Raw genomic sequence first — 55,103 nt, forward strand, 5'->3', positions numbered from 1 at the left:
GAACTCCCATTAAAAGATTATAGAAAAACAGGAGCAACTGACGAAGAAATTGAACAAGAGATACGAGATGTAATGAAAAAAGGTAATTTTAACAGAATGATGACCAAAAAAGAAATTAGAGAAGCTAGTGGAAACAACTCTCTTAATTCTAGAATTGATAGAACATATGGCTATTCAGGTTGGGCAAAACGTCTAGGGGTTGACATGAAAACCCGAGAGGGCTATTCTGAACCAAAAGAAAAACAAGAGCTTCAGATTAAAGAAGGAATTAAAGAGGCACAAAAAGAACTAATGATTGAAAGAATGCCCACATCTTTAGAGTTGAGAAGTGGCAGGTTTGGTCGGTTAAATTCACTCATTACGAAAAACAAAGGTTTCCTATACTGGGCAAAAGAACTGAACCTTGAGAGGAAACAAGGAAGTCCCACCAAAAGAATGAATGATAGTGAAATCGTTAGTGCGATCAAGATCATCCTAAGCTCTCTTAGCATAGACAGAATGCCTTCTTCTTCTGAAGTTCACCAGTCTGAGTTTGGTGGAAAACTACATAACAGCATTGTTAGAACATACGGCTATAGAGAATGGGCAAAGAAGTTGAGCCTAAAGTTAAAAGAATCAGAAACTCAACTTGGCAATGATTATGAGCGTATAGTCGTTGATATGTTAAGAGATAAAGGGTACGAGGTTGACAAAATGACAACTAATCACCCTTTCGACCTACTAGTTAACAAATCTATAAAAGTTGATACTAAAGTTGCTAATCCACATATGTTAAAAGGGAAAGACAGGGTTCACACTTTTGCAACGAACAAAAGATTTGGTTCTTGTGATTTATACATAATGGTAGCTTTGGATGAAAAAGAAGAAATAGAGAAAGTGTTGATTATACCAAGTCACAGGCTGCAAATCGTTACACTTTGTATTGGCAGAAATAGTAAGTATGATGTGTATGACTATCGGTTTGATATGATAGATAAGTACACCGAGTTTTTTGACTTAATTAAGTAATACATATGAATAAACAATAATATAACAGGGGATTTTTGATTGGCTAAAATTTTAGGATTAAAACATAAATATTCGGACATGTATGAGTCAATTTACTATTATAATGATGCTCTACTATCAGACGGAATAGTGTTTAAAGAAGAAAATACCGATTATGAAGATAGGAATGGCAACCTACAGATTAGAGCAGAGCTTAATATAAAAGTTATTGACGAGAATGACGCACAACATTTAGGAATATATTGTGGAGATATATTAGACAAAATTCAAACACATCTAATGCTTAAAGAAATACTGGGATGGTATGAAAGTTATTCAAGAGAAGAGTTTGTAAAATTATTGCAGGAGTTTTCATCAACTTCCATGACTTCAAAATCTCAAAGTACAAAAGCACACCAAGATAATATAAGGCAGTGGGTTGAAGAAGAATTTGAGTTTGTTGAGAATGACGATCTTGGTCACACTGACTAAAAATAATTTCAATACATTGCTAAAAAATAAAAAAGGATAAGAAGGAGAAATGTTAAATGTCATTAGATATATTTGCGCCTAGTAAAAGTGTAGTTAGTAAGGGGTTATTTGGGAAGAAAATTATGGTATATGGTTTTAATGATTTAGGCAAAACTTATCAGACTTCACGGATGGAAAAACCATATTTTCTCAGTTTTGAAAAAGGCTTGTCGGCAATAGACGGTGTTCCATTTGCCAATATTAAAAAGTGGTCGGATTTCACAAAGGTGCTAAAACAGTTCGCCAGAAACTCTGAGAAAGCAAAAGAGCTTTATCAAACCATTATCATTGACGGAACAGACATCATGGCTAAGTATTGCGAGAAGTATGTTAGTAACGCTTACGGTGTTAACCGAATTAAGGACGGAAATGAGGGGTTCGGTTTATGGAAGGAACTGGAAACGGAGTTATTCTTTGCAATTGATGAATTGATTTCACTTGATTTTACAGTTGTTTTTATCGCTCATGAAATGGTAGAGAGTAAAGACAGTGATAGAAAAGTTCCTAAAGGTGACAAGCGATTAATGCCTTTAATTCAAGACAATTGTGACTATGTGATCTACCTAAAAGGAAATAATGTGGACGAAGACAATAATGTTATTCTTTCATCAGCTTATACTGTGCAAACTGACGAATTTTTTGCTAGAAGTCGTTTTACTCAAACACCACCATTTATAGAAGAATTCACCGCAGAGAATCTAGAAGCTGCCATTGTTGAGGGAATCGAGAAGGAAAGTAAGGTTCAAGGGTTTAGTTTAGTAAGCGAAGATGAGAAGCGAAACGTGTACAAAGAAACTAAATTAAACTACGACGAACTAATGTCTGAAATCAAACAGGTTGGAGGACAATTGGTTGAAATTGACAAGTTGGACGAAATGAATAATATCGCAGAGAAACAATTAGGTATTGGAAATAGAGTGACAGAATGTAAAAAAGGTCAAGAGGAAGTAATGTCTGTCATCTTAGATGAAATGAAAGAGTTGCTTGAAGAAGCTGAATAGTTACCATTGACAATAACTAAATAATATTATATAATGTATTCAACAAGCAATACATACACAACAAACAAAATAGGAGAGTATCCCACACGATCACTCTCCTATTTTCATTATCATCTACACTAACACATCTGCACCAGTAAAAGGAGGCGACACACAATCAACATACAACAAGCTTTACCATACATATTAATCTACACACCACTTATCATTCTCTACCTGTTATTCCTATTCTTCCCAACATCTAAACTGGGAAGTAGCCTAGCAGCTAAACTGTATCTTCACATAGAGGATAGTAAACAAATATTATACGACAGAATGGAAGAGGAGCATAACAAAAAGGATGAATAATATCATATAAAATAATAGTAATATATCAGATATTCAAGCAAGTAGTCAAAAATATTGGAAATTCCGGTATGCAACTTTGACACAAAATGCGAAGGAGTGGAAGAATTGAAAGAAAATGATTTTATAACAAGAGAAGAAGCATTAAAAGCTTTAAAAAAAGGAAAAAGAGTGCAATTTCATTGGAAAGATAAAGTTGCAGAAATAAGCCCTGATACTACTCTTAACGAATTACGTTGGAACTTAATGGCTAATTTAAAACTCCTTGTAAGTGACGTTGTGAATGGTAAATATTCAATTATTAATTAATGTCGCATTCCGAACAAAGAATGAATTAAATAAAACACATATTTTAATTGAGCATTATAGTCAAATAATATTGTAATAAAGGAGTGAATTAGTTGATTAAAGAAAACAGTGTAAACTGCTATGATGCAATTGATTTCATGAGAATGACATACGAAGAACTCGGAGACAATTCTGTTCAAATGTTCTTAGTTGATTTTCCATATACATTTAAAGGTAAAAATAGAGTAACAGCAAACAAATGGGATTTGCCTGTTGATGATAAAGAGTTCTTTGAGATTGCAACTAAGATGTTGGCTGATGATGGAGTTATCGCTTTGACTGCCACTAATCCATTTGCCAGCTATTTAATATCAAATCACTTAGACATGTTCAAGTATGAATGGATATGGGAGAAAGACAATGGTAGTAACTTTATGCACACGAAATATCAACCAATGAAAGTACATGAGCAAGTATTGATCTTTGGTAAAAGTGCTACTACATATACTAAAAAGGGAAACAATATGAAATATAATCCACAATTCACTGAAGGAAAACCTTATGAAGTTAAACGTAAAGGGATGACAGAAAACTTAGCTACAGGAAAAGGATATGAGCGAACTAGTGGCAAGTATGAAGGTAAACGACATCCTAGAAGTGTTCAAAAGGTAAGCTTAGAGAGAGGTTTACATCCAACTCAGAAACCTGCTGGACTATTTGAATTTTTAATTCGTACATACACAGATGAAAATGATATTGTAATAGATTGTTGTGCAGGAAGTGGAACGACAGCTATTGCAGCAATCGATTCAAATAGACAATACATAGTGAATGACAATAGTTATGATTATGAAGTGCTAATAAATGATCGTATTGAAAAACATGTAAGCAAACCACGATGATTGTATAATACTATAAATTAAAGGAGGCACACAAAATGGAAATACTAACACAAACAGAACACACATTTCAATTTTATTTCATCATATTATTATCAATACTCTCTATTCTATTTCTTCTATTCTTAGGAATAGGCACACTAGTTGAGATGATATCAAAAAGAAAATTTACTCCTTTAGGCATCTTTGGAGTAACATTCGCATTGTGTTTAACAGCAATAATAGTATTTGGTGTAGTCATGCACATAGATCGTGGTGCAGAAGTTACATACAAAGCTACAGTGGATGATTTTAACGAAGTCTATGAGAGTGGATATAAGGTTATAGGTCAAGAAGATAAGATTTACTTGTTGAAGAAAATAGATTGAAAGGAGGAAGTTAAGTGAAAGCAATATTAAAACATAGTTTTTCAGCAATATTTATCTATGGTGGCAATCATTTGCCATCTGGATTACCTGATAGTCTCGATGAAGTAGATTCTCAAGACATTTATGAGTTTAAAAAGGGTGATGAGGTAGATGTAATCAAGGTTGTAAATAATCCTATTTATGATAGCGGCAAAGGATATGTAATTATGAATCAACGGAGTGAAACGGTTACTGTAGATGAGTTGTTCTTGGAGATCAATCAATAAATTATAGTTTAAACAGGAGGATTTCAAATGAAAGAATTAAAACATGATTTGTTAACCAGTAAGTACACGAAAGTTTACCATGAAGAAGATTTTCAATTTAATGCGCCGCATCACTTTGATGTTGTATCAAGCGAAGATGAGACCAATCTACTGGCAGGAATTAACTTCCAAGAAGGTGTAATCAAAGAACACGGTGTAAATGGTGTTATGAATGAAGATTTGATTGCTGTGATTATTACACGATTAGAACATTTTAATCAATCTGATTTTCGCTGTAGAGAAAACTCAATGGCGATTACCAAATTGGAAGAAGCGTTGCTATGGTTGCGGAAGAGAACAATGGGTAGAGAGCAGCGTGGAGTTGAAGGAAAACATGTCAAATAAGGAGTGTGAATAATTTGGTAAACGAAAAAACATGGAAAGACTTTAGAGATTCAGGGTTACTGTGGTTTATCAATCAAACATTACATTTGTTCGGTTGGGCTTTAGTTGCAGAAATAGAAGAAGATGAGATTAAAAGAGTTTATCCAGCTAGAGTTAAGTTTAGAGGGTTTGATGAAGATACGAATAGCAATGGTTATGTTAAGTTATCAGAATATCTCAAGAATAATATTGATGATTTACATAAAGAATCTAAAGAATAAATTACAATAAAAGTTAAATTTTATTGGAAATTAAAAGGAGAATACACAAATGAATATTTGGTTTTTAGTTTTGATCGGATTATTTTTATTAAGCTTAGGGATAACATTGGCTAAACATGGTGAACAAAAACGAGAGGTACACAATTTTTGGGTGGTATTGATTAGTGGTTTAATACAGGTTTGGCTAATCTATATGGCAGTTTCAGTAGGGTTTTAACTAGTCGAAGAGGAGGACAGTATGACAGAAACAAATGAGGTGAATTACAATCGCAAAAACAGATACAACTCTTAAACTTGAAAGAAGTGTATGGAATGCAACAAATAAGATGGGAACGTTTGGTTGTTTTGAAGTGACTATCGGATTTGGCAGTGGCAAGGAGCGTGTCGATTATATTACATATGATACAAAAGGCGTATGGAAATGTTATGAAATTAAAGTTTCCAAGTCAGATTTCTACAGTAAAGCAGCAAAGACATTTGTAGGTCATTATAATTATTATGTTCTGACAAACGAATTATATAAACTAGTAAAAGATGATATACCAAACCATATAGGTGTATATGTAGGAGAGCAAAGTGTAAAACGTGCAAAGAAACAAGAGTTGGCTGTAGATGAGCAAATACTGAAGGATTCAATGATTCGATCTCTTGCAAGAGAGTTTCAGAAGCAATATAGGAGTGGCAATCCGAATGTGGTTGAAAGCTTAGAGAGACAGCTAAGAAATGCGCGAGAGGAAGCAAGAGGAGACAGGAAAAGATTGCAAGAGTTAATGAATTTTGGTAGAGATAAATACGGTAGGAATTGGTATATGGATGAATAGAAAGGAGAATTACATATGAAAGTTTTAGCAACGGCATCACTTAGATATTGGGACGGAGAAGCTATATCGACTGCACCCGAAAGATTAGAAATAATTGTTAAGTTTAAAGAAAAAGGGAAGTTGTTTAAGACTAAATTAGGTGAAACCTTAGTTACAACAAGAGACAGTATATTTTCAGACATTAGTATGACATATGACGAATTTCTAGATGAAATGAATCATGTTGTTAGTGATAAAGAAATTATTGAGGAAAGGGCAGAAACTATGATTAAAGAATACTTTAAGTATGAGGCAAGGCATGTAGCCGCAAATGTTAAGAAACAGGGCATCCTCGATAAAGTTGACAAATTAAACGATATTAAAGTAAAAGTGAAAATTGATTAACAGATAGATACATAATAGGAGGAATACAAATGGAAAATAAAACATTAAAAGAAAAGTTTATCGAAGAGATGAAAGTAGCAAGTATACCCAAATTGATTACAGTTGCAGTAAAATTGCCTAGTGGAGCTATTGAGACGATTACAAATACAGAAGATACTGTAACTAAGGCTTTATATTATACAGATAAATATGATGAAGAATTTAGATTGAAACATAACACAGATGTACAAATAGTTGGATATATGATCGTATAGAGGGAGGGTAAATAAACTATGACAGTAAAAGAATTGGTCACCGAGTTGTTGGAATACGACATGGGAGCAAATGTTGAGATTAAAGCCAAGTTTAATGATGATGAAGAAATGACTGACTTTAAAGTTGAAAAACCATTGTACAATGACGTAGTTGAGCTGTTTGTAGATTTGAGTGACTATGAGATGATCACAAAGGAAGACTTGGAGGATTTAGTGAAGGAAACGGATGAATACAATGAGTTGAAATCTCATATGTAGTTGACTATAGATGATAAATATTATATAATGTATATGAGAGGAGAATGATAATGGAATTTTTATACGTTTATGGCGATGAGTGCGCAGCAATGGATTTTAAAGAACATTTTGATGTGAGCTCAATTGTCAAACAATTAAGAGCAAGCACTGATAAGCGAATCACATTGGAAGATAGCAATGAAAACGAGTATACATTTAAGTTGTTGGAATTTGGAGATGTTGATCCCAAGTTTGTTAATTTTGTTAGAAATGAAATGATTGATTATGACCATGCAAAACAAAAAGACTTCTTTGAGATTGTGGAAGGTGGATAAATATGCAATGTCCTATCTGTGATAAGAAACTGCAACCGGAACATGAAGATTATATGATAACATCTTACTGGAAGAAAGCTATAAATGTGAGGATAAATACCATAGTTATAGCTATTTGTATGTAACTGGAGCTACATTAGAAACCATAGATGATGTGAAATTCCATCACAGTTATACGTATGATGAGGAAAGAGATGTAAGGTTAATAAAGCAATATAACGCTGTAGTTAAAGTGACTAGAGAGATGTATTGGATGAATACTGATAGGATTGCTAGTGAGTTAGAACAGAGTTGGATTGGAAGTAAATTACATGAAGTATTGAACAAATTGGAAAAGTGGTTGGGTAAGTATAAAAATAAATAGTATTATATTTAATAAGAAAGGTGGTTTGGAGATGGAAGAAAAACCACAGACGAACAAGAAGGAAGCTAAGTGTGGAAGATGTAGTGAGAAGATACCAAAAGGTGAAGGGATAAAGCATAGTAGTAGATATTATCATGAGGATTGTTATAAGGAGTGGAGAGGTCAGGCTGATGATCGTACACAGTTGATTGAATTTATAATGACACTTCTAGACTTAAAGAAACCCACAGGCATGATACTGATGCAGATTAAAAGGTTTCAAGATGAATTTGGGTATACATATAAGGGGATGGAATTATCACTTAGATACTTCCATGAGATATTAGGAAATGAAGTACAGGAGAATGGTGGAATAGGGATTATTCCATATATTTATGAGGACGCGACAAGACAGTATGTTCAGCAAATGAAGATCAATGAAGCTGCACAGAATGAGGATAACTACAAGAATGAGGAGAGAGTGGTTTATATATCTCCTAAAGGACAACCAAAGAAAAACAACAAGTTAATCGACATAGATAGATTGTAGGGAGTGGGAGAATGGCGATTCAAGAGAAGAGCAGCACGATTCAGGTACTTGGGAGCTTAATAAAACAACCTGATTTATTATCGGAAACGAATGAATATAAGATTGAAGTAAACGATTTTCCAGAGAAGTTTCATAGAATAATATTTGCAGCAATACATAATTTATACAACTCAGGAGATGTAGAGGTAATTGACTCAGTGGTGATTGATGGGTTCTTGAGTCAATATGATGTTCAGTATGAGATATTTAATCAGAATAAAGGATTGGAATACTTAGAAACAATACAGGAAATGGCTGAAGTTGAAAATTTTGATTATTATTATGGTAGATTGAAAAAATTTTCACTTATTCGAGAGATGGATGGATTAGGGTTTGACATTAGCGAAGTCTATGATGAAACAATAATGAATCCTAGAGAAGCTGAAGAATTACAGAAGAAATTTGATAAGATGAGTATTGAGGATATTCTTGGAATATATGAAAATAAAATGGTTGAGATTAAGGACAAGTTTGAAAGTGATTCTGAGGCTCGTGGAATACAGGCAGGTGACGGTGTAGATGAATTACTTGATAGATTAAAAGGTTCTCCCAACGTTGGTTTGCCGCTGAACAGCCCAATGCTTACAGCAGCGGCATCTGGTGCAAGATTAAAAAAATTCTATATTAGGAGTGCTCCGACTGGTCATGGAAAGAGTCGTAATTTAATCGGAGATGCTTGCAAAATGTCAGCCAAAGGTTGGTATGATTCCAAGTTAGGTGAATGGGTGCAAAATCAATTTGATGTAAACAGTGTTGTTATTTCTACTGAAATGTTGTTTGAAGAACTACAAACTCCTGCTATTGCTTACATTGCAGATGTAGAAGAAGATAAAATATTACTAGATACAATGACCGAAGAAGAAGAAGAAAGAGTAAGATATGCAGCTAATATTCTTAAATCATCAAATATTTTCTTTGAATTTTTACCAAACTTTGATGTTACAGATATTGAAAGAACCGTAGAGAAAAATATAATCAAAAATGGCGTGGAATATGTATTTTTCGACTATATTCACTCCAGCATTTCTATACTTTCGAGCTTTGCCAAGGATAGTGGAATTAATTTAAGAGAAGACCAAATATTGCTTCTTATGGCAGATAAATTGAAGCAAATCTGCAACAAATATTCAATTTTCCTAATGAGTGCTACACAATTGAATGGTGAGTGGAAAGAGGCTTGGCGAAAAGGGCAAGAGATTGACCAATCTTTCATCAGATCAAGTAAGGGTTTGATCGACAAAGTTGATCTCGCTGCAATAATGTTACCTTTGAGCAATAAGGAAGAAAAAGAAATCGAAGAAATACTTTCACAAGGCTTTTATAAGAAAAAACCAAACTTTGTCACTCACATATTTAAGAATCGTGGAAACAAACATACAAAATTAAAGATATTTTCATACATAAATATGGGCACGATGAGAATTGTGGATTTGTTTGCTTGCGATATAGAGAACACATTAATTCCTATGGACTTGCTAGAGATTAAAAATAAAGAAGTACAAGAAGTTGATACAGAATGACGCATGACAGACATGCAGTTTTAAGATTATCTTTTGAAGTGATAGAAGGATACTTTTCTGTGCTAGGGTTGACAATAGTTGACGATTTAAATAATTATAAAAATACTAAAACCAAATTTACTGCAATTGATAAAGATGGTTACAAAGTTTTCATGACAGTGAATTCAGCAAAAAATTCAAAAGGTTATCGCAAATTTGATAAAAGCAATCCATATACTATAGACAATATTAAGCTTTGGTTGATACTAAATGATCCAGATTATGAGTTACTCTCTACAGAATATTGTGGAACTGATGAAAAATATACTTGGAGGATGATATCGAGACCTGATCTAGAACCATTTCGAACGACTTGGACTGATTTTAAATCTGACGGGAATAGACATCCAGATTTGGGGCGGCAAAGGTCGGCAGACGGAAAAAGAAGAAAACCTGATCAGGTTAAAAGAGACATAGACAAAAGGCTTGAAGAATCGTATCCCGATTGGCTTCTAGATGAAGGCGAGGAGTTTAAATATCGTACAGCCAAGAGCCCATATTTAAATTTTACACATAAGTTGGGATATAAGTCACAAACAACATATGCTCAAGTACACTCAGAAGTCCTAAGAACGTTAGTTTTATTTCATCCAAGCTACCCGGAGACTTCAATACATAATATGGAGCTATGGACACACCTAAACTCTAAGTACGAAATGGTTAAGGGGCAAGAATATACAGAGTACAGAGGAAAATACAAGTTTATCTGTGACATTCACAATGAGTTCACCAACAACTTTAGCACAGTGTATTCATATAACACGGGTTGTCAAGACTGTATCTCTGAAGCTCATTATGGGGAAGGTAACCCAAATTGGAAGCCATTTATCACGGACGAAGAAAGAGAGAATAGACACACTAGAGAAATGTATGTTGATGGATATGCAAGATGGCGAACAGACTCTTTGAAGCGAGATGCTTACTCTTGTCAAATTTGTGGGCACACAGAAGAACTAGTTGTACATCACAAAGATGGTTTTCATTGGAACGTAGATCGAAGAGCAGACCTATCCAATTCAGTGACCTTATGTTCTACTTGTCATGATGATTTTCACACCCAATACGGTTATTTTTATAATACAGAGGAACAGTTCAACGAATATTTTACCGACATGCAAAAGATAATCGAAGACGTTATAAAAGATGCAAAAGAGTATCACCAAAGAAAAGATAATAAATACCATACAGAATTACATAAAGAATAGTGGTGATTAATCCTGTATGAGTAGACTAGACAAAGACAAAATAAAAGAATCGCTCACATTATCCGACATAAACTTAATCCTATCTGACTTAGGTTCTTCTTCTCCTAGACAAGATAGCCAAGGCAATCCAATATACAGTACGGTGTGTCATCATGGAAATAGCAGTGATCATAAACATAAATTATATTATTATCCTTCTTCGTATAATTTTCATTGCTATTCCAATTGTGCAAGCATGGACATATATGAGGTAATTATTCAAGCTAAAGAACAACAAGGATACACCTTTAGCTTCTACGAGTCTATCAAATACGTAACAGAATTAACTCATAAAAGTTTTACAATGAACGATAGCAGTAAAGGCAAACAATCAGATAAAATTTCAGACTGGAATTGGCTTAATCGCTTCAAACCTAAGAAAAAAATGACAACTCAACTACCATCATTCAACGAGAATGTACTGGATGTATTCTTACCTTATCTCAACAATTGGATCGGCGAAGGAATTACACCGAAAACTGCAAATCTATTCAATGTGCGCTACTACTTCAAGGAAGAACAAATAATTCTTCCACACTATGATATCAATAGTAGATTAATCGGCATTCGTTCCAGAAATACAGATGAACGTGCAGATTCAGGAGCAAAATATATTCCTACGATTGTGGAGAATACTCAATATAATCATGTATTATCTCATTCGCTTTATGGAATTCATCTTACACAAGAAGCCGTAAAATCTAGTCGTAAATGTATGTTGGTGGAAGGCGAGAAAAGTGTATTAAAAGGAACAGAATTCTATGGAGAAGATAATTTCACAGTTGCAGTATGTGGCAGCAACATAAGCACAGTTCAACGAGATTTAGTACTTTCTTTAAATGTTGAAGAAGTATTTATAGCATTTGACAAGTTTAGAGGGCAGAAAGATATGGAATCGGATGAAAAGTATGAAAAAGCATTGCTAGAGTATCAGAAGAAATTGGTGAGGTTAGCGCATATGTTTACTGCATTCGTGAGAGTGTACATTTTATATGATGATTATGGGGTGCTCAATCCCAAGGATTCACCACTGGATCAGTCAAAAGGCGCACTAGAACTTCTTATGATGAATAAAAATGAAATTACTACTAAGGAAGGAATGGTAACTTGAAGTATAATTTAAAAGGAAATAATAACATATTGTCTCCTTTAGAACAAATATTACATAATCGAGGAGTCACAGATGTAGATGGATTCCTGAAAGCAGGAAGTGACCATAGCGTAACAAATCATTATTCTAAATTGGATAACATTGATAAAGCAGTAGATTGTCTACTAAAGCATATTGGAGGTGATAACAACATCTGGGTGCAAGTAGACCCGGATGTTTAGTTGACGGATATACATCTTCCGCAATGTTAATTAATTACTTACATAAAATCAAACCAAGCATCAACATACAATATAGACAACAAGACGGAAAGGAACATGGTATTAATGCTAATCATGTTCCTTCTGGTGTAGATTTAGTGTTGCTTCCTGACTCTGGGAGTGCAGATTTTGCAGAACACAAGAAACTACGCGAACGTGGCATTGATATCATTGTACTTGATCACCATGAAGTAGAAAACAATCAAGAATCGAAACATGCAATTGTAGTAAACAATCAATTGTCACCTAAATTTGATAATAATAGCTTCAGTGGTGCAGGTGTCACATTCAAGTTTCTGGAAGCATTAGATGACAGGTTAGAAGTAGACTATGCCAATACATATTTAGATTTATTAGCTTTAGGAATAATTGGCGACAGTATGCTAGTTTCAGAAAAAGAAAATAGATACTACATTACAAAAGGATTAAAAAGAATAAAAAACCCTTTAGTAAAAGAGATATTAAAATCGCAAGAATATTCAACTGGTGGAGTGGTAGATATAACCAGCATCTCATTTTTTATTAACCCACTGTTTAACGCAGTTGTCAGATCAGGAAGCAAAGAGGAAAAGAATCAGGTATTTGAAGCATTGCTAGGAGATGGTACTGAGGAAGTATACTATGAACGCGGGAAGAAATATGAACCTTTAACAACAAATACAGTGCGTATGATGAAGCGTGTACGTGTAAGACAAAACAAACTAAGAGACAAAGGTGTAGAAGCAATCGAAGAGAAAATTGCAGAAAAGAATCTGTTGAACAATAAAATATTGACTGTAGAGGTTACAAATGTTTTAGATCCCAATTTAAGTGGGTTGGTAGCCAATAGGCTTGCGCAGAGTTATAAGCGTCCAACATTGCTTGTTAGGTGGGATGATGACAATGCAACATTAAGTGGCAGCGCAAGAGGATATGAGAATGGTTATATTAAAGACCTTAAAGGATATTTAGATTCTATGAATCAGTTTATTTATCTTCGTGGACATCCTAATGCGCATGGCGTAAAAATCATTCCAAACAATCTCATAGAAGTAAACAATATGATAAACAAAGATTTGAAAAATATCGAGTTAGATACAGGCTCATACGATGTTGATTTTGAGATTGACATGAAACATCTTACAAAAGGTTTTATAACCACTCTAAATGACTACAGTGATCTTTGGGGCAAAGGTGTTGAATCTCCGTTGCTTATGATTCACTCAATCAATGTAAATAAAACTGCCGTTTTATTGCAGGGTAAATCGAAAAATGTACTCAAATTTGCAGTAAATGGAATAGAATTTATCAAGTTTGGGAGCAGTGAGGAAGAGTATAAGAGTATTGTTGATGTTGAAGAAAAGAAATCACGCCAAGTTTCTATTAATGTTATAGGAAAAGCATCTATGAATACCTTCAGGGGACAAAAGACCCCACAAATTATGATTGAAGACTTTGAAGTAGAAGAAGCTGAAGATAAGTTGTTATTTTAGATTGACAATAGATAATAAATATTATACAATAAAAGGAGATAGACAAATGAGCTATAGTGGATACGTTGTTAAGGTTAAAGAATTAAGAAAACATTCTAACGCCGATAGATTGCAAGTTCTTACAGTATTCGGAAACGATGTTATTGTGGGATTGAATGTAGAAGTGGGTGACGTTGGAATTTACTTTCCGACGGATGGAAAGTTGAATTATGATTTTGCTAAGAAGAATAATCTATTACGAGAACAAGATGCAGAGGGCAATCAAGTTGGTGGTTATCTTGATCCAGATAAACGACATGTATCTAGTATTCGCTTACGTGGTGAAAAGTCTGATGGATTATATATGCCGATTAGCAGTTTAAATAATTTCTGCGATGTATCAAAACTGAATGAAGGTGATAAGATTGACACAATTAACGGAAAACAGGTCTGTGAAAAATATGTGCCCAGAGGAGAGGTTAAGAACAGCAATCCTACTGGTAAGCAAACTAAGAAGAAAGAAAAGGAATCTTACCCGTTCTTTGAGCAACATGTAGATACTCAACAACTGGCATATAACACTAATTCATTCAAAGAGGGAGATTTATGCTACATTACTCTGAAACTTCATGGGACATCACAAAGAACAAGCCACGCCATCAAGAAAGAAGTCAACCCACTACATAAATTCTTGAGGCTATTTGGTGTTAAGAAACACAAGAAAGATTGGGAGTATGTAACAGGCACACGTAGAGTAATGCTTAAAGATTATAACGGTGGATATTATGGCGGAAATGCTTTCAGAAAGCAATGGCATGATTTCTTTGTTGATAAACTTCCCAAAGGAGTCTCCGTATATTATGAAGTCGTAGGATACACAGGCACTGGTCAATTGATTATGCCAGAAGTAAACAATAAGAAAACGAAAGATAAAGAGTTCATTAAGAAATATGGTAAGACTACAAAATATACATATGGGCTAGAAGAAGGGCAAAGCGATATTTATGTTTATAGAATGACTATGACCAATGAGGATGGCGAGGTTGTTGAAATCCCTTGGGAAACAGTGAAGCTATACTGTGAGAAAATGGGTGTAAAATATACTCCTGAGTTAGATAAATTCTTCTTTACTACTGTAGAAGATATGATGGAACGAGTTGGAGAATATGAAGATGGTATTGATCCAATTGGTAAGACTCATATCCGTGAAGGAGTAGTTGTTAGAGTAGAGAATCATGAGAGGTTTACGGCATATAAACAAAAGAACTTCAGTTTCAAGGTTTTGGAGGGCATTGTTAAACAAGATGATGTGTTAGACATGGAAGAGGAAAATTCATTAGAGGTTTAATATGTAAATAATATTACAAAGGAGATGAAATCAATGAGTAAATTAATCAACAATCTCAGCGAACAAAAAGAAATCTTAGAATCGCAAGGCTACTCAGTAGCATATATTTGTATTTATGGCAGCCAAAATTACAACCTTGATATCCACACAGATGATTATCAATCTGATATTGATATGAAAGCAATCATCGTTCCAACATTAGACGATCTAATCCAAGATAGTAAACCAGTTTCTACAGTAGTTGACACAGAATGGGGTCAATGTGACATCAAAGATATAAGACTATATTTTAAAACTTTATTGAAAGCTAATCCCGCATATATTGAAACATTATACACTGATTACTATGTAGTTGATAGTAAGTTTGACAACGAATTTGAACAGATTTTTAATCTTAGGGATAATTTAGTTGAAACACTGAAAGCTCAAATGATACGTGCTATGTATGGCATGATGAAAGAGAAAGAGAAAGCCATGTGTCATCCATATCCTACAATTGCACACAAGATTGAGAAGTATAAATTTGATGGCAAGCAGACACACCACATTTTGAGATTGTGGCTAATGATGGAAGATTACTATAATCATGGAAAAAACATGAAAGAATGTATGTATCCAGATGCAAAATTAACAGAGTTGCTCATCGATCATAAGTTAAATAAATTGCCTTTTGAAACAGCTTTAGAAGATGTTAACGATGTAATGAAACTGGCAAAGGAATTTAAAGATGAAGTTTTAAATAATATTGATGAGAATAAGGTTGATTATTCAGTAAAGGGTGATTTTCTAAAATTGTCTCAGGAGATTATTAAAAGTAGAATAATCGAAGAATCGAAAGGAGTACAATATGACTAAATTAATAGTAATGGTGGGCTTACCAGCTTCTTTTAAGTCTACCTATGCCAAACAATTAGCTAAAGAACACAATGCGACAATACTATCCTCTGATGATATTCGAGAAGAGTTGCTAAATGATGTCAATAATCAAGATAATAACTCTAAGGTGTTTGAAGTAATGAATAAACGTGCTAAACAGTTACTCCAAAAAGGCAATAATGTCATACTAGACGCAACGAATATTAATCGCAAACGCCGCAAACATCTAATCAATCATGAGTTGAAAATGGCAGATGAGAAGATCGTATATTACATGAATACCCATGTAGACGATTGTGTAGAGAGCGACTTAAATAGAGATAGATCTGTAGGTAAAGAAGTGATTATGAAGATGTATAAATCGATGCAGATCCCTGTGAAAAACGAAGGTTGGGATGAGGTTGTCATAATTAATCCTGAGATGAATGAAGCTCACGAGGAAAGAAAAACCTTAGAGAATATTATAACTCAGAACAAAAATTATGAGACAGTAATGAGTACGCTTTCTCATTATATGAACGACTTCAAGAAAATTCATGAACTTCCACACGATTCTAAATATCATTCATTTTCGGTTAGTAGGCATACTTATCATGTGTTTGATTATATAAGAGATCGTACAGATGATTTAAGACTGCTGTGGGCTGCACTGTTTCATGATGTTGGAAAGGGATATACTAAGTCGTTTATCAATTATAAAGGTGAGAAGACTAGATATGCGAGCTTTTTGGGGCATGAAAATATTTCTGCACAGATTGCTTTATACGCTTTATTGGAATTAGGATATGATACTGAATTTGCTACAAGGGTGTCTGCTTTGTGTCAGTTTCATATGTATCTTATGAGTGCAGGAGATAAGAAGATGAATGAGATTCAAGAAATGTTGGGCAATGATTTATATGAGGATTTGATGATATTGCATTGGGCTGATATGCAAGCGAAGTAAAGGTTGACAATGGTCTATGGATAATAAATAATATAATACATATAATAGGAGTGTGATGTCATAATGAGCAATAAAGAATATCCAACAGCAAAAGAGTTGTTAGACAGTGGAAAATGGAAGCTACATAAGACGATTAAAGATAAGCTTGCAGGTTTGTATGTATATGTAGAAGAAATCAATGAAGGTGAGAGTAAGAAATATAGAATACATAAGATGAATTTCTTCACAAAACGTGGTGTGCTAGTATATGGAAGTTTGAGTGTTATTTTAGGGTCAGTTAAATGGTTGTTGAATCTCATACAGAAAGAAATGGGTGATGCAGCGTTGGGTGAAATATTGGATGAGATTAAAGAGATGAGATTGGCGAGGAAGCATAGGTTGGATACAGGGAAGTCGTTTGGAACTGGGCAGGGATTTAGGAGTATGGATGATGTGGATAGGGAAGTTGAGAGGATTTTAAGGAAGGTTAGTAAATAACAGTTGACTATAGATAAATAATGTTATATAATCTATACATAAAGAAAGGAGATGTTCAATTGTTGCAAAACAAACCAAAATTCATAAACCTCCATTGCCACTCGGATGTGTCAAATATTCGGCTTTTGGATTCTACAAATTCAATTCAAGCTTTACTAGAGACGGCAGTAAAGATGAATTATCAGGGGCTGGCACTAACGGATCATGAGGCATTGTCAAATCATCTTAAAGCTATTAAAACAGCGAGAAAAATGAAAGAGAACGGTACTATGTCAGAATCGTTCCGTATTATTCTTGGAAATGAATTGTACCTTATAGATTCGTTAGAAGAAGTGAGAGATAACTATCAATCTGGAGTAACTAAATTTCCACACTTCTTAATTCTTAGTAGATCGGAAGTCGGTCATGAGCAAATGCGTATACTCAGTAGTCGTGCATGGTCACGAAGTTTCAGAACTGGGCTTATGGAAAGAACGGTAACACTCAAGTCAGATATTGAAGAAATTGTAAAGCCAAATCAAGGTCATATTATTGCAAGCTCTGCCTGTCTCGGGAGCGAAATCAATATAAGATTACTTGCTATTAAAGAAGCTAATGAGAATAGTGATGAACAAGCTGCACAATTACATAGAAATAAATTAAATGAATTTATACTATGGTGTATTGATGTATTCGGTCAAGATTACTTCTTTATTGAATTGCAACCAGCTTTAAGTGAAGAACAAATATATTGTAATAAAGAATTAATCAAAATTGCAGATTTCTATAAGTTGAAACGAATTATAACAACAGATGCACATTATCCCCGTCCAGAAGATCGTGCTATTCATGAAGCATTTTTAAACGCTAAGGAAGCAGAGAGGGAAGTTGCTAGTTTTTACGAAGCGTGTTTTTTAGCCAATGTGGATGAAATTTATGAAAGAATGAGTTATATAGATACAGAGATTCTTGACGACGCCATCTCCAATACACAATTAATTGGAGATATGGTAGAAGATTATACATTAGAGAAAGATACAGTAATACCTAAAATTGATTTACCAAAGTTTGAAGTTAGACATATATTTAAACCAGCTTATAGCAAATATGAATATATTGAAAAAATGGCAAATTCTGATGAAGAACAGAACAGATATTTAGTAAAGCTAATCGAAGATGGGTTCGAGGAAAAACTAAAGACTCCTGAACTAACACAAGAAAAGTTTCACCAAATTTTAGCAAGAATTGATATAGAACTAAGTGAACTATGGGAAATAGGACAGGAAATCAATCAAGCTATGGGCAGTTATTATATTACGGTTTCTGAAATAATCAGAATAATATGGGATGATGAATGTGGAGGTGACAGTCTCGTTGCTCCGGGTAGAGGATCAAGTTCAGGATTTATTTTAAATTATTTACTTGATATTACTCAAATTAACCCATTAGAATATGGAATTGAAATGCCACACTGGAGACATTTACATAAAAGTCGTCCCGATATTGGAGCATTGGACATTGACATTGATACAGAAGCAAATAAACGTCCTAGAATTATTCAAGCTCTAAAAGACCATTTTGGAGAAGATAGAATCTTACAAGTAGCTACATTTGGAACAGAAACATCTAAAGCAGCTATAACAACAGCGTGTAGAGGATTAGGATATGATTCAGATATTGCCTTACACTTAGGTAGCATGATTCCTTTTGAGCGTGGTAAAAATTGGAGTATAAGCGATTGTTTGTATGGCAATGAAGAGAAAGATAGAAAACCAGTTAAAGAGTTTATTAATGAGATTGAACGCTATCCTAAGTTAAAAGAAACTGCATTGGGATTGAATGGTCTAATTTCCAAGAGGGGAGTACACGCGGGAGGAGTCGTATTATTTCCTGATATATACTACAAAACTAGCTCATTAATGCGAGCACCCAATGGAACTCCTATTACAGCCTATTCGTTAGATGATGTTCAGGCTATGTCGAATATTAAATTTGATTAACATTATATTGCTCGCAACTCACACAATAATGAGAGGGGCGAGAAAATGGCAAAAATTCACAGAGAAAAATATTACAATCAAATCTTAGAGTTATTTAGAAAAGGAAATAACATGTCCACTATAGCAGAAATACTTAATATTAATCGATTAGATGTAAGAAAGGTTTTGGAGGAGAATAAATTATATCAGCCAAGCTATTTAAAATTACGAAATGACTATGATAAGATGGTTATTAAAGTTAAAAAATATTATGTTGACGATAACCTTTCTGCGGTTGAAGTTGCTGAAAAAGCAGGTATTTCTGACAGGTCTGTTATTAGATTATTAAAAGGCATGAATATTCCAATCAGACCTCAATCTTATTACGTGACAACAAATTCAGTTAACGAGAAAGCTTTTTCAGAATACACTCCCGAAAGCGTGTATTGGCAGGGTTTATTGCTGGTGATGGCTGTGTGTTCAATCGTCGAACAGATAGAGATGCAGATTATGCACATGTGTTAACCATTGGACTCTCGTATAAAGATAAGTCACACTTAGAAAAGTTTAAGGAATTTGTTGATTTTTCAGGAGATTTATACATAGATAAAGATCGCACTAAAATTACAATAACAATAAATAGCAGGCGGTTGGTAAAAGACATAATGGAAAAATATGATATAACTAAAAATAAAACAGATACTTATACACCTCCTGACAAAATCCCATCTCATCTAAAAAAATATTTTGTGTTAGGTCTTTTTGATTCAGACGGTTCAATGACAAAAATAAATAGACCCAACAAAGCTGTAAACGGACATGTTAAAGGATTATATGTTTTTGGAATGAGTTTTACAGGCACTATGGAAACAATTATCTATATTAGAAATTTTTTTGGTAGTACTGTAAAAGAAACTAAAAGACGTGAAAATGATTCAAACAATTATACAATCTTGTTTCAGGGTAATATTCAATTAATCAAATATGGCTCTAAGTTGTATGATAAATACTCTAAAAAGTTTTGTATGAAAAGAAAATATAAAAAATACTGTGAGTTGCTTGAGCAATATAATATAGTCGTCCATGATGGTAACATTATGGATTATGAGCTGGTGAACCTGTAAATGCAGGGTGTGTCTTAGATAAGATGCTAACAGGGGAAGCCTAAGTCATAATTAAAAAATATGATATGGTAATCCTGTGCCAAGCCTTTGTGTACAAAGGAAGGTGCAACGACTATTCCGAGAGGAAGTAGGTTATGGGTGAAATTCCTATAGCCGAAGTGCCAGCCAGCCCCAAGGGTTGAAGATATAGTCTACTCCGACTGAATCAATCAGTGTTAAAGTATCTCGAAAGAGACGGTAGAGAGGTTACTTACAATTGAAGCATTAGATAAAATACGTGTTACATTAGACTTGCTTGTTGAAAACGGAGAAATAGAAAAACAAGAAACATTGAAAGATACATTTAACAAATATTTACACCCAGACGCAATAGACAAAGAAAGTAAAGAGGTTTATAAAATTTTGGGAAATGATACTACAGCAGATATTTTTCAGTTCAGTACAGATTTGGCACGAGACGCGATTACCAAGGTTAAACCTAGTAACTTAATTGAGACAGCATCTGTAAATTCACTTATGAGGCTAATGTCAGATACTGGGGAGCAACCAATTGATACCTTTGTTCGATTCAAAAACGATATAAGCTTATGGTATCAAGAGATGAAAGATTACGGCTTGAATGAATCAGAGATTGAGGTAATGGAAGAACATTTACTGATTTTAAATGGAATTTCCGAAAGTCAGGAAAATATTATGACTATTACAATGGATAAACGAGTTGCAGGCTTCTCAGTCAAAGATGCGAACCGCCTTAGAAAAATTATCGCAAAGAGTAATCGAGATGCAGTTGCGGATATGAAGCAGTATTTTATGGACAGTGGATTAAAATTAGGGAACAGGCAAGAAATTTTAAATTATGTGTGGAACGTGCAGGTGTTCCGACAATTATTATACAGTTTTTCCACATTACACGTAATTCCATATACGTTAGTAGCTTTGCAGGAAATCAACCTTAATTTACATTACAATCCTATTTATTGGCAGACGGCTTGCTTAACTGTTAACAGCGGTGGCATGGATGATGAAGAAGAGGCTATTAAAAAACAATCCTCAAATTATGGGAAAGTCGCAGCGAGTATAGGAGAAATGCAGGAACGTAACGTAAAAGTGTCCTTGCCCAACATCAATAAAGCAGGTTTTGGCTTTACGCCAGATATTGAAAATAATGCAATCATATTCGGATTAAAGGGTCTCGTGGGCGTAGGGGATGACGCAGTACACACAATAATCCAAAATCGTCCATACACATCATTCTCAGATTTCCTAACTAGACTACACACCACCAAACTACTTAAGAATGGTCACGTTGTACAACTAATCAAAGCAGGATGTTTCGACGAATTTGATTCACGTATCAACATAATGAAACAATATGTAAATCACACATTTGCACCTAGAAAGAACTTAACATTAGCATCCTTTAACACAATATTACAGCTAGGCAACGATATACTACCAGACGAGTTATCTATCAATGTACGCTATTATCGTTACAGACAGCACATATACAAGCACTCAATAGGCAAGTCACCTGATCGTAAAACTAAGAATCGGCTATTCTTATTAGACAACATCTCAACTGAGTTTCTATATGAGCATTTCTCAGAGTCCTGTATAGTAGACTACGATGAGAATACAAGTTTACCAATAGTAGCTGAGTGGCTCTTTGAAAAAGAATATGATAAGAAGATGGAAGTTGTAAAAGAATGGTTGACTCAAGAATCAACTTTACAATTGGTTAATGATAAATTGTATCAAGAGGAATGGGATAATACAACTAAGAATGAGAGCATGGAAGCTGGAGAAATGTCAAGCCTATCTTATTATTACACAGGGCATGAGTTAGAACACCTAGACACAGAGAAATATGATATATCCAACTTCTCTGAGCTTTCAGAAGAACCGATACCGGTACGTGATTTCCAATATAAAGGACAGACAAGACATGAATATCAAATTTCTAGGCTGGCAGGGACTATCTTAGACAAAGACAAAAACAGACATACAGTAACCATCCTAACAACTGATGGGGTAGTTGTTGTCAAAATGTACGCAGGTGCGTACAGTCACTACTCAAGACAGATATCGGAACGTGGAGCAAATGGTAAGAAAACTGTTATTGACAAGAGTTGGTTCAATCGTGGCAACAAAGCACTTTTTGTGGGATTCAGACGTGGCAATCAATTCGTCTTACGTAAGTATCGTAATACGATTTATCAACACACTATTGCTTTGATTGATGATATAGATGAGAATGGTGACTTATCACTTACAACTGAGCGTGTTAATATGGATTAAAAACAAATCTTCCAAATAACAGTTGACTATAACTAAACAATATTATATAATGTATATACAACATCAAATACATATCAAGAGGAGGTGAACATCTTCACCAAGATTAACACAGTTATCATCAATAAGCTCCACCAACTGAAAGGACGGTTTCATGCTACACAATAATATGAACAACATCAATACAATCAACAACACAAGAACAACAGTTTTTACTTTTATCTGCGCAACTATCATCTTAACAACAGGGTTAATCAATTATCAAGTTACACAGAAGAAAGAAGAATTGGAAGAAGCAAATGAAGGATTAGGGAATAATGTGTCTGAATTGGACGCAGAGGTCAATGACTTATCCAGTGATATATCTGAACTTAATACAGATATAAAAGAATATAATAATACTATCACAAAACAACAAGAAAAACTTAAAGAATTGAAAACAGATAAGGAACAACTCAAAAAAGATAATAAAAAACTAAACAATACTATACAAAAGAAAGATGAAAAGTTAGATGGTTTAGTCCAATTATCAAACACTTCGAGGAATAAGTCTAAGTCAGCTAAAACCACAAGTACGACCAAGACAATGGAAGTTACTGCTTATACCGCATCTTGCAAAGGCTGCTCGGGGATTACTTATAAAGGAACTAATGTTCAAAATACAAAGTATCACCCCAGTGGATATAGAATCGTAGCAGTTGATCCGAATGTTGTTCCATTGGGTACATTGATTGAAGTTAATGGTGAAACCTACATCGCAGACGACATTGGCAGCGCCATAAAAGGAAATCGTTTAGATTTACTATTCAGTTCTAAATCGAATGCATTACAGTTCGGAAGGCAGCAATTGAAAGTTAACATCTTAAATTAAAAGGAGGGTCTCACATGAATATTTTGATAGATGGAGTAGATGCTTCAGGCAAGAGCACTGTAGCACATAAATTAAGCGATAAGCTAAATATGTTAGAAGTAAGAGGATCTTCCTTTGAATTGGCTGACTGCACCAACGAAGAATTATACAAACACTTCACAAAGGTTGCCAACCTAGACAATGCAATAATTCAGAGGGGAATCTACTCTAATCGCACGTATGCAACTCTATACCAAGATTACGCAATCTTATCACATGAACAACGTACAACAATCGAAGATAAATTTAAAGACAATACAGTGGTCATCTATTTAACCGCACCAGAAGAAACAATCATCAACAGACTAGAAGAACGTGGAGATGATTATGTCACCACTGACAAAGTTTCATCTATTCTAGGATTATACAAAACTGTAATGACAGATGCAATCTCCAACAGTGTGGCAGTATTAACATATGATACATCCAAGTTATCCAGTGATGAAATTGTGGAAGATATCATTAAAGTCATACAAGAGCCTGAAGAACATTTATCAGATGAATAATAATATATTAACAAACGTAAAGTACATATTGGATAATTATGGAGAACATATTACTAATGACAAACAACTCATTCTAATGTATTGGAAGATAATCGATGAGGTTGAAATAAGCAAAACGTTTATCTCAACCGTCGATTTTCTAAATCTTAGCACAAATGTAGCAGATATTCTAAGCGGCAAGATACTATTAGAAATCATGGAAAAGGAAGGACTATAAATTATGATGATATTTTTTGGATTGGTATTATTAATCACATATCTATGTCTACTCACAGTAGGTAATATTAAATTAGATGGTACTGATAAAGAAACAGAATCCATGTCTACAGAGGAGCAAATTAAGCTTATCATTAAAATGGGCGTTTTTGTTATCGGAGTATTTTCCATATTAATAATCGAGGCGCTCTTTTTAATCAACGCATTAAGTATTGACATGTTCCTATACCCAACAGTGGGCATGTTAGTTTTAGCGATCATCGGTTGGGTGAGAGGCGTAACAACTGTAAAGAAACATAAAAAGCATCCAGAACTAAAAGAATATAATAAAAAGAAAAATCGCACAGTATTTGGAACAATTGCACAGATACTAAAAATAGCATATTTTGCTTACATACTATTTCTATTAATATTCTAAGGAGGGAAATGTATTGTTTCTAATCAGAGACCATGACGGACATGTACATAGCAAAGTTAAAGATCCCGGTGTAGTAATAGATAAGAAAACTGGAACACTCATTATGATAGGTGAGGCTTCAAAGATGGAAGATTATCGTTTATCACTCAAAAACAGATACGAATCCTTTGGTGCATTTGCATTATCCAAAGATTTAGTTACTATGAAAATCTCCAAAGATCAAGATGAGATTGATAAAGTGTTTCAGATTACTGGTTATGTTAAAACATTGTATGATAATTTGATTAAAACAGTAGAAGAGGAGGTGTGAATATGATTTATCCCATTATTACTATGATCTTGTGGTTGATTATTAGAGTTATACATTCTCTAGATCACAAAAACACAAATCCAGCAACTTTATTGTTTGGTTTATGGTTGGCAATATCTGTGATAATTATGAGTCAAATTAGCATAATTATGTATTAACTTTAAACAACAATCAATTTCCATAGAAAGGATGTTACTTAGTGAAGCAAATACAAACAATTGAAATCAACTTAGAAAATTTAGAGACAATTATTATACATAGGCAGCATGTTGGATATTTTGAATTAAATAATATCACAAGAAATTTACGCAGAAAAACTCTCAAAGACGTAAGTGAAAATTTTATTGTTTTAGAAGTGTTTATGCAAATCTCATCTGAAGCTAATACAATGGACAGTTATGTAGAGGATGATTATAGTCTCAAACCATTTGAGCGAATCGTCTCACATAGCGATATCACATATTTTGTTATTAATTATGATGATGGATCGCAAGAAGAATTGCATTTACATTGGCATGGGAAAAATGATAGCGCAAATGATGCACAGTCTAGCGTTATAAACGAAGCTACTGGTGATTTATATTTAGCAATCAGTCAAACCGAACCAGTGCAAACTTACTTCAAAGAGGAAATAGAAGATAAACGTAAGTTGAGATTGTGGAAAGAATTAAAAGAGGATTAATATTATATAATTAAAAGGAGAGATAATATGTATTCATCGGAAGATGTTCAAAAAGCTACATCATTTACACTTATTACTGGCGTAGGATTTAATGAGGATACAAGGTTACATAAAGTTTACGATCTATGCGAATTAAGCAATGGCGGAGAAGTGGTTCACAAAGATGATAAAGGATATACTTGGCTACATGCATACAATGATGAGTTAACCAATGAAGCAAAATGCGCAATTCAATCTGGGGCTATTATTTATCACATTCCAGATGAAGAACCAACTAAAGCAGATGATGAAATCAATACAACTCAGATCAACACATTCCATATTAACCAAATCGATAAAGTACACCATTCTGATCCATTGTTGTTTGAGCTTACGGTACGAACAGATGCAGCAGGAAAAGCATTGTTGGATTCCATTCAGACAGAAATCGAAGCTAACGGTGAACTGGAAACATTACACAAGCAACGTGAAGTTATAGATGAACGAATTGATGAACTGCAAGCCAAGTTGAGAGGATATTAATTAGTAATCACCAATAAACGAAAATAATATTATACATAAGGAGAATGTTAAAATGATACAAGATAGTTGGGAACTAGAAGTAACAGAAGAAGAAATTGAAAATATTGACTTTGCACAACTAGAAAGTTGGAAAGTGGATAAATACATTGAACTTGTCAAAGAAAATAACGAAACAATTAAAAAATACGAAGAGATATTAGAAAAACGTAAAGCTGAATTAGATTTTCATTTTAAAACTAAAGAGGAAAAATTACTGAAGACGAATCACTTTTTGCTGACTACATTGAATACATATGCAAAAACACAAAAAATGCAGAAAGCAAAAACACAGAGTAAATACACTTCGCTTGCGGGTGACATAGTTATTAAACAGCCACAAGACAAACTAGTGAAACCAACCACTAAAGATATTGAAGCAATTGAAAAACTATACCCTGAATTTGTTGAAAAGGTAGAAACAAAGAAAATAAATTGGAAAGACTTAAAACCTAAATTTGTTATACAGGCTGGCACGGTCTACGATCAAGAGACCGGAGAGGCAATCGAAGCAATTAAATATGAAACAACCGAAGAAACTACAGAAGTAAAATAATCACATACAAAAAACATTTTAAATATAATATTATTTATCCATTGACATAATCTAATAACCATGTTATTCTATTAATAGACATAAAGATAAATAATATTATATTTATTTATATAAGAAGCTTAATCAAGTCACAATATAGAAACACTCGTTCCAATTTAAGGTAAAATCATCCTATTTTCTCGTATCGTCACACACAAGCCGATACAGACGTTTTATAATTTTACAACCTATTGCATGTAAAGTTAATTAGGACTATCACATGACACCTTGAAACGACCCAGTATTCAAAAATAGACCGAAATTTCATCACACAATAAAAGACGCATTTTAATGGGAGGGATAAATATGAAAATATTCAAACGATTATTTAAAAGCGATAAAGAAACCATCGATTCAGATACTTCTTCTAGTTTTTCTGATGAAATAAATCCAAAGGTAGAATTAAAATGTGTTGGTACATATAGTTTTGATGTTATCGAAAATCCAGAAAGTGTAGAGGAATTTACTCAAAGAATGAGTGAGGAAGGTTTTCGTGGTTGGTACGCTCCTCCATATTATACGTATCATATCATTGTGAATTTTAAAGCAAATGTGAAATACAACAATTCCAATTTTGATGTTGCTGATGGCTTTAAAATGGGCACATACTCAGAAAACGAAGCCTATACTTATCTATACAGATTGCTAAAAGAAGGTGGGGAAGCAGAAGTGTTTAACGATAAACTGAAGAATAATATTGTAGCAAGTTTAGACAACCAACTTCAAGAAAATAGTATAGAGTCGATTAAATCATATCTGGAAAACAACGAACCATTAGCTTTCGACTTTACATTTAAAACAGATAAGACTGAAAATATGCAGTAGAAAGGAAAACAACCAATGAAAATCGGAGACAAAGTTAGAAACATTCACAACAATACAGAAGGTTATCTAGTTTACTCGACTTTTGGCGCAAGTGTTAGTGGTTTTGATACGAATGAAGATGATGTCACATATCATTTTCAAACACTTGGACAGTCGATCGACAACTATGCTAAAGATTGGGAACGAATATATAAATTTAAATATAATATGAAAGGGAGGTGACTATAGATGAATATACAAACTACGCTTTATCCGGATAGCAGGGTTATCTACAACTCAGACAACCACATATTAACAATCATGAGCAGCAATAACAAATTTGAACTTAAAGTACATCCAATGGTGTTAGAAGGTATCGTTGAAAATTTAAGTGAAGAATTAAAACTAAAGGAGGATGAATAGTGGGGAAGATTAAAGTTACGAAGAAACAGGCTAAAATACTAGACTATTTTAAAAAGAATTACGAAAGAACTATGGGAGATTTAACATATGGCAATTTTTATTTAGCTTTATGCGATGGATACGAAGTTGAACCAGAGTTTGAGATTGGGGAATTTACAAAGATCAATAATGATGAATTAAATCTCACAAGGAAAATACTCAGTATATACCAGATCAATAAAACAAAATTTGCGGATCTAGAGAGTGCGGAACAAATACCAATAAGCATGTTAATTAAACTGTCGCCAGAGGAAATCAAACAGGAAAGAGAGTGGAGATGGTGGAATAAACATGATAGAAAAATAGGCGAATTGAGAAAAGGCGACACCTTAATTAGTAATACAGGATGCTTATTCTTTGTTCGGGATTCAAATGGTATAGCAGCTACAGTGACTAACGCAACAACAACGCAACGATCCGAAGCTACAATCAATATTAAAACATACTTCAATGATGGTGCTAAGGTGCATTGTTTTGCTGAAGGCAGATTGGATTTGAATGTAGATGAGTAAACGAATGGAAGAGATAAAGGAACGTTTTAAGTCAGTCGGAGATGGGGACATTAATTGGCTTATCCAACAAACAGAGCATGTGAAGGAATTAGAGAGGCGAATATCATTTGATGAAAAGTTCTATAGTGGTAAGATTAAAGAACTCTTGGCAAAAAAGATCCACTACAAACAGGCATTGGAGTTTTATGCAGATGAAGAAAACTATGAATTATGGGGAGATTTTGATGGTTTAAACGAACATATCCATAATGTTGATTTTGATAAAGGAGATAAGGCGCGTCAAACACTAAAAGGAGAATCAAATGGTTAAATCATATCTGAGAGGTCACGCAATTGAATATGTGAATGATCAATGGAAATACAGTGACACAAAAGAGTTAACAGCAGAAACTCATCATCTAAGATCATGTGGATACTGCCACAAGAAGGCAACGCCAGAAGGTCATGACGCTTGCTTAGGAACATTGCCAAATGTGATGAACGCATGTTGTGGACATGGAGAAACAAATGAAGCGTATGCACAATATTGGGATAAGTCAATAATTCGTGGTGTTGAAGCTATTAAAACTTTTGAGGTTTTGAAAGGAGAGTCAAAATGTCTAAATTTGAATTGTCAATAGCTAAAGATTATGTGCCAACGTGGAACTACATAGATGCTGTTCGAGAGCTATTTCAGAACGCATTAGATCAACAGACTATCACTGAAGACAATGAAATGTTTTTTGACTACAATCCAGAAACAGAAATTTTATCAATTGGGAATAAATTATCTATATTGGATACCAGCTCACTACTACTTGGTGCTACAACTAAAGCAGATGAAGATGAAACAATTGGTCAATTCGGTGAAGGTTATAAGATTGCAACTTTAGTGTTAACAAGAGAGAATCATCCAGTAACATTTTACAACTATGGAGCTAAAGAAGTTTGGCAACCAAGGTTTGTTAACTCAAGGAAATATAGAGCAGAGGTGCTTACATTCTTTGTAGATAAAAAATATCCGTGGCAAGGAATACCTCATCACAATCTTGTCATTACAGTTGAGAATATTACTCAAGAACAATATGACAGTATAATTGAAACTAACTTACACCTACAGGATATCGGAGAACATTTTAGCACAGATAAAGGCAGGATCTTATTGGATGATAGATATAAAGGAAAAGTGTTCGTCAGTGGACTGTTTATTTGTGATTACTCTAATTATCATCACGGATACGATTTTAAACCTAAAGAGTTATCCATTGACCGAGATAGAAAACTGGTTGACAACTTTGATTTAAGATGGTTAGCTTCTCAGATGTGGCTAAAACAAACTAGCGATGAAATGAGAGAGATCGCATCCGATCTAATAATAAGTGACGCTGCCGACACGGAGTTTGTAAAACACGTAGGATTTGACAGAGAGAATTTTGTAAAAACGGCTAACCATGTATATAGTTCCTTCAAGAAAGAATATGGAGATGGTGCAATTCCTATATCCAGTCAAGAGGAATTAGAGAGTATTAGTGGTAATGTTAAACCTATTATGGTGTCAAGTGAATATAAAAATGTTGTCAAATCTAGTTCACATTATGCAGAGCCTGTTAGATTGTATAAACCGTCTCCAAAAGAACGAATGGAAGAGTGGTTGGAAAAATATGAGCAACAAATACCTAGTGAAGCTTTTTATGAGCTGGAATTGATTGTGAAGGACTTAGAGAATTGAGGTGAACAAATGAATAATTATCGAATAGCGGGATTCCTAAAAATATTGATGATATGGATAATTGTTATGACAGCACTAACAGGGATTTATGCTGCTTCAGGATCAGGTTTGACATTGCTTATAGGAGTAATCTTTTCATGGCTTGTGGCAGGGGCAATGTATGTTCAGGATAAGCAATTGAAGAAAATTTGGAATGACAATAACTAATAAGTATTATAAAATGAGGGGAAATATGCGCAAATATGAGTGTACCATGTCGTTTGATCTAGAAGAATACGATGAGAACGGAAATTCAATTGAAAACGAAACATTAACTGTGAATGTTGGAACTGTCTGGAGTGAAGATGATAAATCCTCATACAACTTTGTTGCAGGTAGTGACGCTTATCGACTTGTTCAAATCACTAAGGATGAACATAGCAGATGGATCGAGATATATGGAGATAGGTTGGAAGAGTGTTTTACAGAATTAGAGGAGGATAAATAAATGAGCTTGGTAAAAATTGATTTATATGGCGGGAAGTATACAGCATTACATGACGAAGGTCATGGTGGAGTCACTGTTTTGCGTTACGGTGAAGCATGGAGAAATGAAACTGGTGATGGATTTATTCTTGCTATGATTCAGGAGATTATAAGTCTACGAGAAGAATTAGAAATCGCAAGGGAAACGGGCAACGAAAGAGAAGCTCTTGCATATGAACGAGGGTTAATTGGCGGTACAAAATAAAATATAAATTCTTTATGAGGTGAAGAAATGCTTGATGAATCAAAATACAATGAATTTGAATTGAGCATTATGTCGCTACATGACCATGCACTAATCATGAATGAGTACAAGAATATTGGGATAGATACTGTCCCTGTAGATATTTATTTAGAATTATTGGGCTTAATGATCAACTATGTAAGAGATATTTGCAATGTGGTAAACGAATATGATGATAAAATGCTATCACAGGAGGAGCAGTTAAATAGTCTCTTGGATTACATCAAGAAAAAACAAAATAATTGAGAAAAGGAGAGGAATTAAAATGAGTGACCACTTTAACAATAACAAGAAAGTACTTTGGCTAGGTGTAAATGGAATGGAATATATTAGTTGGGAAAACTCAGATGTAATTATTGAGTTTGATCCATATTATTATCCGATGCCGTCACATGTTATCCAACACAGTAAAAAAATACTGACTGAAGACGACATGTTTGATGCTTTAAGCAATGGAAAATGGCATGTAAATACTTATGAAGAAGTGTTGCATGAGTAACATAATTTATCGAGAAAGGATGCGAACTCAATTGGAAATTGAATTAAATCGAAAAGAACTTGAAACAGCAATACAAGATTATATTTTTAAAAAGCTAGGTAATGCAGCTTATATTGATGGGTTTAAAACAATTGCAGGCAATAGTTATGTCAGTATTGACTGCGTTGTTGCGGAAGTGAAGGAATGACTAAAACACGAATCAAGACAAGAGGGGGTTGACTAAATGAATAATAATGTAATTTTAACAGATGATGAGCTATCTTTAATAATGACATCTTTAGTTTTCATCAGTGTTAGCTATGATAAATACTTTGAGAAGAATGGCGTTGAAGGTTTGGACAACGAAACAATTGACGCTTACAGTGATTTTAAAAGGTTGCATGAGAAACTGCACAAGGAATATTTTGACTTAAATCAATAATTCTGTAAGAAGGAGGAAGTAAAATGAAAAACATTCGACACTGGATCAGGTTCAAGATTAGAAATTATTTGGGGGTAAATCAACTGGAAAATAACTACAAGCGAGAAAAGAAAAAGTTGCAGGATAAGTTGGATATTACATATGATGAACTGCAATATTTAAAAGCCGACATTGAAATAGCCGAAACAACTATTGCAACCATGAGTGGTGAAATCGAATTACTTGCCACTAGCAAAGCGGATATCTTGTTTGTGGGAGATATTGCAGATCAAATGGATGATATTGCAACTAAGACAAGCAATAGAAAATAGAAATGAATCATATCGAGAAAGGAGATGATTAAATGGAGCTAGGTAGCAAAGAATGGTTCGAAGCATTGGAGAAGAATGTAAAATTTCCTAAAACTGTTGCATTTTACGTATCAAATCGAGGAAAAGTATACTCGCAAATTGTAGATACTAAAGCAGAATCTCCTATGAATATAAAATATGAGAAAATACAGCCTTCTTTATTACTAAGTGGCGAACGAACTGCGCTGGTAAGAGTTAAGCGACTTGATAACTCGAAAGAATACTATAGTTTGAGCAAAGAGTTGCATGAGGCTTGGGGTAAATAGCACCTTAAAATAATGAATTTATCGAGGAAAAGGAGGAGTAATTAATGAAATTGTTAGATCATTTAAATTTATACTTTGGGAATGAAGCAAGTAATATGAAGGAATTTGTTAAAGACTTCAAAGATGAGTACGAAGGTGGAGAAGAAGATGCCTTTATAGCTTTATTGATGTTTCTTAACTCTTATAGCAAAGTAGAATCACAATAAGAGATTTCATTTAATGAGAAAGGAGAGAAGAGAATGGATGAACAGTTATCTAAAGCTCTGAATGACATCTTTGCGTGGTCACAGCATATTAGGGTAGAGGCACAGAAAAAAGGAAATGATGGCATTGACGACGATGCGCTGATAATCCAAGAAATAATTGAAGACTATCTTCACGGACTTAATATTGATCCAACAGAAGTAATTGATTTAAACTCACGTTAAAAGGATTGTTTTATAGGAGATGATTAAATGGAACTCACAGACTTAGCATTAGAGATTGAAAGGTTTTTAGTTAGTAAAGACATAAAGGCTTCAGATATAACAGTTAACCAGTTAATAGATGAGTTATACAACGATGGATTTGAAGAGTTATAAAATTAATACCATATAATATTATTTGTCTATTGACAGATTGAAACCACCGTGGTAAGATGAATACAGATTGATGGACAAATAATATTATATAGGAGGAGTACAGATGGAAATTGATTATGAAGAAAGTCTTAAGGCAGTTAGAGATGTCTTGGTAAACTTTCCAAAACAACATAAGTTTAATCTAGAAGAATTAGATAGGTTACATAAAGAGGAGATTGATTTACTTCACGTAATTGAGCTAGTATCGCTGAATGCCGCAGAGGTATTTTTAATTCCCTACAAGCAATTGCAAACAGTTTTGCAAGAAAGAAGGAAGTTGAAAAAGGAAAATGAATTTCTTGAACGTATCTTACAACTTACAAAACAGCCTAAAATGGGCGAAAAGCAAATTAACCAAGCTATTGGGGATGTTAGGAACATTAAACATAATCAGAGTATTAGAACTTATAGGATGAAAGCTCGTAAGGATTTACAACACCTGATTGATAATCGTTCCATTAAAATTAAAGTGGGGAACTGAATCATGAGAAACATACTAGGCTACATATCAATCGTTATAGCGGTACTTGTTGGTATTAATATAGGATTATACTTCACAGCAAGTGGGTACTATGATATTGCCACATCGGCGCAGCAAGGATACATGAATTCTATATTCAGTAATGGTACTTTTATGTTGGGAGTAGCTAAGATTATATTTGCAGGAACAGTGGGATTTATATCATCAATTATAGCTTTAATTCCTGCATGGTTGTTGTTAAGAAATGAAGGAGGCGGAAACAAATGAAAGCAGAAATTAATGGAATTGTAGTAGAAGGTACACCGGAAGAAATTTACGAATATGTTAAGCTGTCAAAACGAGATAAAAAGTCTACAAAATCAAAAGCAGACTCAGAATTTGTTAAGCGGTTAGTATTTGGTGATCTACAAGCCAATGAAATCATCAAAGATATAAACAACAGCTATTCATAATTCTGATGATAAGCTTGACAATAGACAAATAATATTATATAATTAACATATACTAATTAAGAAAGGAGAATTCATATGAGTGAAATTTCACAACAAGAAGGATTACTAGATTTATTAAATCAGGCACAAGCGACATTGGATGAAGTTTTCTTCCAGTTAGATGGCGGTCATATCACAGTTTCTGAGGAAGCGTTGAGCGATATGGAAAGTGTATTAGGAAGAGCGAAGCTGGTGCAATATCAGCTAACATCAAATGTGGAAACAAGTTAAATGTATACGTACATATGCGATCTGTGCGGTGGTAGTCCGAGTGCAAAAGATAGATATGCATTAATATTCAATGATGGTAAAGATAAGGCACAAATTAGAGGACATAAAGATTGTATTGATCAAATCGAAGCTCAGTTTGCCAAAGTAAGACAAAAGATTAAGAAGAAAAGTAAAGGTAAAACTGAGAAAATTGTATCGGTAAAAGAACAGTTTGCAGCAATGGAGATGGAGTTAGAAGATTACAGGGTAGAAATGTAACAGTAGATTGACAACACCTTTAAAGGAGGTGAGAATAATGCAAACAACTAGCGAGTTAAAGACAGAAATTTTAGATGATCAATTGTTTAATGCAGATAAATCTAATTTAGACAATAGATTGCGAGAATTAGTGTCAATTGATGATGTTATAGGCTTGTGGAATGACGAAATCATTCAATAGTTAAATAATATTATAATGGAGGTAATCACAATGAATCAGACAGACTTAGATAATCGATATAAGACGGATACGCAGGCTTTAAGAGAACAGTATGAGTTAGAGGTAGGTAAAGCTTATACCGAGGTTGTGAGTAGCTTAGAACAAGAAGAAGATGATGATTACTTAGATGGTACGCTTAAAGTATCTAGAAATAATAAGTACGATGATGAAGGAGACTTGATTTAATGACGGCTATTGCTAAGGATAGGGGTAATAAAATCAGGAAGAGAAATGGCTTACTAGTTGATTTTCAAACAAGCAAAATCACACAGGCTATTGAAAATGCAGGAGAGGAAACAGGAGAATTTGGGGGAAAAGAGTCAGAAAAATTGTCTCAGCAAGTAGTGAATAGTTTGGGTGAAATAAATGAGCTTACAGTGGAGAATATACAAGACATTGTAGAATCTGTTTTGCTCGATTCAAAATATAAGACTACCGCTAAAGCGTATATCATTTATCGTGAACAAAGAAATCAACTACGTAAACCTGATGTTTTTAAACAGAGATTAAACTTAAAACCTTATGAGTATCCTCAAGTTATTGAGTATCAACATGCAATTCAACACTCGTATTGGCTACATACAGAATTTAACTATACGTCAGATATTCAAGATTTCAAGACTAATGTAACTGAATCTGAGCGTAATGCAATTAAGAATGCAATGCTAGCTATTGCACAGGTTGAAGTAGCTGTAAAAAACTTTTGGGGAGATCTACATAATCGTATGCCTAAGCCTGAGATTGGAGCTGTAGGAGCAACGTTTAGCGCAAATGAAGTCATTCACCATGATGCATACTCTCATCTACTAGAGATTCTAGGATTGAATAGTGAGTTTGAACGTATCCAAGAGATTCCTGCCTTGTCCAAACGTGTAAACCATTTAACACAAGCATCTAAGTATGCCAAGTCGGAAAGCGATAGGGACTTTACAATTTCAGTGGTTCTGTTCTCTCTATTCATTGAACACGTATCACTATTCTCCCAGTTTTTGATCATCATGTCTTTCAACAAGCATAAAAATATCTTCAAAGGTGTTTCAAACGTCATTGAGGCGACTTCTAAAGAAGAGCAGATTCATGGATTGTTTGGAATTGAGTTGGTAAATATCATCAGAGAAGAAAATCCCGAATGGTTTGACGAAGATATGAAAAGAAAAGTTTATGAAGCTTGTCAAAATTCTTTTGAGTCAGAGATGGAGGTTATTGATTGGATCTATGAAGGTGGAGATTTAGACTTCCTTCCGAAAAATATAGTAAAAGAGTTTATCAAAAATCGTCTAAACAACTCTCTGAAAGGTACGGGTTTTGATCCTATCTTTGAAGTTGATGAGGAATTAGTAGAAAAGACTGACTGGTATGATGATGAAATTTTGGCTACAAAGCATGTTGATTTCTTTGTCAAAAGATCTGTTAACTATACCAAGAGAAGCCAAAGCTTTGACGCAAGCGACTTGTTCTAAAGGAGGAAACATGCGTAATTATGAATTAACATTTTTATATGATTGTATAGTTGGCAGTGTTCCCATGTATGAGGGTGAAAAGATGTTGGTTCGAGAAGTGAGTTTTAAAGGTGATAACGTCTCACTGATAAATGACGGGTACGCAGTGATAACTAAAATTGTAGAGGGAGATAGTAACATATGACATTTGAATGGCTAAATAAAGACAGCAGACATTTTTTAGAAAGTGGGTATTTAGAGGAAGGGGTAACTCCTGAACAACGTATCCGAGAAATTGCAGATAACGCAGAAAAAATCTTAGGTATTAAAGGTTTTTCTGACAAGTTTTATAGTTATATGAGCAAGGGGTATTACTCCCTATCATCACCTGTGTGGGCTAACTTTGGTAATGAGCGAGGTTTGCCGATTTCCTGCTATAGTGTTGATGTACAGGATAATTTCGGAGATATTATGAGAGCTACAGGTGAAGTAGGAGTGATGAGTAAACTAGGAGGAGGAACTGGTGGCTTCTTTGGTAAGCTTCGTCCACGAGGAGCTAAGATTACAGGTAATGGAAAGTCATCGGGAGCGGTTCACTTTGTAGAACTGTTTGAATCTCTTATGGACGTGGCGACTCAAGGGTCAGTTCGCCGCGGAGCATTCTCACCATATTTACCTGTTGAACATCCTGACATAGATGAATTCTTAGACATTGGAACAGAAGGCAACCCCATTCAAAAGTTAACTCACGCTGTAACAGTAACAGATGAATGGATGCAACAGATGATTGATGGAGATGCTGATAAACGAAAAATTTGGGCTAAAGTGTTACAACGAAGAGTTGAAATGGGTTATCCGTATATTTTCTTCAAGAGTACAGTAAATAACAACACTGTTGATGTATACAAAGATAAAGGTTTGGAGATCAATCACTCAAATTTATGCTCAGAAATCGCCCTACCAACTAACGTTGAGTGGTCATTTGTATGCTGTTTATCATCGGTGAACCTACTTCACTATGATGAATGGAAAGACACAGATGCAGTAGAAACACTTACATATTTCCTAGACGCTGTTATGGAAGAGTTCACCACTAAGCTTGAAGGAATGCGAGATTCCGATAACAAAGAAGACCAGCAAGCATTTTATTTTATGGAAAAGGCATATAAATTCGCTAAGACAAACCGCTCATTAGGCATTGGGGGACTAGGTTGGCACTCATATTTGCAGTCGAACATGATTCCATTTGAGAGTATTGAAGCTAGTCGAAAGAATATTGAAGTCTTCCGACTGATTAAAGAAAAAACTTACAAAGCCTCAGAAGAATTAGCCGAACTATTCGGAGAACCCGAACTGTTAAAAGGGTATAGAAGACGTAATGCGACTTTACTTGCTCCAGCTCCGACAACTTCATCAGCATTTATCTTAGGTCAAGTTTCGCAGTCTATTGAGCCCTTAATGAGTAATTATTATGTAAAAGACATGGCTAAAACCAAAGTTACTGTACGTAATCCATACTTAAAAGAAGTGTTAACTAAACACAACAAGGATGATCGTGAGACATGGAACAGTATTCGTGATTATGATGGCTCAGTGCAACATTTAGACTTCTTATCAGAGCATGAAAAGAATGTGTTCAAGACTTTCAGTGAGATTGATCAATATGCAGTACTAGACCAAGCAGCTATGCGACAACAGTTTATTGACCAGTCCCAGTCGCTTAACTTAATGATTAATCCAAGTACACCAGCCAAAGAGATTAATAATTTATATATTTTTGCATGGCAAAATGGAATTAAGACCCTCTATTACCAGCATGGTACAAATGCAGCGCAACAGTTCAATAAAGATTTGAATTGTATCATGTGTGAGGCATAAAAGCATTTCCATTGTTAATTGTTGTAATAGGGGATTAGCTATTAACACCTCCTATTACAACTTCTTATTACTGTTACTTATATTAAAGATGAAGAGGAGAAATATAATGAGTAAACCAATCTTATTTACAAAACGAGGCTGTGTACCTTGTTCAAGCCTGAAGCGCTTTTTATTGACGGAAACAGAGTTGGACTATGAGGAGATAGATGTTGATAAAGAACCTCAAACATTAGAAGAATACGATATTATGTCTGTACCCACACTTATTATTGGAGACAAGCGTGTCACAGGGTTTGTCCCACATGAAATTATACAGTTAATTAACGAAGCCGAATAGGAGATACACACCCTCACTAAATAAGCTTAAATAAATATGATTATAATACATAATAGGGAGATTAATTTCTCCCTAATCTACAATATTTAAAAAGGAGATTTAAACACACATGAACAAACATTATAAACAAGTTCGAGACTTCCATGAAGCATTTGGACATGAACAAGCAAACACACCCACAGAGATTGATTACAGCACAGCTCTAAATCGTGCAATTTGGACAGGGGAGGAACTTGTAGAATTTTTGTATGCTACTGTAGATGGTAACAAAGAAGAGTTTAGCAGAACATTAAACGAATTTCATAAAGGCTTAGACAAAGCAGCAGTTAAAACAATCGAGAAAAATCCTGACGTAGACAATAAACTTGTAGCCCAAATGGATGCCTTAACTGATGTTAGCTACTTCAACTACGGTTCATTTGCAGTTGCTGGGGTTGACCCTGAACCTTTGTTTGATATTGTTCAAGATGCTAACATGGGTAAACTTTGGGAAGATGGCAAACCAAGATATCGTGAAGAGGACAACAAAATCCAAAAACCACCATATTGGGAATTTCTATATGCTCCCGAAGCCAAACTAGAAGCTGAAATAGAACGTCAATCTAAATAGCCCAACCATTGACAACAACCAAATAATATTATATTATAATTTATGAGAGGAAGTATTGATCTACAACTAAGCATAACAACAACTTAGAATCAATATCCTCTCATATTTTATAGACAGGAGGATTCAGTGGAAAACTCTAATCAATCACCTGAGCAACTGTTCCACGATCATCAACACTTAGCAACAGCAACACTATATCGCACACTAGGTCAGCCACACAACGTTGCAAAGAGTAAGCTGATAGAATATGAGGATTTGTTACAAGTCACCTACATAGGCTTATGGAAAGCATGTACTACATATAGCCCAAGCAAAGGTAAATTCAAATCTCATGCAATCAATCATATGAAATGGACTCTACTTCCGGCACTCAACAACGATTTTAACACATTCAAGTATGCTTCTAACAATACACCAGAAGAAGAATATGAGCTTGCTAGTATGGATGCAGAGATTGGATTGAATGGAGATTCTAGTAGAACAATGCATGAATCTATTGCAGCAGAAGTCATAGATGATATTGAATCAACCATCATACATAAATCTGAAGTTGAAGAAGCTATGGGATTGTTAAATGAAAGACAGAGAGAAATAGTTGAGTTGAAGTCAATGGGTTGGTATGACGCTGATATTGGAAAACAGTTAGGAATATCTAAACAAGCAGTCAATCAAGGGTATAATAATATTATAAAGAAGATGAGAGAGATAGGAGAGATAGCTTGAATAAAGCAGATATTATTTTTAAACAACAAATTGAAGATGTATTAAATAATGGAACATGGGATGAGAATCCCAGACCAAGATATGAGAGTGATGGAGAAATAGCTTACACTAAATTCATTTCACAAGTGTATGAGGATTACCATTTAGATAAAGGTGAATTTCCAATAACAACTTTGCGTCCGATTGGTTGGAAGAGTGCGATTAAGGAGCTCCTTTGGATATATTCAGATCAAACTAATGAATTAAGTGTGCTAAAAGATAAATATAATATTCACTGGTGGGATAGTTGGCAAGTCGAGGGTACAGGTAATATTGGGCAGAGATACGGTGCTACAGTAAAACGCTATGATCTCATCAATAAGCTAATTAAAGGACTAAAAGAAAACCCATTTGGTAGGAGACACTTGCTAAACTTATGGCAGGAACAAGACTTTTCTGAGACAGATGGATTGTTACCTTGTGCTATGTTGTCTTCCTACACTGTAAGAAAAGTAGGAGATGATTACTATCTAGATGCTACACTATTCCAACGCAGCTCAGATTATCTTGTAGCTGGACATATTAACATGGTTCAATATGTAGCATTACAAATGATGCTTGCTCATGAATGTGGAATGAAGGTTGGTAAGTTTGTTAGGTTTACTCAGAATATACATATATACGACAGACACTATGAACAAGCTCATGAATTACTATCAAGACCAGTAACAACAAAGCAACCTAGATTAATTCTCAATGCAGAAGGTAAATCATTTTACGATATTAACATAGATGACTTTGAGATGATTGACTATGAACCTACTAGACCACAATTGAAATTTGATTTAGGAATATAAAGGAGAATTACAACATGATTTTATCATTAATAGCAGCAGTCGATGATTCATTAGGCTTAGGGTTTGAAAATGATTTACTATGGAAGAATAAAGAGGACTTAGCGTTCTTCAAGCAACATACAAATAACAAGGTTTGTATTATGGGTAGAAAAACTTATGAATCGATTGGCTCTCCACTCAAAGGAAGAATCAACATTGTGCTAACGTCAGACAAAACATACAATCCACATCCCAACGCATTAGTTAGACACAATTTGTCAGAAGTGTTGCATGAGTTTCGCAACGTCCCTGAGTTAGTCTGTATTGGAGGTGAACAGCTATATACAACACTACTTCCATTAGCAGACAGACTATACTTAACTAAAGTACATCACACTTTCAGCCAAGTTGACACCCATTTTCCAACGATAGACGAAGATGAGTGGTCTGAATACTTCTATAAACAAGGCACAGAGAAAAGTAAATACAAATACACCTTTCATGTATATTCGAGAAAAGCAAATTAATATCAATTTTCTATTGACAATAACCAAATAATATTATATGATATATACAACAACAAAAACAACATTAAAGAAAGGAGGTATCACCCATGATTTTTAGAAATGAGCTAGGACAAATATTAGGCAATGGTGCTGAATTCTTCCATAACGAAGATTCATCATACACAAATATCAAGTGTCCTAATGTAATATTCTCAGAGAATGACAGAAATTATCTTGGCGTTCAACTCGATTACTCATTCGATGATGGATTCACTCTAGACGAATTATTAGCACTATAACAATTAGTAATCAGTCACTGAGTAAATAATATCATATAAATAACAAATGTCATACACAAGTAGGTGAATAAAGTGAAATTCAAGGTTAACGAAAGAGTTGCAATCAAAGATACAGAATTAGAAGGTGTCATAACAGATGTATTTGAAAGAAGATCGGTCAATATTCTGGGAGATACAACAACTATCAAATATAAGGTTCAATGTATTGGGCAGCCTTTGATGTTATTTAGAGAAGATCAACTGTACAGAAAAAGTGAGAAGAGTATCGTTGTACATAGCAAGAGAATTGATAAGGACGCGTCTATACCTCTTAAGCTTGAGATTGAGTTGTTAGACACGTTGATTGATGGAAGCTTGGATAGGGATGATAAAGAAGCATTTGAAGAGTATACAAAAATGAAGAAAGTGTTGTTGGATGTATATGAGAATATGGATGTAAGTGGAGGTGTATAGATGGAGACTGTAAAAGTTGAAGCAAAATTAAAGTTTAAATTAGGAGGATATGGTGACAAACTGTTACTAAAAATAAAATTTAAATCGCCAGACAAGATTTTAAAAGTGTACAGAAAGTTGATTCTTGAGAGTACAAATTGGGATTATACATATGAGAACTACAAAGAATTCAATGAGCGTTGTCTACTTTGGTTTACAACAGACAATGAAGGCGCAGTGAGAGAAGTTGTTCAAGAGGAAGTCATCAAATATTTTAAAGGTAAGGTTGAACAGATTGAAATTAAGGAAATTCAGAAACAAATCAAAGGTGTTAAGAAGATGGAATTTCAAATTGAGATGAAAGAAAATTAATAGCAATAAAATGATACTTTTATCTGAATGAATAAATAATAATATATTATGAACAGGAGATATTTAATGAGAATTTTAAGCCTTTTTGACGGTATCAGTGTAGCGCAAGTTGCTTTAGAAAAAGCTGGTATTACATACAACGAGTATTTTGCAAGTGAAATTAATAAAGATTCAATCACCGTAACCAAAGACAATTATCCTAACACAGTACATATTGGCGACGTAACAAAAATAGATAAAAGTATCATTTCTAACTTAGGTAAAATTGATTTATTGGTAGGAGGTTCTCCATGCCAAGGGATTTCCAGATCCAAGAATGGAAGACTTAATCTTGATGATCCACGCAGTAAATTATTCTTTGAATATGTAAGGATACGAGATTGGATCATTAAAAACAACAATCCAGATGTTAAATTCTTACTAGAAAATGTTAAACCAAATAAAGAAACATTAGAAATTATGAATGAGCATATGGGTTGTGAAGCCACCGAGATTGATAGTGTTCTAGTTTCTGCACAAAGAAGAAAACGGCTATATTGGACGAATATATACTTTGGTGACTTACCAGAAGATAAAGGAATCAAGATTAAAGATATTGTTTACGACAATACATATAAAGTGTTCCAAGATGAACGAATAGAAAACACAAAAACATTCACCAAGAATTATGTTAAATGGGATATAAGTGGTAAAGGTTACGGGTCACAACAAGATAGAGCATATTACTTAGATGGAACAATGTGTACAATTCCAAAGCAACAAACAGAGAGTAAAACAAGTATATATCTAGGCGGAGATAAATATAGAAGGAGTCACCCAATCGAAATTGAGAGAATGCAAAATTTACCGGATAATTATACTTCAATAATTAAATCACCAAATAAGCGCATGGGATTATGTGGAGATGGGTGGACTGCCGATGTGGTGGCTCACATGTTTAAAGGATTAAAAGTTAAATAATATCATATATAAAAAAATTATTCAACAGAAGGAGATCAAACATTGAGAGAAGTGGAAATTGCAAAAGTATACCGACACTATAAAGGAAATTATTATTACGTCTTAGGAATAGCCGAGTACACTGAAAAGTATGACATACTTGTAATTTATCATGCTTTATATGATGAATGTGATACTTATGCTAGACCACTAGAGATGTTCATTGAAGAAGTCCCTGAAGACAAGGAGAACCCTACTGGACAAAAATATAGATTTGAAGTAGTTGGTGAGATAGACAGAGATGCAACCAATCAAACAAGAAGAGTCTAAAACGAGGTGTTACCAATAGACACGCTATTAGAAATTCACAATGATGATTTTGAACTTTGGAAAGAAGAAAAATACGGTGTGAAGTTTTACCATGTATCAATCGAAGGCTACATAGGATTTGAGAAACTGGAAGATTTCATTGAGTTGTATGAACACTTTTTAGGGGAATTGCAACAGTATTTAATTGAAAACAATTATCCTAAAACAGAAAAGTCTGGATGGAAAAGGATTTACTCAAAACGAGCAATGGACATTTGTTATGGAAATGACTGTTATTGGATCTTTTTAGATGGATACGAGTCAGCAGAAATTTGGGACGCATATTATTATCTGGAAGATGTGATTAACCAATTAAGAGAGGTTAAAGCTTCAATTTAAAATTTAATGAGAAAGAAGGTTTTTTAAAGTGGATTCAATTTCATTTGATGAATTAAATGATAACCAGATTAAAGAATTTGAAAAACTTGCTGACGACTACAGTTACAGTCTGCAAATGATTAATCTTTTTATCGAAAATAATAAATTAGATTGTGATGAAGTTTGGGATAAGGCAAACCAAGCATATGACAATGACATGTCTTACGCACCGAACGAGGATTAAATAAAATATCGATTTTAAAGGGAGGGCAACAAAAATGAATTATGAATCAATGTGGAACAACATGAAATCAACATACCAAGACCGATTAACGAAATTAGAATTAGAAGATAAAAAAGGTAGTAGTGCATGGATCAACGCCAAGCGATTTGTTGATGTAATGGAAGGAATTGAACTGAATCAACCTGTTAGTGATGGTATAGATGATTAAGCTTATTAAAGAAAAGCGATATAGCAGGATGAAATCTCTATATAAATTGAAAAAAGAGCAAGCAGATTTATTTGAAAGAAAATATGTTGAAGAATAAAATAAGCGAGTTGATTTAGAGAACCATAGGTTAACAGAGTTAGATGTAAAATACCTTAAATCATTGATACAGTTTGATGAAACACTAAATGGTAAAAAGCATGGCAGAGAAGGACTATATTCTGAGGATAGCGTTGCATTTCTAGATTATATTTGGGGGTTGCGAGATAAATTATCTAAGTTGGTTTAGTATGTAATTCGGATAATGTGTAGAAAAGGAGATGATAAAGTGGATATTCACAAGTTATTTAAAGAAAAGGAATCGGATAAAATCAGTCGTGAAATTGCAAGCAAAATTTATCCTGTAGATCCATTGCAGGAACAATTTAAATATCGTAACAAGAAAATATGAAGACGGAAAAACAGAATTATTCGCTAAGTATATGATTGTTCCTACAATTCCTCACGACACAATTGAAGAAATAAACGGAGCAACTTATGTAAGAACTAATGTAAAAATAGATAAAGAGAGTGATGTATTTTGGGAAATTGTTTGGGAAGAAAAAGAGCATTTTATTAAACGTGTAAGAAGAGAAGAGTCTGAAAAGATGAAAACTGTGATAAGCAGTCAAAAAGATAGAATTGCTTATCTTGAAAAGGAAAATGGCGATTTAGCAAAGCTAAATAAAGAGATTTTCATGTGGTTGATTATATCTTGCACAATAATAATCGTACTTGCTGGATTTGTCTCAATATAAAATACAATCTTAAACAGAAAAGAGGGAATCAAATGCTTAAATTTGACAATATCTCAATTGAATTAAATTACGAAACACTTGAACTAGCTAAGAATAAGGTTGATCCAATATTAATCGATGACGAAAGCGATGTTGATTCTGCTGTTGGGTTGACTTTAGATCAAGCTAAATGGCTTAGAGACAATATTGATTATATAATAAAGAGATTTGAAGATTAAATTCAGACTTTTATTAGGAGGAGATAAACAAATGAACGAGAAATTCTTTAATCAATTTAAACAATATTTATTAAACAGTCACATGGATGATTTAAAAAGTTTTATTCCATATTACGAAACATTAAAGCAGCAACAAGATAAACTAAAAGACTTCATTGACGATTGTGAACAATACGCCTTAGATATTCAATACGATGAAGATAAAACAGAAGGCTATACTGATGGATCATTACAGTTTTACCTATACAAAGACAACAATGATTGGACAAGTCGACTAGATTATCATTATGACTTAGAACTAGGGTACGATGAGCGATATTGGAATTATTGCACATGTCAGTCAGGAGATGAAGGATACATAAAAGCATTGGGCTGTACGGGAGAAGGTTGTGATTGGATTGCGCCAGAAATTAGGTTGACGAAAGTGTCTAACGTCTGTTTTGGCTCATTTAATGGGCACGCAAAAGAAATGCACTACTTAGAAAAAGAATGGGATGAGTATCTAAAAGAAGATAGAGAGAAACAGCGTCAGGCTCAATTAGAAAGAGTAGAACAAGAGATTGAAAGACTTAAGTCACAGAGAAGCATTCTTCTAAAAGGAGGAATAATAAATGAATAATAATATAAAAGTTGCATTGTTTATTAAGAACGGTGGACAGGATTCAATAGTTTTACCTAAAGAGTTAATGTTCGATTTAGCTACAAATATCAGAGAGAACGGATCAGAATTTGTCCATCTGTCTAGTGGTAGATCATTAGAGGTGACAGGAATATTGATAACTGGATCAGACTTCCATAAGGAAGAAAGAGTTATAGTAGCTGGTGTAAATAAAGATGATGAATAGTATATCAAACAATATTATATTGAGGTGAGTGAAATAGCTAAGAGAAGAAAATGGAATAAAAATTTAATAATTGAAGAATTAACTAAAATTTACATTGAAAATCCGCAAGAGTTTAACTCTGGACTAGTAAAGAAGAAAGATAGTAAATTAACGAATGCTATTTATAGAAAATTCGGCAATTTTCAATCCGCGATAGAAGCAGCAAATATAAATTACACAACACGAGAAAGAATGCACTGGGACTTTGGAAAAGTGCAATTATTCGTAAAATCTCATAGTGAATGTGAACTTGTTTCAAACAACTATGTAGATATGAACACAATAATGGATTTTTTATGTAAATGTGGAAGACCATTCACAACAACGTTTTTAAGATTTGAGTCAAAGAGTAAAAGACAATGTGATACTTGTGGCTATAGAAAGTCTCACGAGACATTCAAGATTCAACTAGGAGATAGGTTTGGCGATGATATTGTAGCAACCGAAGAATATACGGGAAGTCTTACTCCGATGGAATTTATATGCAAAACACATGGAAAGTTTACTACAACTCCAAACAGTATTTTGGGAAATGTCTATGGGTGTCAAAAATGTGCAAATGCAGCAATAAGCCAAACTCATTCTAAAGGCGAAAGATTTTGTGTTGTTTGTGGAAGCAATAATAGAGTGCAAGAATTTAAGAATAGCGAAAAAAACTACTGTGGCAAACACTATTCACAACTGGCTAAAAACGGAAAAATTTCAGATAAAACGGTTTACGATAAAAATGAAATAATTGTGCATGATGATTACGCAATTATTGTAATAAGAGACAAAGACAATAAGGACATTGCCGAGTGCAAAATATCTCTTAGTCACATTGAAAAAGTGTCGCGATATAAATGGTATTTAACAAGTAACGGTTATGTTGCAAGCAAGTCTAGAAATGGTTATGAAGTGGATCTTTTACATCGTATTATTAAGAATCCTCAAGAAAAAGAGGTAGTAGACCATATTAATCATAACACCCTAGACAATGTTGACGAAAATTTACGCGTTGGTACACGAGCGCAAAATACATGGAATAGCAGAATGAAGTCAAATAACACATCAGGTGTAATAGGAGTTTATTCTAATTCTTATGGAAGATGGGTAGCCGAGATTTACGTAAACGGTAAAAAAATATCCTTGGGAAACTTTGATGATATAGAAGAAGCAAAAAAAGTCAGAAGAAACGCTGAATATCAATATTTTAAAGAGTTCGCACTAGAGAAGCAAGGTAAGATGAAGCATGAGTAAAATAAACTACGGACAAAACTTTGAAAAAGACGTTCAGCAATCTTGCAAAAAAGAAAAAACTTGGTTCATGCGGATTAAAGATGTATACATACCATTCAACCTCCGCAACCGTATCAGGACATCACGCAACGATTATGACTGTTTAGTATTCAATAACAAAACGTTATTTCCATTAGAATTAAAAACAACTGATAAGAAATCCATATCCATGAAAGAAGAAATCATAAAAGCACATCAAGTTGAGAAACTAGCTGAGGCAAATACATATGAAGATGTCATTGCAGGATTCTTATTTAACTTTAGAAATGAAGAGAACAGTACATTCTTCGTGCCGATTGAAGAGTATCAAAGGTATAAAAACATTGCTCAGAACCAATTAGAGCACTCCTACAAGGCTAAAGTGAATCGTGCAAGCATTCCTATTGGAATATGTAAAGAGATCGGTGTAGAGGTGTTAAGTGTGAAGAAACGTGTGCATTATCATTACTTTATTAAACAATTAACTGAGGATTTGATTGCTAGAGAAAAAGAATTTGAAGATAAGTTTAATGGGTGAATAGTATTATATAATGATATAAAAGGGGAATAATAAGTGATTATTGAAGATAAAAAAATGTTAGAAAAATTTAAAATAGAGATAAATAAAATTATAACACAAGAACAATTAGAAAAAATAGCTAAAACTATAACAAAACACTACTCATAAACGGGCTCAAGCTCGTTTTTTTTATTTGTATTTATTATAGCTATATTGTATAATCAATACAAAATAGCTAGGGTGGTGTCTACTATTACTAGAGTTGGTTGGACGGATGAAGAAGAAAAAATATTAAAAGAGAATTACGAACGTGCCACAATTGAAAAGTTAGAAGCATTGCTGCCAAGATATAGTATTACACAAATAAGATCGAAAGCTAACAAATTAGGATTGAAAAGGAAAGCACCCAGACCTTCTCGAAAAAATGTAAAATTAAAACGTTGGACAGATGAAGAGATAGAGAACTTAAAAAATATATATTCTACAACTAATAATGACGACTTGGCTAAAGTATTCTCACGATTCAACCCAAGAGAAATTAAACGTAAAGCAAATACATTGCGCTTAGAGAAGACTGCTCAAATAGAGAAGATTGATGAACAATTACGCAAACAAAAAATGGCTGGAGAAACAAGGTGGAAAGAAGAAGAAGATACTATATTGAGAGAAAACTATCCCACACTTGGACAAACTGGAACTCAAAGGTTGTTACCTCATCGTCCTATTGGTTCAATCAGATCAAGAGTAAATAGATTAGGATTAACAAAAGTAACGTCGGCAACATGGAAAAGAATATCTATAACACCAGACAATAAAGACGTATTCTCCATTGAAATTATATATGAAAGGGTTGATGTGTAATGTTATTAGAACAGCATGAATCCGACTTTGAATCTATTAAACATGTAGCTGCGTATTTACGTAAGAGTCAGAGTATGGGAGATAAAGATGAAGACTTACTGAAGCATAAAAGTGTGATTGAAGAAGTATGTGAAAGTAGAGGGTGGTCTTATGTGCTGTATGAGGAGGTTGTAACAGGAGATACCATTGAGGGTAGACCTAAGATGTTAGAGTTATTAAGTGATGTAGAAAGATCCCAATATGATGCAATCTTTTGCTTTGATATAGATAGGTTGGGAAGAGGTGGTGGAGGAGATAGGGAAAAAATTGGAATTACATTGCAACATTCCGACACCTATTTAATTACTGCCAACCCTTATAAGATATATGATTTGAACAATGAGAATGATGATCAAGCATATGACATGCAATCCTTTATGGGTAGATTTGAGTATAAGATGATCAAGAAGCGATTTAAAGCAGGCAAGAGGATTGGATTAAGATTGGGGCGATGGGTAAATGCACAAGCACCTCATGGTTATACGTATAATAGAAAATTAAAACAGTTGGAAGTTGATGAAGAGAAAAGGCCAATTATACGAAAAATTGTAGAACATGCGTTGGAAGGGATGACATTGGCAGATATAGCTTGGGAATTAAATAAAAAACACATTCCATCACCTAGAAATAAGAAATGGGCGCCAATTACTATAAGCCGGATGTTGAAATCACAAGTATATCTTGGTCACATAGTTGGAAATAAATCTGAAGGTAATCGAAAAAGAGTTGCAACATCATCATCAAAGCCGTTCAAGTATTTGCCGGAAGACAAATGGGTTATTGTTAAAAATTGTCATGAACCACTTATTACAGAAGAAGAATATGATTTATTGATGAAAAGATTTAGCAACAGACCAAAACGAATATACAATAACAAAATACACAGTTTTACAGGTTTAATCACTTGCGGAAAATGTAATAAAAATATGACAATGAAACGATTCGGCAATGGTAAATTAGGTGTAGCAAAATGTGAGTGTGGGAATCGTGGTGGAGACATCGAGTTGGTTGAAAAAGCAGTTATCGATACAGTCGAAGCATTGCGTGACAATTTGAATAATATACAAATAGACGATGTTGAAAAGCAAAAGAAAAACATGCTTAATAAAAAATTAGATGATTTAATCCAAGACTGTGATAAACAAGATTTAGCAATCGAGAGAATTGAAGAAGCGTTTGAAAATGGATTGTATGATATTCAGAAGACTAGAAAGAAAACAGAAGAACGCCAACAAGAAAAATGGAAACTTGAAAAGGAAATAAGGAATATAAGAAAACAACTAACATCAGTTGATTCATTTGACAGCAAAGAAAGAATTACAGCCATTGATAAATTTATAAGCGATATAGAAAATGAGGACAGTGGAGAAATCAAAAACAAAATATATAAGGACATATTGAATAATATTGTCTGGACAAGGGATAATGAGAAGAGAGTGAGTGTGAAAGTAAATTTTCTTTAAGGGGATAATTGACAATTGTATAGCTTGAATGTTTTGGAGTAACATTTAAACCAATCACCCTGATTATGATAAAGCTCTCGATGCTGCAGGATCTGCTGAGTAAGTAAATATAGCAAAAAATCTCTCCCGTTTTTAGGGAGAGATTTTTACTGTTTTAATAATCCTCATTATTATAGCTTTACTTTGTACACGAGCCTATTGATTCTGATACAATAGAGTCGCTTTTGATGGATTGAATGGAGGATTATCGATGGAAAAAACGAATGTTGAGCTATTATACGAATGGATAGACAATACAACACAAATAATACAACAACATGAAAATGAACCTTATTTAGATAGTTTAGCAATTACAATGGAAACACTTTTTTATCAGACCATCTCAGATGATATGGATGATATTTTATCACATAAACTGCAAAATGCCTTGTCGGAGATTAATTTCAGTGCATATAAGATTGATGAAATTCGTAAAGCAATTCAATTGGCAACTTTAAAGGGAATGAAAGATTCTACACAGCAACAGCATTTAATGACCCCGGAAACAGTGGCATTATTAGTTGGCTATCTTGCAGATAAAGTAACAAAAGAGAAAAAACAAATAAGCGTATTTGACCCGGCTTCAGGAACTGGTAACCTGGTAACTACAGTTCTCGGTCAGCTTAAGCAGGATATAGAGGCTTTTGCCAGTGAAGTTGACCCCACGTTAATCAAATTATCTGTGCTCAATGCAAACCTGCAAAAGAAAAACATAGAGTTCTTCCATCAGGATAGTTTACGTCCATTTTTATTGGATCCGATCGATTTAGTTGTTGCCGATTTACCAGTTGGCTACTATCCGGATGATATACGTGCTAATGATTTCAAATTGAAAGCAGATGAAGGTCATTCCTATGCACATCATCTTTTTATTGAACAAAGTATGAATTATACCAAAGAAGGCGGCTATTTAATCTTTGTAATCCCGGACTTTTTATTTGATAGTGATCAATCAGATAAACTCCACAGCTATATCCAGGAATATGCACATATAGTTGGGGTTCTGCGTTTGCCTGAAAGTGCATTTAAATCTGAAAAAAACATAAAAAGTATTCTTATCCTGCAAAAAAAGGGACAAGATACGAGTGCACCGAAACAACCATTACTTGTTAACCTACCATCATTTAAGAATACGAACGGAATGGAAGACATCTTAAATCAAATGAATGCATGGTTTACAACGTATCATAATTAGTTTTTATATAGGCTCTTTTCGTAAACATTGTTGCTTATTAACCTTCGCAGTATCTATAGAAGACGAAGTAATTACTGTTTGCTATAAGTATTTGCTATAATCGCCGTTCGGGATCGCTCCAGGCGGATGCTTTCCGCGGGCACGGCCTCAGCCTCCTCGAGAAAACCACTCTGCGGGGTCTTCGGACGCGTGCTATTCCCGCAGGAGTCACCGCCCTTCGCTCCCCCGAACTGGTGAGGTGGTTTGATGTTTTGAATATTGATTACTAATTCAGTTCATCGGCAGTAAACGGAAATCCAGCGGAGGAAACACATTGAAGACTCCTGCGGGAGGAAAGGCATAGGTGAGACCCCCAAGTGCGTAGCACGAGGAGGCTCACCAGCCGCCCTAAGGTCCGCGAAATGTGTTTCCAGAGCGAATCCCTGCTCTCAACCAGCGTTTGCAAATGAATTTTCACTGTGTCGTCTTTTATATCTAGTACGGGGCGGATAACAACTATTAATGCGAAAAGAACTTTTAAATATATAAATGTATTCAAAAAGAAGTAAAACCTGACTTTTTGAACATCCAATAAAAGGAGTTGTACATCAATGAATAATGTATTAGCTATTAATGCTGGTAGTTCATCTTTGAAATTCCAATTAATACTAATGCCAGAAGAAAAAGTGCTGGCAAAGGGACTTGTAGAGCGAATCGGCTTAAATGATTCTGTTTTTACAATTGAAGTGAATGATAATAAAGATAAATTTGTTGGAGATATCCCAAATCATGAGGAAGCCGTAAAAAAATTACTTGAAGCATTGACTTCTTCGGGAGTGATCGAATCACTGGAGGAAATTGATGCAGTTGGCCACCGAGTTGTACATGGAGGCGAGTATTTTAGTGACTCTGTAAATTTGAGTGATGAAGTAATTCAAACCATTGATAAAGTTTCTGAATTAGCTCCATTGCATAATCCTGCAAATCTTACTGGTATAAATGCCTTTAAAGAGATTTTACCAAATGTACCAATGGTTGCTGTGTTTGATACTGCTTTTCATCAAACGATGCCTGCCTCATCTTATCTATATAGTTTGCCTTATGAATATTATCAGGATTATGGGATCCGCAAATATGGTTTTCATGGAACATCACATAAATATGTATCACAGCGTGCATCTGAACTCATGGGTGTTCCTTTAGAGCAATTACGGTTAATTTCATGCCACTTGGGGAATGGTGCAAGTATTGCAGCGATTAAAGGCGGAAAATCAATGGATACATCTATGGGTTTCACCCCACTTGCAGGTGTAACCATGGGTACCCGCTCAGGAAACATAGATCCCGCCTTAATACCATATATTATGGAGAAAACCGGAAAGTCAGCTGAAGAAGTTGTTGATGTATTAAATAAAGAAAGTGGAATGCTAGCATTATCAGGATTTTCAAGTGACCTACGGGATATTGAGCAACAGGCAGGAGAAAATGAACGGGCGGAATTGGCTTTGGATGTATTTGCAGGAAGAATTCATAAATACTTAGGTTCCTATGCTGCAAAAATGTCAGGTGTTGATGCTATTATTTTCACTGCTGGGGTTGGAGAAAATAGTGATACAATCAGGGAAAAAGTATTAACCGGTATGGAGTTTATGGGAATTTATTTTGATCCAACATTAAATAAAGTTCGTGGAAAAGAACAATTTATTAACTATCCACATTCCCCGGTAAAAGTTATCATTATTCCGACGAACGAAGAGGTAATGATCGCAAGGGATACAGTACGAATAGCAAATCAGTAATGTAAGATAAATATAGGGGGTTTTGATGTGGGTTGTTGATCCATATCAAAACCTTTATATATATATTTGACAAGGAGGCGAATTCCATGTCTGTTGAGGAACATAAAAGAAATGAGAAGTCCGTAAATTGTATGATTCTGACCATAAGTGATACCCGAACAGAAAAGACAGACAAAAGTGGTGATTTGATGACACAATTATTAGAGGAATCAGGTCATCACATCAAATTTAAAGAAATCATTAAAGATGACGAAAAAGCAATCAAAGCAATGATCGATGCGGGCTGCGAAAATCCCGATGTTGATGTGATTTTGACAAATGGCGGCACTGGTATTGCATTTCGTGATATTACAATTGAAACAGTCAAAAAAATGCTGCACAAGGAAATACCGGGGTTTGGAGAAATCTTCAGGGGGTTAAGTTATCAGGAGGATATCGGGTCTGCAGCCATACTTTCAAGGGCAATCGCAGGGGTCAGAAATCATACGGCAATATTCTCTACGCCCGGGTCTTCCGGGGCGGTAAAACTTGCCATGGAAAAATTGATTTTACCGGAATTATCACATATTGTTAATGAGATTAAAAAAGATATAGAGACAGAAAAAATATAGCGCCTTTTTCACAGAGGCGCTATATTTAAATTATTAATTTATCGTACGACCAATACATCACAATTAGCATATCTTGTTATGCTTTCTGAAACACTTCCGATTAAAAATCGCTCCACAGCATTCATTCCTGTTGCTCCACAAATGATCAAATCTGCGTCAAAATCCTTCGCAATGTCTTTTGCGATTTTTACTTTTGGGGAACCATATTCTACACATCTAACTAAATCTTCAACCCCTGCCAGTTTTGCATTATCAACATATGTGTCAAGGAGTTCTTTTGCATACGACTCAGCACGCTCAGCTAATGTACGATCATAAGCCTCAGCGGTAGCAAAGGTCCGGGAATCAACTACATGGGATAGAATAAGTCGGGCATTATTACGTTTTGCGATGTTTAAAGACTTCTCAAAAGCCTTTTCAGAAGCTTTTGAACCATCTACTGCAACAACAATATTTTTATATTCCATTTTTATCTCCCCTTCCACTTTAATTATATACCCTAATTTATATTGCAACAATCAAATTTTAGAAGATTTAATTAAAACATTGATACAAAATTTTGGACATACTAAAAATGGAGGTGATATTTTTGGCGAAAAAGAAGAAGGATAACAATCCGCAAAATCTCTTTGAAGACGAAAAAGGTGTAGCAGCTGTTCAAAATCAGTTATTTGAAAGCTATCAAAGTGGTGTGGTTGAGGATCAGTTGCACAATAATAAAGCAATT

At 34.2% G+C, this 55,103-nt stretch carries 92 protein-coding genes (2 of these 92 cut by a window edge); 91 read left to right on the top strand and 1 reads right to left on the bottom strand.

Annotated features, from left to right (window positions below):
* From CIL05_RS07470 to CIL05_RS07880, 90 genes are all read left to right on the top strand, one after another.
* On the top strand, positions 1-1,008 hold the 3' portion of the coding sequence (locus CIL05_RS07470; protein ID WP_095654899.1) for a DEK C-terminal domain-containing protein. The gene continues 189 nt to the left of window position 1, outside the view; only the last 1,008 of its 1,197 coding nucleotides appear in the window; its start codon lies beyond the left edge, outside the window; the stop codon is at positions 1,006-1,008.
* 39 nt (positions 1,009-1,047) lie between these two features.
* The gene (locus CIL05_RS07475; protein WP_095654900.1) at positions 1,048-1,479 is read left to right on the top strand and encodes a hypothetical protein; all 432 of its coding nucleotides are present in this window, start codon (positions 1,048-1,050) and stop codon (positions 1,477-1,479) included.
* 56 nt (positions 1,480-1,535) lie between these two features.
* Entirely contained in the window at positions 1,536-2,519 is a 984-nt protein-coding gene (locus tag CIL05_RS07480; RefSeq protein WP_095654901.1) for an ATP-binding protein, read from the top strand.
* A gap of 453 nt (positions 2,520-2,972) precedes the next feature.
* The gene (locus tag CIL05_RS07485; protein WP_095654902.1) at positions 2,973-3,173 is read left to right on the top strand and encodes a hypothetical protein; all 201 of its coding nucleotides are present in this window, start codon (positions 2,973-2,975) and stop codon (positions 3,171-3,173) included.
* A gap of 92 nt (positions 3,174-3,265) precedes the next feature.
* Positions 3,266-4,054: a DNA-methyltransferase gene (locus CIL05_RS07490; protein WP_095654903.1), complete on the top strand. Its 789-nt coding sequence runs from the start codon at positions 3,266-3,268 to the stop codon at positions 4,052-4,054.
* Between the two features lie 35 nt (positions 4,055-4,089).
* Positions 4,090-4,419 (top strand): hypothetical protein, encoded by a 330-nt coding sequence (locus CIL05_RS07495; protein WP_095654904.1) that lies wholly within the window; start codon positions 4,090-4,092, stop codon positions 4,417-4,419.
* A 14-nt stretch (positions 4,420-4,433) separates the two neighbouring features.
* The gene (locus tag CIL05_RS07500; protein WP_095654905.1) at positions 4,434-4,685 is read left to right on the top strand and encodes a hypothetical protein; all 252 of its coding nucleotides are present in this window, start codon (positions 4,434-4,436) and stop codon (positions 4,683-4,685) included.
* A 27-nt stretch (positions 4,686-4,712) separates the two neighbouring features.
* On the top strand, positions 4,713-5,069 hold the full coding sequence (locus tag CIL05_RS07505) for an Acb2/Tad1 domain-containing protein (protein ID WP_095654906.1): 357 nt from the start codon (positions 4,713-4,715) through the stop codon (positions 5,067-5,069).
* 14 nt (positions 5,070-5,083) lie between these two features.
* Positions 5,084-5,329, top strand: a complete 246-nt coding sequence (locus CIL05_RS07510; protein WP_095654907.1) for a hypothetical protein — start codon at positions 5,084-5,086, stop codon at positions 5,327-5,329.
* 49 nt (positions 5,330-5,378) lie between these two features.
* On the top strand, positions 5,379-5,546 hold the full coding sequence (locus CIL05_RS22155; protein WP_165769076.1) for a hypothetical protein: 168 nt from the start codon (positions 5,379-5,381) through the stop codon (positions 5,544-5,546).
* 133 nt (positions 5,547-5,679) lie between these two features.
* The gene (locus tag CIL05_RS07515) at positions 5,680-6,150 is read left to right on the top strand and encodes a hypothetical protein (RefSeq protein WP_240510139.1); all 471 of its coding nucleotides are present in this window, start codon (positions 5,680-5,682) and stop codon (positions 6,148-6,150) included.
* Between the two features lie 15 nt (positions 6,151-6,165).
* Positions 6,166-6,534 (top strand): hypothetical protein, encoded by a 369-nt coding sequence (locus tag CIL05_RS07520; protein ID WP_095654909.1) that lies wholly within the window; start codon positions 6,166-6,168, stop codon positions 6,532-6,534.
* A 29-nt stretch (positions 6,535-6,563) separates the two neighbouring features.
* On the top strand, positions 6,564-6,788 hold the full coding sequence (locus CIL05_RS07525) for a hypothetical protein (RefSeq protein WP_095654910.1): 225 nt from the start codon (positions 6,564-6,566) through the stop codon (positions 6,786-6,788).
* Between the two features lie 18 nt (positions 6,789-6,806).
* Complete coding sequence (locus tag CIL05_RS07530) at positions 6,807-7,046, top strand: hypothetical protein (RefSeq protein ID WP_095654911.1); 240 nt, start codon at positions 6,807-6,809, stop codon at positions 7,044-7,046.
* Positions 7,047-7,096: 50 nt separating this feature from the next.
* Positions 7,097-7,360, top strand: coding sequence for a hypothetical protein (locus tag CIL05_RS07535; protein ID WP_095654912.1), 264 nt, complete (start codon positions 7,097-7,099; stop codon positions 7,358-7,360).
* Between the two features lie 115 nt (positions 7,361-7,475).
* On the top strand, positions 7,476-7,724 hold the full coding sequence (locus CIL05_RS07540) for a hypothetical protein (RefSeq protein WP_095654913.1): 249 nt from the start codon (positions 7,476-7,478) through the stop codon (positions 7,722-7,724).
* Positions 7,725-7,755: 31 nt separating this feature from the next.
* Positions 7,756-8,253 carry a YorH family phage-derived protein gene (locus CIL05_RS07545; protein ID WP_095654914.1) on the top strand — a complete coding sequence of 166 codons (498 nt, stop codon included), beginning with the start codon at positions 7,756-7,758 and terminating at the stop codon, positions 8,251-8,253.
* Between the two features lie 11 nt (positions 8,254-8,264).
* Positions 8,265-9,812, top strand: a complete 1,548-nt coding sequence (locus CIL05_RS07550; protein WP_095654915.1) for a replicative DNA helicase — start codon at positions 8,265-8,267, stop codon at positions 9,810-9,812.
* Positions 9,809-11,056 (top strand): HNH endonuclease, encoded by a 1,248-nt coding sequence (locus CIL05_RS07555; protein WP_095654916.1) that lies wholly within the window; start codon positions 9,809-9,811, stop codon positions 11,054-11,056. Before CIL05_RS07550 ends, CIL05_RS07555 begins: the two co-directional genes overlap by 4 nt.
* 16 nt (positions 11,057-11,072) lie before the next feature.
* Positions 11,073-12,206 (top strand): hypothetical protein, encoded by a 1,134-nt coding sequence (locus CIL05_RS07560; RefSeq protein ID WP_095654917.1) that lies wholly within the window; start codon positions 11,073-11,075, stop codon positions 12,204-12,206.
* Positions 12,203-12,427, top strand: coding sequence for a hypothetical protein (locus CIL05_RS07565; protein WP_095654918.1), 225 nt, complete (start codon positions 12,203-12,205; stop codon positions 12,425-12,427). Before CIL05_RS07560 ends, CIL05_RS07565 begins: the two co-directional genes overlap by 4 nt.
* Positions 12,400-13,938: a DHH family phosphoesterase gene (locus CIL05_RS07570; RefSeq protein ID WP_276245336.1), complete on the top strand. Its 1,539-nt coding sequence runs from the start codon at positions 12,400-12,402 to the stop codon at positions 13,936-13,938. The genes CIL05_RS07565 and CIL05_RS07570 overlap by 28 nt, the downstream gene beginning before the upstream one ends.
* Before the next feature lie 46 nt (positions 13,939-13,984).
* On the top strand, positions 13,985-15,265 hold the full coding sequence (locus tag CIL05_RS07575; RefSeq protein WP_095654920.1) for an RNA ligase family protein: 1,281 nt from the start codon (positions 13,985-13,987) through the stop codon (positions 15,263-15,265).
* A gap of 33 nt (positions 15,266-15,298) precedes the next feature.
* A complete protein-coding gene (locus tag CIL05_RS07580) occupies positions 15,299-16,120 on the top strand; it encodes a DNA polymerase beta superfamily protein (RefSeq protein ID WP_095654921.1) in 822 nt (273 codons plus the stop codon).
* A complete protein-coding gene (locus CIL05_RS07585) occupies positions 16,113-17,087 on the top strand; it encodes an AAA family ATPase (RefSeq protein WP_095654922.1) in 975 nt (324 codons plus the stop codon). Before CIL05_RS07580 ends, CIL05_RS07585 begins: the two co-directional genes overlap by 8 nt.
* Before the next feature lie 63 nt (positions 17,088-17,150).
* On the top strand, positions 17,151-17,564 hold the full coding sequence (locus CIL05_RS07590) for a hypothetical protein (protein WP_095654923.1): 414 nt from the start codon (positions 17,151-17,153) through the stop codon (positions 17,562-17,564).
* Between the two features lie 59 nt (positions 17,565-17,623).
* Positions 17,624-19,543, top strand: a complete 1,920-nt coding sequence (locus CIL05_RS07595) for a PHP domain-containing protein (RefSeq protein WP_240510140.1) — start codon at positions 17,624-17,626, stop codon at positions 19,541-19,543.
* Between the two features lie 45 nt (positions 19,544-19,588).
* The gene (locus CIL05_RS07600; RefSeq protein WP_095654925.1) at positions 19,589-20,047 is read left to right on the top strand and encodes a hypothetical protein; all 459 of its coding nucleotides are present in this window, start codon (positions 19,589-19,591) and stop codon (positions 20,045-20,047) included.
* Positions 19,999-20,646: a hypothetical protein gene (locus CIL05_RS07605; RefSeq protein ID WP_165769077.1), complete on the top strand. Its 648-nt coding sequence runs from the start codon at positions 19,999-20,001 to the stop codon at positions 20,644-20,646. Before CIL05_RS07600 ends, CIL05_RS07605 begins: the two co-directional genes overlap by 49 nt.
* Before the next feature lie 291 nt (positions 20,647-20,937).
* A complete protein-coding gene (locus tag CIL05_RS07610) occupies positions 20,938-22,944 on the top strand; it encodes a helix-hairpin-helix domain-containing protein (RefSeq protein ID WP_095654927.1) in 2,007 nt (668 codons plus the stop codon).
* Positions 22,945-23,095: 151 nt separating this feature from the next.
* On the top strand, positions 23,096-23,812 hold the full coding sequence (locus CIL05_RS07615; RefSeq protein WP_095654928.1) for a 3D domain-containing protein: 717 nt from the start codon (positions 23,096-23,098) through the stop codon (positions 23,810-23,812).
* Positions 23,813-23,826: 14 nt separating this feature from the next.
* A complete protein-coding gene (locus CIL05_RS07620; RefSeq protein WP_095654929.1) occupies positions 23,827-24,357 on the top strand; it encodes a deoxynucleoside kinase in 531 nt (176 codons plus the stop codon).
* A 220-nt stretch (positions 24,358-24,577) separates the two neighbouring features.
* The gene (locus tag CIL05_RS07630) at positions 24,578-24,991 is read left to right on the top strand and encodes a hypothetical protein (RefSeq protein ID WP_095654931.1); all 414 of its coding nucleotides are present in this window, start codon (positions 24,578-24,580) and stop codon (positions 24,989-24,991) included.
* Between the two features lie 13 nt (positions 24,992-25,004).
* The gene (locus CIL05_RS07635; RefSeq protein WP_095654932.1) at positions 25,005-25,301 is read left to right on the top strand and encodes a hypothetical protein; all 297 of its coding nucleotides are present in this window, start codon (positions 25,005-25,007) and stop codon (positions 25,299-25,301) included.
* 199 nt (positions 25,302-25,500) lie between these two features.
* Positions 25,501-25,983 (top strand): hypothetical protein, encoded by a 483-nt coding sequence (locus CIL05_RS07640; RefSeq protein WP_095654933.1) that lies wholly within the window; start codon positions 25,501-25,503, stop codon positions 25,981-25,983.
* Positions 25,984-26,010: 27 nt separating this feature from the next.
* On the top strand, positions 26,011-26,505 hold the full coding sequence (locus CIL05_RS07645; RefSeq protein WP_095654934.1) for a hypothetical protein: 495 nt from the start codon (positions 26,011-26,013) through the stop codon (positions 26,503-26,505).
* A gap of 52 nt (positions 26,506-26,557) precedes the next feature.
* Positions 26,558-27,097 (top strand): host-nuclease inhibitor Gam family protein, encoded by a 540-nt coding sequence (locus CIL05_RS07650; RefSeq protein ID WP_095654935.1) that lies wholly within the window; start codon positions 26,558-26,560, stop codon positions 27,095-27,097.
* A gap of 345 nt (positions 27,098-27,442) precedes the next feature.
* Positions 27,443-27,961, top strand: a complete 519-nt coding sequence (locus CIL05_RS07655; protein ID WP_095654936.1) for a hypothetical protein — start codon at positions 27,443-27,445, stop codon at positions 27,959-27,961.
* 15 nt (positions 27,962-27,976) lie between these two features.
* Entirely contained in the window at positions 27,977-28,183 is a 207-nt protein-coding gene (locus CIL05_RS07660; protein ID WP_095654937.1) for a hypothetical protein, read from the top strand.
* A gap of 6 nt (positions 28,184-28,189) precedes the next feature.
* Entirely contained in the window at positions 28,190-28,363 is a 174-nt protein-coding gene (locus CIL05_RS22160; protein ID WP_165769078.1) for a hypothetical protein, read from the top strand.
* Positions 28,363-28,914 carry a hypothetical protein gene (locus tag CIL05_RS07665; protein WP_095654938.1) on the top strand — a complete coding sequence of 184 codons (552 nt, stop codon included), beginning with the start codon at positions 28,363-28,365 and terminating at the stop codon, positions 28,912-28,914. Before CIL05_RS22160 ends, CIL05_RS07665 begins: the two co-directional genes overlap by 1 nt.
* Positions 28,907-29,224: a hypothetical protein gene (locus tag CIL05_RS07670; protein WP_095654939.1), complete on the top strand. Its 318-nt coding sequence runs from the start codon at positions 28,907-28,909 to the stop codon at positions 29,222-29,224. The genes CIL05_RS07665 and CIL05_RS07670 overlap by 8 nt, the downstream gene beginning before the upstream one ends.
* Positions 29,217-29,534, top strand: a complete 318-nt coding sequence (locus CIL05_RS07675) for a hypothetical protein (RefSeq protein ID WP_095654940.1) — start codon at positions 29,217-29,219, stop codon at positions 29,532-29,534. Before CIL05_RS07670 ends, CIL05_RS07675 begins: the two co-directional genes overlap by 8 nt.
* Entirely contained in the window at positions 29,510-30,622 is a 1,113-nt protein-coding gene (locus CIL05_RS07680) for a hypothetical protein (protein ID WP_095654941.1), read from the top strand. Before CIL05_RS07675 ends, CIL05_RS07680 begins: the two co-directional genes overlap by 25 nt.
* A gap of 9 nt (positions 30,623-30,631) precedes the next feature.
* Positions 30,632-30,829, top strand: coding sequence for a hypothetical protein (locus CIL05_RS07685; protein WP_095654942.1), 198 nt, complete (start codon positions 30,632-30,634; stop codon positions 30,827-30,829).
* 25 nt (positions 30,830-30,854) lie between these two features.
* Positions 30,855-31,109, top strand: coding sequence for a hypothetical protein (locus CIL05_RS07690; RefSeq protein ID WP_095654943.1), 255 nt, complete (start codon positions 30,855-30,857; stop codon positions 31,107-31,109).
* Positions 31,110-31,352 carry a hypothetical protein gene (locus tag CIL05_RS07695; protein WP_095654944.1) on the top strand — a complete coding sequence of 81 codons (243 nt, stop codon included), beginning with the start codon at positions 31,110-31,112 and terminating at the stop codon, positions 31,350-31,352.
* Positions 31,353-31,379: 27 nt separating this feature from the next.
* Positions 31,380-31,637, top strand: a complete 258-nt coding sequence (locus tag CIL05_RS07700; protein ID WP_095654945.1) for a hypothetical protein — start codon at positions 31,380-31,382, stop codon at positions 31,635-31,637.
* A gap of 19 nt (positions 31,638-31,656) precedes the next feature.
* Positions 31,657-31,890 (top strand): hypothetical protein, encoded by a 234-nt coding sequence (locus CIL05_RS07705; protein WP_095654946.1) that lies wholly within the window; start codon positions 31,657-31,659, stop codon positions 31,888-31,890.
* 31 nt (positions 31,891-31,921) lie between these two features.
* Positions 31,922-32,077 carry a hypothetical protein gene (locus CIL05_RS22165; protein WP_165769079.1) on the top strand — a complete coding sequence of 52 codons (156 nt, stop codon included), beginning with the start codon at positions 31,922-31,924 and terminating at the stop codon, positions 32,075-32,077.
* 36 nt (positions 32,078-32,113) lie between these two features.
* A complete protein-coding gene (locus CIL05_RS07710) occupies positions 32,114-32,311 on the top strand; it encodes a hypothetical protein (RefSeq protein WP_095654947.1) in 198 nt (65 codons plus the stop codon).
* Positions 32,312-32,334: 23 nt separating this feature from the next.
* Positions 32,335-32,622 (top strand): hypothetical protein, encoded by a 288-nt coding sequence (locus tag CIL05_RS07715; protein ID WP_095654948.1) that lies wholly within the window; start codon positions 32,335-32,337, stop codon positions 32,620-32,622.
* 32 nt (positions 32,623-32,654) lie between these two features.
* The gene (locus CIL05_RS07720; RefSeq protein ID WP_095654949.1) at positions 32,655-32,927 is read left to right on the top strand and encodes a hypothetical protein; all 273 of its coding nucleotides are present in this window, start codon (positions 32,655-32,657) and stop codon (positions 32,925-32,927) included.
* 44 nt (positions 32,928-32,971) lie between these two features.
* Complete coding sequence (locus CIL05_RS22170; RefSeq protein ID WP_165769080.1) at positions 32,972-33,133, top strand: hypothetical protein; 162 nt, start codon at positions 32,972-32,974, stop codon at positions 33,131-33,133.
* Positions 33,134-33,166: 33 nt separating this feature from the next.
* The gene (locus CIL05_RS07725; RefSeq protein ID WP_095654950.1) at positions 33,167-33,355 is read left to right on the top strand and encodes a hypothetical protein; all 189 of its coding nucleotides are present in this window, start codon (positions 33,167-33,169) and stop codon (positions 33,353-33,355) included.
* 27 nt (positions 33,356-33,382) lie between these two features.
* Positions 33,383-33,508, top strand: a complete 126-nt coding sequence (locus CIL05_RS22785) for a hypothetical protein (protein ID WP_276245333.1) — start codon at positions 33,383-33,385, stop codon at positions 33,506-33,508.
* Positions 33,509-33,611: 103 nt separating this feature from the next.
* Positions 33,612-34,028 carry a hypothetical protein gene (locus tag CIL05_RS07730; protein ID WP_095654951.1) on the top strand — a complete coding sequence of 139 codons (417 nt, stop codon included), beginning with the start codon at positions 33,612-33,614 and terminating at the stop codon, positions 34,026-34,028.
* 3 nt (positions 34,029-34,031) lie between these two features.
* The gene (locus CIL05_RS07735) at positions 34,032-34,295 is read left to right on the top strand and encodes a hypothetical protein (protein WP_095654952.1); all 264 of its coding nucleotides are present in this window, start codon (positions 34,032-34,034) and stop codon (positions 34,293-34,295) included.
* Positions 34,292-34,480, top strand: coding sequence for a hypothetical protein (locus CIL05_RS07740; protein WP_095654953.1), 189 nt, complete (start codon positions 34,292-34,294; stop codon positions 34,478-34,480). The genes CIL05_RS07735 and CIL05_RS07740 overlap by 4 nt, the downstream gene beginning before the upstream one ends.
* A gap of 75 nt (positions 34,481-34,555) precedes the next feature.
* Positions 34,556-34,750 (top strand): hypothetical protein, encoded by a 195-nt coding sequence (locus CIL05_RS07745; protein ID WP_095654954.1) that lies wholly within the window; start codon positions 34,556-34,558, stop codon positions 34,748-34,750.
* Complete coding sequence (locus CIL05_RS07750; RefSeq protein ID WP_095654955.1) at positions 34,751-35,008, top strand: hypothetical protein; 258 nt, start codon at positions 34,751-34,753, stop codon at positions 35,006-35,008. It abuts the gene before it with no gap.
* A 37-nt stretch (positions 35,009-35,045) separates the two neighbouring features.
* The gene (locus CIL05_RS22175; RefSeq protein ID WP_165769081.1) at positions 35,046-35,189 is read left to right on the top strand and encodes a hypothetical protein; all 144 of its coding nucleotides are present in this window, start codon (positions 35,046-35,048) and stop codon (positions 35,187-35,189) included.
* Between the two features lie 30 nt (positions 35,190-35,219).
* Complete coding sequence (locus CIL05_RS07755) at positions 35,220-35,414, top strand: hypothetical protein (protein WP_095654956.1); 195 nt, start codon at positions 35,220-35,222, stop codon at positions 35,412-35,414.
* Positions 35,414-36,688 carry a ribonucleotide-diphosphate reductase subunit beta gene (locus CIL05_RS07760; protein WP_095654957.1) on the top strand — a complete coding sequence of 425 codons (1,275 nt, stop codon included), beginning with the start codon at positions 35,414-35,416 and terminating at the stop codon, positions 36,686-36,688. Before CIL05_RS07755 ends, CIL05_RS07760 begins: the two co-directional genes overlap by 1 nt.
* A 180-nt stretch (positions 36,689-36,868) precedes the next feature.
* Positions 36,869-38,545, top strand: coding sequence for a ribonucleoside-diphosphate reductase subunit alpha (locus CIL05_RS07765; RefSeq protein ID WP_095654958.1), 1,677 nt, complete (start codon positions 36,869-36,871; stop codon positions 38,543-38,545).
* A gap of 106 nt (positions 38,546-38,651) precedes the next feature.
* Positions 38,652-38,882 carry a glutaredoxin family protein gene (locus CIL05_RS07770; protein ID WP_165769082.1) on the top strand — a complete coding sequence of 77 codons (231 nt, stop codon included), beginning with the start codon at positions 38,652-38,654 and terminating at the stop codon, positions 38,880-38,882.
* 109 nt (positions 38,883-38,991) lie between these two features.
* Positions 38,992-39,492, top strand: coding sequence for a pyrophosphohydrolase domain-containing protein (locus CIL05_RS07775; protein WP_095654960.1), 501 nt, complete (start codon positions 38,992-38,994; stop codon positions 39,490-39,492).
* Between the two features lie 126 nt (positions 39,493-39,618).
* Positions 39,619-40,215 (top strand): sigma-70 family RNA polymerase sigma factor, encoded by a 597-nt coding sequence (locus CIL05_RS07780; protein ID WP_165769083.1) that lies wholly within the window; start codon positions 39,619-39,621, stop codon positions 40,213-40,215.
* Positions 40,212-41,051 carry a thymidylate synthase gene (locus CIL05_RS07785; RefSeq protein WP_095654962.1) on the top strand — a complete coding sequence of 280 codons (840 nt, stop codon included), beginning with the start codon at positions 40,212-40,214 and terminating at the stop codon, positions 41,049-41,051. The genes CIL05_RS07780 and CIL05_RS07785 overlap by 4 nt, the downstream gene beginning before the upstream one ends.
* A gap of 14 nt (positions 41,052-41,065) precedes the next feature.
* Positions 41,066-41,557, top strand: a complete 492-nt coding sequence (locus CIL05_RS07790) for a dihydrofolate reductase (RefSeq protein ID WP_095654963.1) — start codon at positions 41,066-41,068, stop codon at positions 41,555-41,557.
* Between the two features lie 86 nt (positions 41,558-41,643).
* Positions 41,644-41,835, top strand: a complete 192-nt coding sequence (locus tag CIL05_RS07795; protein ID WP_095654964.1) for a hypothetical protein — start codon at positions 41,644-41,646, stop codon at positions 41,833-41,835.
* A 72-nt stretch (positions 41,836-41,907) separates the two neighbouring features.
* On the top strand, positions 41,908-42,288 hold the full coding sequence (locus CIL05_RS07800; RefSeq protein WP_095654965.1) for an IDEAL domain-containing protein: 381 nt from the start codon (positions 41,908-41,910) through the stop codon (positions 42,286-42,288).
* Complete coding sequence (locus tag CIL05_RS07805; RefSeq protein WP_095654966.1) at positions 42,289-42,639, top strand: hypothetical protein; 351 nt, start codon at positions 42,289-42,291, stop codon at positions 42,637-42,639.
* Between the two features lie 66 nt (positions 42,640-42,705).
* Positions 42,706-43,599 carry a DNA cytosine methyltransferase gene (locus CIL05_RS07810; protein WP_165769084.1) on the top strand — a complete coding sequence of 298 codons (894 nt, stop codon included), beginning with the start codon at positions 42,706-42,708 and terminating at the stop codon, positions 43,597-43,599.
* A 51-nt stretch (positions 43,600-43,650) separates the two neighbouring features.
* Complete coding sequence (locus CIL05_RS07815; protein WP_240510144.1) at positions 43,651-43,908, top strand: DUF1653 domain-containing protein; 258 nt, start codon at positions 43,651-43,653, stop codon at positions 43,906-43,908.
* A gap of 6 nt (positions 43,909-43,914) precedes the next feature.
* Positions 43,915-44,286: a hypothetical protein gene (locus CIL05_RS07820; protein WP_095654969.1), complete on the top strand. Its 372-nt coding sequence runs from the start codon at positions 43,915-43,917 to the stop codon at positions 44,284-44,286.
* Between the two features lie 28 nt (positions 44,287-44,314).
* Positions 44,315-44,509 carry a hypothetical protein gene (locus tag CIL05_RS07825; protein ID WP_095654970.1) on the top strand — a complete coding sequence of 65 codons (195 nt, stop codon included), beginning with the start codon at positions 44,315-44,317 and terminating at the stop codon, positions 44,507-44,509.
* 34 nt (positions 44,510-44,543) lie between these two features.
* Positions 44,544-44,717, top strand: coding sequence for a hypothetical protein (locus tag CIL05_RS22180; RefSeq protein WP_165769085.1), 174 nt, complete (start codon positions 44,544-44,546; stop codon positions 44,715-44,717).
* Positions 44,718-45,042: 325 nt separating this feature from the next.
* On the top strand, positions 45,043-45,165 hold the full coding sequence (locus CIL05_RS22790; RefSeq protein ID WP_276245334.1) for a hypothetical protein: 123 nt from the start codon (positions 45,043-45,045) through the stop codon (positions 45,163-45,165).
* 31 nt (positions 45,166-45,196) lie between these two features.
* Positions 45,197-45,511, top strand: a complete 315-nt coding sequence (locus CIL05_RS07830) for a hypothetical protein (protein WP_095654971.1) — start codon at positions 45,197-45,199, stop codon at positions 45,509-45,511.
* A 32-nt stretch (positions 45,512-45,543) separates the two neighbouring features.
* Entirely contained in the window at positions 45,544-45,729 is a 186-nt protein-coding gene (locus CIL05_RS07835; RefSeq protein ID WP_095654972.1) for a hypothetical protein, read from the top strand.
* A 31-nt stretch (positions 45,730-45,760) separates the two neighbouring features.
* Positions 45,761-46,348 (top strand): hypothetical protein, encoded by a 588-nt coding sequence (locus CIL05_RS07840; protein WP_095654973.1) that lies wholly within the window; start codon positions 45,761-45,763, stop codon positions 46,346-46,348.
* The gene (locus CIL05_RS07845) at positions 46,341-46,574 is read left to right on the top strand and encodes a hypothetical protein (RefSeq protein WP_095654974.1); all 234 of its coding nucleotides are present in this window, start codon (positions 46,341-46,343) and stop codon (positions 46,572-46,574) included. Before CIL05_RS07840 ends, CIL05_RS07845 begins: the two co-directional genes overlap by 8 nt.
* A gap of 24 nt (positions 46,575-46,598) precedes the next feature.
* Positions 46,599-47,852: a DUF723 domain-containing protein gene (locus CIL05_RS22410; protein ID WP_206207759.1), complete on the top strand. Its 1,254-nt coding sequence runs from the start codon at positions 46,599-46,601 to the stop codon at positions 47,850-47,852.
* Positions 47,845-48,408: a hypothetical protein gene (locus CIL05_RS07855; protein ID WP_095654975.1), complete on the top strand. Its 564-nt coding sequence runs from the start codon at positions 47,845-47,847 to the stop codon at positions 48,406-48,408. Before CIL05_RS22410 ends, CIL05_RS07855 begins: the two co-directional genes overlap by 8 nt.
* A 225-nt stretch (positions 48,409-48,633) precedes the next feature.
* Positions 48,634-49,251 carry a hypothetical protein gene (locus CIL05_RS07860; RefSeq protein ID WP_095654976.1) on the top strand — a complete coding sequence of 206 codons (618 nt, stop codon included), beginning with the start codon at positions 48,634-48,636 and terminating at the stop codon, positions 49,249-49,251.
* On the top strand, positions 49,251-50,753 hold the full coding sequence (locus CIL05_RS07865) for a recombinase family protein (RefSeq protein WP_095654977.1): 1,503 nt from the start codon (positions 49,251-49,253) through the stop codon (positions 50,751-50,753). Before CIL05_RS07860 ends, CIL05_RS07865 begins: the two co-directional genes overlap by 1 nt.
* 250 nt (positions 50,754-51,003) lie before the next feature.
* Positions 51,004-51,987 (top strand): class I SAM-dependent methyltransferase, encoded by a 984-nt coding sequence (locus tag CIL05_RS07870; RefSeq protein WP_095654978.1) that lies wholly within the window; start codon positions 51,004-51,006, stop codon positions 51,985-51,987.
* Between the two features lie 590 nt (positions 51,988-52,577).
* The gene (locus CIL05_RS07875; protein ID WP_095654979.1) at positions 52,578-53,765 is read left to right on the top strand and encodes an acetate kinase; all 1,188 of its coding nucleotides are present in this window, start codon (positions 52,578-52,580) and stop codon (positions 53,763-53,765) included.
* Between the two features lie 86 nt (positions 53,766-53,851).
* Positions 53,852-54,376, top strand: a complete 525-nt coding sequence (locus CIL05_RS07880; RefSeq protein ID WP_095654980.1) for a MogA/MoaB family molybdenum cofactor biosynthesis protein — start codon at positions 53,852-53,854, stop codon at positions 54,374-54,376.
* A 38-nt stretch (positions 54,377-54,414) separates the two neighbouring features.
* On the opposite strand, the gene CIL05_RS07885 is transcribed toward CIL05_RS07880, so the two are convergent.
* Positions 54,415-54,843 (bottom strand): universal stress protein, encoded by a 429-nt coding sequence (locus tag CIL05_RS07885; RefSeq protein WP_095654981.1) that lies wholly within the window; start codon positions 54,841-54,843, stop codon positions 54,415-54,417.
* A 122-nt stretch (positions 54,844-54,965) separates the two neighbouring features.
* Here CIL05_RS07885 and CIL05_RS07890 point away from each other — a divergent pair, with 122 nt between their 5' ends.
* Positions 54,966-55,103, top strand: the 5' portion of a protein-coding gene (locus tag CIL05_RS07890; RefSeq protein WP_240510146.1) for a hypothetical protein. The gene runs 27 nt beyond the window's last position; 138 of the gene's 165 nt are visible here — the first part of the coding sequence; its start codon is at positions 54,966-54,968; the stop codon falls past the right edge of the window.

The sequence above is a fragment of the Virgibacillus profundi genome, from assembly GCF_002287375.1.
Classification (GTDB): Bacteria; Bacillota; Bacilli; order Bacillales; family Amphibacillaceae; genus Virgibacillus_K; species Virgibacillus_K profundi.

Coding starts and splice junctions, on each gene's coding strand:
- CIL05_RS07685 (WP_095654942.1), top strand. CDS start 30,632: ATGAATAATTATCGAATAGCGGGATTCCTAAAAATATTGATGATATGG.
- CIL05_RS07590 (WP_095654923.1), top strand. CDS start 17,151: ATGAGCAATAAAGAATATCCAACAGCAAAAGAGTTGTTAGACAGTGGA.
- CIL05_RS07580 (WP_095654921.1), top strand. CDS start 15,299: ATGAGTAAATTAATCAACAATCTCAGCGAACAAAAAGAAATCTTAGAA.
- CIL05_RS07835 (WP_095654972.1), top strand. CDS start 45,544: ATGCTTAAATTTGACAATATCTCAATTGAATTAAATTACGAAACACTT.
- CIL05_RS07520 (WP_095654909.1), top strand. CDS start 6,166: ATGAAAGTTTTAGCAACGGCATCACTTAGATATTGGGACGGAGAAGCT.
- CIL05_RS07770 (WP_165769082.1), top strand. CDS start 38,652: ATGAGTAAACCAATCTTATTTACAAAACGAGGCTGTGTACCTTGTTCA.
- CIL05_RS07655 (WP_095654936.1), top strand. CDS start 27,443: ATGAAAATATTCAAACGATTATTTAAAAGCGATAAAGAAACCATCGAT.
- CIL05_RS07745 (WP_095654954.1), top strand. CDS start 34,556: ATGAGTGAAATTTCACAACAAGAAGGATTACTAGATTTATTAAATCAG.
- CIL05_RS07555 (WP_095654916.1), top strand. CDS start 9,809: ATGACGCATGACAGACATGCAGTTTTAAGATTATCTTTTGAAGTGATA.
- CIL05_RS07735 (WP_095654952.1), top strand. CDS start 34,032: ATGAGAAACATACTAGGCTACATATCAATCGTTATAGCGGTACTTGTT.
- CIL05_RS22155 (WP_165769076.1), top strand. CDS start 5,379: ATGAATATTTGGTTTTTAGTTTTGATCGGATTATTTTTATTAAGCTTA.
- CIL05_RS07575 (WP_095654920.1), top strand. CDS start 13,985: ATGAGCTATAGTGGATACGTTGTTAAGGTTAAAGAATTAAGAAAACAT.
- CIL05_RS07855 (WP_095654975.1), top strand. CDS start 47,845: ATGAGTAAAATAAACTACGGACAAAACTTTGAAAAAGACGTTCAGCAA.
- CIL05_RS07560 (WP_095654917.1), top strand. CDS start 11,073: ATGAGTAGACTAGACAAAGACAAAATAAAAGAATCGCTCACATTATCC.
- CIL05_RS07530 (WP_095654911.1), top strand. CDS start 6,807: ATGACAGTAAAAGAATTGGTCACCGAGTTGTTGGAATACGACATGGGA.
- CIL05_RS07865 (WP_095654977.1), top strand. CDS start 49,251: ATGTTATTAGAACAGCATGAATCCGACTTTGAATCTATTAAACATGTA.
- CIL05_RS07670 (WP_095654939.1), top strand. CDS start 28,907: ATGAGTAAACGAATGGAAGAGATAAAGGAACGTTTTAAGTCAGTCGGA.
- CIL05_RS07495 (WP_095654904.1), top strand. CDS start 4,090: ATGGAAATACTAACACAAACAGAACACACATTTCAATTTTATTTCATC.
- CIL05_RS07805 (WP_095654966.1), top strand. CDS start 42,289: ATGGAGACTGTAAAAGTTGAAGCAAAATTAAAGTTTAAATTAGGAGGA.
- CIL05_RS07830 (WP_095654971.1), top strand. CDS start 45,197: ATGATTGTTCCTACAATTCCTCACGACACAATTGAAGAAATAAACGGA.
- CIL05_RS07480 (WP_095654901.1), top strand. CDS start 1,536: ATGTCATTAGATATATTTGCGCCTAGTAAAAGTGTAGTTAGTAAGGGG.
- CIL05_RS07650 (WP_095654935.1), top strand. CDS start 26,558: ATGATACAAGATAGTTGGGAACTAGAAGTAACAGAAGAAGAAATTGAA.
- CIL05_RS07790 (WP_095654963.1), top strand. CDS start 41,066: ATGATTTTATCATTAATAGCAGCAGTCGATGATTCATTAGGCTTAGGG.
- CIL05_RS22170 (WP_165769080.1), top strand. CDS start 32,972: ATGAAATTGTTAGATCATTTAAATTTATACTTTGGGAATGAAGCAAGT.
- CIL05_RS07645 (WP_095654934.1), top strand. CDS start 26,011: ATGTATTCATCGGAAGATGTTCAAAAAGCTACATCATTTACACTTATT.
- CIL05_RS07525 (WP_095654910.1), top strand. CDS start 6,564: ATGGAAAATAAAACATTAAAAGAAAAGTTTATCGAAGAGATGAAAGTA.
- CIL05_RS07620 (WP_095654929.1), top strand. CDS start 23,827: ATGAATATTTTGATAGATGGAGTAGATGCTTCAGGCAAGAGCACTGTA.
- CIL05_RS07550 (WP_095654915.1), top strand. CDS start 8,265: ATGGCGATTCAAGAGAAGAGCAGCACGATTCAGGTACTTGGGAGCTTA.
- CIL05_RS07730 (WP_095654951.1), top strand. CDS start 33,612: ATGGAAATTGATTATGAAGAAAGTCTTAAGGCAGTTAGAGATGTCTTG.
- CIL05_RS07765 (WP_095654958.1), top strand. CDS start 36,869: ATGACATTTGAATGGCTAAATAAAGACAGCAGACATTTTTTAGAAAGT.
- CIL05_RS07880 (WP_095654980.1), top strand. CDS start 53,852: ATGTCTGTTGAGGAACATAAAAGAAATGAGAAGTCCGTAAATTGTATG.
- CIL05_RS07505 (WP_095654906.1), top strand. CDS start 4,713: ATGAAAGAATTAAAACATGATTTGTTAACCAGTAAGTACACGAAAGTT.
- CIL05_RS07630 (WP_095654931.1), top strand. CDS start 24,578: ATGATGATATTTTTTGGATTGGTATTATTAATCACATATCTATGTCTA.
- CIL05_RS07840 (WP_095654973.1), top strand. CDS start 45,761: ATGAACGAGAAATTCTTTAATCAATTTAAACAATATTTATTAAACAGT.
- CIL05_RS07750 (WP_095654955.1), top strand. CDS start 34,751: ATGTATACGTACATATGCGATCTGTGCGGTGGTAGTCCGAGTGCAAAA.
- CIL05_RS22785 (WP_276245333.1), top strand. CDS start 33,383: ATGGAACTCACAGACTTAGCATTAGAGATTGAAAGGTTTTTAGTTAGT.
- CIL05_RS22175 (WP_165769081.1), top strand. CDS start 35,046: ATGCAAACAACTAGCGAGTTAAAGACAGAAATTTTAGATGATCAATTG.
- CIL05_RS22160 (WP_165769078.1), top strand. CDS start 28,190: ATGAATATACAAACTACGCTTTATCCGGATAGCAGGGTTATCTACAAC.
- CIL05_RS07775 (WP_095654960.1), top strand. CDS start 38,992: ATGAACAAACATTATAAACAAGTTCGAGACTTCCATGAAGCATTTGGA.
- CIL05_RS07795 (WP_095654964.1), top strand. CDS start 41,644: ATGATTTTTAGAAATGAGCTAGGACAAATATTAGGCAATGGTGCTGAA.
- CIL05_RS07760 (WP_095654957.1), top strand. CDS start 35,414: ATGACGGCTATTGCTAAGGATAGGGGTAATAAAATCAGGAAGAGAAAT.
- CIL05_RS07680 (WP_095654941.1), top strand. CDS start 29,510: ATGTCTAAATTTGAATTGTCAATAGCTAAAGATTATGTGCCAACGTGG.
- CIL05_RS07660 (WP_095654937.1), top strand. CDS start 27,977: ATGAAAATCGGAGACAAAGTTAGAAACATTCACAACAATACAGAAGGT.
- CIL05_RS07755 (WP_095654956.1), top strand. CDS start 35,220: ATGAATCAGACAGACTTAGATAATCGATATAAGACGGATACGCAGGCT.
- CIL05_RS07535 (WP_095654912.1), top strand. CDS start 7,097: ATGGAATTTTTATACGTTTATGGCGATGAGTGCGCAGCAATGGATTTT.
- CIL05_RS07870 (WP_095654978.1), top strand. CDS start 51,004: ATGGAAAAAACGAATGTTGAGCTATTATACGAATGGATAGACAATACA.
- CIL05_RS07585 (WP_095654922.1), top strand. CDS start 16,113: ATGACTAAATTAATAGTAATGGTGGGCTTACCAGCTTCTTTTAAGTCT.
- CIL05_RS07695 (WP_095654944.1), top strand. CDS start 31,110: ATGAGCTTGGTAAAAATTGATTTATATGGCGGGAAGTATACAGCATTA.
- CIL05_RS07810 (WP_165769084.1), top strand. CDS start 42,706: ATGAGAATTTTAAGCCTTTTTGACGGTATCAGTGTAGCGCAAGTTGCT.
- CIL05_RS07700 (WP_095654945.1), top strand. CDS start 31,380: ATGCTTGATGAATCAAAATACAATGAATTTGAATTGAGCATTATGTCG.
- CIL05_RS07720 (WP_095654949.1), top strand. CDS start 32,655: ATGGAGCTAGGTAGCAAAGAATGGTTCGAAGCATTGGAGAAGAATGTA.
- CIL05_RS07705 (WP_095654946.1), top strand. CDS start 31,657: ATGAGTGACCACTTTAACAATAACAAGAAAGTACTTTGGCTAGGTGTA.
- CIL05_RS07715 (WP_095654948.1), top strand. CDS start 32,335: ATGAAAAACATTCGACACTGGATCAGGTTCAAGATTAGAAATTATTTG.
- CIL05_RS07725 (WP_095654950.1), top strand. CDS start 33,167: ATGGATGAACAGTTATCTAAAGCTCTGAATGACATCTTTGCGTGGTCA.
- CIL05_RS07600 (WP_095654925.1), top strand. CDS start 19,589: ATGGCAAAAATTCACAGAGAAAAATATTACAATCAAATCTTAGAGTTA.
- CIL05_RS07885 (WP_095654981.1), bottom strand. CDS start 54,843: ATGGAATATAAAAATATTGTTGTTGCAGTAGATGGTTCAAAAGCTTCT.
- CIL05_RS07545 (WP_095654914.1), top strand. CDS start 7,756: ATGGAAGAAAAACCACAGACGAACAAGAAGGAAGCTAAGTGTGGAAGA.
- CIL05_RS07740 (WP_095654953.1), top strand. CDS start 34,292: ATGAAAGCAGAAATTAATGGAATTGTAGTAGAAGGTACACCGGAAGAA.
- CIL05_RS07690 (WP_095654943.1), top strand. CDS start 30,855: ATGCGCAAATATGAGTGTACCATGTCGTTTGATCTAGAAGAATACGAT.
- CIL05_RS07845 (WP_095654974.1), top strand. CDS start 46,341: ATGAATAATAATATAAAAGTTGCATTGTTTATTAAGAACGGTGGACAG.
- CIL05_RS22180 (WP_165769085.1), top strand. CDS start 44,544: ATGAATTATGAATCAATGTGGAACAACATGAAATCAACATACCAAGAC.
- CIL05_RS07710 (WP_095654947.1), top strand. CDS start 32,114: ATGAATAATAATGTAATTTTAACAGATGATGAGCTATCTTTAATAATG.
- CIL05_RS07615 (WP_095654928.1), top strand. CDS start 23,096: ATGCTACACAATAATATGAACAACATCAATACAATCAACAACACAAGA.
- CIL05_RS07875 (WP_095654979.1), top strand. CDS start 52,578: ATGAATAATGTATTAGCTATTAATGCTGGTAGTTCATCTTTGAAATTC.
- CIL05_RS07675 (WP_095654940.1), top strand. CDS start 29,217: ATGGTTAAATCATATCTGAGAGGTCACGCAATTGAATATGTGAATGAT.